Origin of the sequence: Cellulomonas avistercoris (genome assembly GCF_014836445.1) — a bacterium.
In the GTDB taxonomy this organism is placed as follows: Bacteria; Actinomycetota; Actinomycetes; order Actinomycetales; family Cellulomonadaceae; genus Cellulomonas; species Cellulomonas avistercoris.
Genome location: NZ_JACSQV010000003.1, coordinates 155,149 through 199,336, shown reverse-complemented (window position 1 = coordinate 199,336; position 44,188 = coordinate 155,149). Strand labels below are relative to the sequence as shown.

Annotated in this window: 37 protein-coding genes and 1 other RNA gene; 13 read left to right on the top strand and 25 right to left on the bottom strand. The window is 73.6% G+C overall.

Annotated features, from left to right (window positions below; genetic code table 11):
• On the top strand, positions 1-540 hold a 540-nt coding region (locus H9657_RS18930), incomplete at its 5' end, for an AAA family ATPase (protein WP_404813139.1).
• The gene (locus tag H9657_RS05425) at positions 527-1,405 is read left to right on the top strand and encodes an ABC transporter permease (protein WP_191781144.1); all 879 of its coding nucleotides are present in this window, start codon (positions 527-529) and stop codon (positions 1,403-1,405) included. The genes H9657_RS18930 and H9657_RS05425, both read left to right, overlap by 14 nt.
• 21 nt (positions 1,406-1,426) lie before the next feature.
• Here the strand turns inward: H9657_RS05425 and H9657_RS05420 are convergent, their stop codons facing one another.
• The gene (locus tag H9657_RS05420; protein WP_191781142.1) at positions 1,427-3,394 is read right to left on the bottom strand and encodes a threonine/serine exporter family protein; all 1,968 of its coding nucleotides are present in this window, start codon (positions 3,392-3,394) and stop codon (positions 1,427-1,429) included.
• Positions 3,395-3,543: 149 nt separating this feature from the next.
• Here H9657_RS05420 and H9657_RS05415 point away from each other — a divergent pair, with 149 nt between their 5' ends.
• Positions 3,544-4,989 (top strand): NYN domain-containing protein, encoded by a 1,446-nt coding sequence (locus H9657_RS05415; RefSeq protein ID WP_191781139.1) that lies wholly within the window; start codon positions 3,544-3,546, stop codon positions 4,987-4,989.
• Positions 4,990-5,052: 63 nt separating this feature from the next.
• Here the strand turns inward: H9657_RS05415 and H9657_RS05410 are convergent, their stop codons facing one another.
• Together H9657_RS05410 and H9657_RS05405 are read right to left on the bottom strand one after the other, a co-directional pair.
• Complete coding sequence (locus tag H9657_RS05410) at positions 5,053-5,487, bottom strand: DUF5684 domain-containing protein (protein WP_191781137.1); 435 nt, start codon at positions 5,485-5,487, stop codon at positions 5,053-5,055.
• Between the two features lie 43 nt (positions 5,488-5,530).
• Positions 5,531-6,307: an alpha/beta fold hydrolase gene (locus H9657_RS05405; RefSeq protein WP_191781135.1), complete on the bottom strand. Its 777-nt coding sequence runs from the start codon at positions 6,305-6,307 to the stop codon at positions 5,531-5,533.
• 66 nt (positions 6,308-6,373) lie between these two features.
• On the opposite strand from H9657_RS05405, the gene H9657_RS05400 reads away from it, so the two are divergent.
• Positions 6,374-7,408: an LLM class flavin-dependent oxidoreductase gene (locus H9657_RS05400; protein ID WP_191781133.1), complete on the top strand. Its 1,035-nt coding sequence runs from the start codon at positions 6,374-6,376 to the stop codon at positions 7,406-7,408.
• Between the two features lie 111 nt (positions 7,409-7,519).
• On the opposite strand, the gene rlmC is transcribed toward H9657_RS05400, so the two are convergent.
• Both rlmC and H9657_RS05390 read right to left on the bottom strand, forming a co-directional pair.
• Positions 7,520-8,644: a 23S rRNA (uracil(747)-C(5))-methyltransferase RlmC gene (gene rlmC / locus H9657_RS05395; RefSeq protein ID WP_191781131.1), complete on the bottom strand. Its 1,125-nt coding sequence runs from the start codon at positions 8,642-8,644 to the stop codon at positions 7,520-7,522.
• A 22-nt stretch (positions 8,645-8,666) separates the two neighbouring features.
• The gene (locus H9657_RS05390) at positions 8,667-9,686 is read right to left on the bottom strand and encodes a LacI family DNA-binding transcriptional regulator (protein ID WP_191781128.1); all 1,020 of its coding nucleotides are present in this window, start codon (positions 9,684-9,686) and stop codon (positions 8,667-8,669) included.
• A gap of 261 nt (positions 9,687-9,947) precedes the next feature.
• Between H9657_RS05390 and H9657_RS05385 the strand changes: the two genes are divergently transcribed.
• From H9657_RS05385 to H9657_RS05365, 5 genes are all read left to right on the top strand, one after another.
• Positions 9,948-11,246 (top strand): sugar ABC transporter substrate-binding protein, encoded by a 1,299-nt coding sequence (locus H9657_RS05385; RefSeq protein WP_191781126.1) that lies wholly within the window; start codon positions 9,948-9,950, stop codon positions 11,244-11,246.
• A 56-nt stretch (positions 11,247-11,302) separates the two neighbouring features.
• Positions 11,303-12,244 (top strand): carbohydrate ABC transporter permease, encoded by a 942-nt coding sequence (locus tag H9657_RS05380; RefSeq protein ID WP_191781124.1) that lies wholly within the window; start codon positions 11,303-11,305, stop codon positions 12,242-12,244.
• Positions 12,241-13,059, top strand: a complete 819-nt coding sequence (locus H9657_RS05375; RefSeq protein WP_191781108.1) for a carbohydrate ABC transporter permease — start codon at positions 12,241-12,243, stop codon at positions 13,057-13,059. The genes H9657_RS05380 and H9657_RS05375 overlap by 4 nt, the downstream gene beginning before the upstream one ends.
• A 73-nt stretch (positions 13,060-13,132) precedes the next feature.
• Positions 13,133-15,049, top strand: coding sequence for a glycoside hydrolase family 127 protein (locus tag H9657_RS05370; protein WP_191781106.1), 1,917 nt, complete (start codon positions 13,133-13,135; stop codon positions 15,047-15,049).
• A gap of 124 nt (positions 15,050-15,173) precedes the next feature.
• On the top strand, positions 15,174-15,632 hold the full coding sequence (locus H9657_RS05365; protein ID WP_191781103.1) for a DoxX family protein: 459 nt from the start codon (positions 15,174-15,176) through the stop codon (positions 15,630-15,632).
• A 73-nt stretch (positions 15,633-15,705) separates the two neighbouring features.
• On the opposite strand, the gene H9657_RS05360 is transcribed toward H9657_RS05365, so the two are convergent.
• From H9657_RS05360 to H9657_RS05325, 8 genes are all read right to left on the bottom strand, one after another.
• The gene (locus H9657_RS05360; RefSeq protein WP_191781100.1) at positions 15,706-17,193 is read right to left on the bottom strand and encodes an endo-1,4-beta-xylanase; all 1,488 of its coding nucleotides are present in this window, start codon (positions 17,191-17,193) and stop codon (positions 15,706-15,708) included.
• A gap of 159 nt (positions 17,194-17,352) precedes the next feature.
• On the bottom strand, positions 17,353-19,461 hold the full coding sequence (locus tag H9657_RS05355; protein ID WP_225214675.1) for a family 43 glycosylhydrolase: 2,109 nt from the start codon (positions 19,459-19,461) through the stop codon (positions 17,353-17,355).
• 201 nt (positions 19,462-19,662) lie between these two features.
• Positions 19,663-21,462: a sensor histidine kinase gene (locus tag H9657_RS05350; protein ID WP_318241309.1), complete on the bottom strand. Its 1,800-nt coding sequence runs from the start codon at positions 21,460-21,462 to the stop codon at positions 19,663-19,665.
• Positions 21,459-21,638: a hypothetical protein gene (locus H9657_RS05345; RefSeq protein ID WP_191781097.1), complete on the bottom strand. Its 180-nt coding sequence runs from the start codon at positions 21,636-21,638 to the stop codon at positions 21,459-21,461. Before H9657_RS05345 ends, H9657_RS05350 begins: the two co-directional genes overlap by 4 nt.
• On the bottom strand, positions 21,635-23,122 hold the full coding sequence (locus H9657_RS05340; protein WP_191781095.1) for a glycosyltransferase: 1,488 nt from the start codon (positions 23,120-23,122) through the stop codon (positions 21,635-21,637). Before H9657_RS05340 ends, H9657_RS05345 begins: the two co-directional genes overlap by 4 nt.
• Positions 23,119-23,832 (bottom strand): PHP domain-containing protein, encoded by a 714-nt coding sequence (locus H9657_RS05335; RefSeq protein ID WP_191781333.1) that lies wholly within the window; start codon positions 23,830-23,832, stop codon positions 23,119-23,121. The genes H9657_RS05340 and H9657_RS05335 overlap by 4 nt, the downstream gene beginning before the upstream one ends.
• Positions 23,833-23,849: 17 nt before the next feature.
• On the bottom strand, positions 23,850-24,818 hold the full coding sequence (locus tag H9657_RS05330; protein ID WP_191781092.1) for an ATP-grasp domain-containing protein: 969 nt from the start codon (positions 24,816-24,818) through the stop codon (positions 23,850-23,852).
• Positions 24,815-25,900, bottom strand: a complete 1,086-nt coding sequence (locus H9657_RS05325; protein WP_191781090.1) for a response regulator — start codon at positions 25,898-25,900, stop codon at positions 24,815-24,817. Before H9657_RS05325 ends, H9657_RS05330 begins: the two co-directional genes overlap by 4 nt.
• A gap of 271 nt (positions 25,901-26,171) precedes the next feature.
• Between H9657_RS05325 and H9657_RS05320 the strand changes: the two genes are divergently transcribed.
• Positions 26,172-26,942 carry a class I SAM-dependent methyltransferase gene (locus tag H9657_RS05320; RefSeq protein WP_191781088.1) on the top strand — a complete coding sequence of 257 codons (771 nt, stop codon included), beginning with the start codon at positions 26,172-26,174 and terminating at the stop codon, positions 26,940-26,942.
• Between the two features lie 72 nt (positions 26,943-27,014).
• Here H9657_RS05320 and H9657_RS05315 read toward each other — a convergent pair whose 3' ends face one another.
• Both H9657_RS05315 and H9657_RS05310 read right to left on the bottom strand, forming a co-directional pair.
• A complete protein-coding gene (locus tag H9657_RS05315; RefSeq protein WP_225214674.1) occupies positions 27,015-28,655 on the bottom strand; it encodes an APC family permease in 1,641 nt (546 codons plus the stop codon).
• Between the two features lie 44 nt (positions 28,656-28,699).
• Positions 28,700-30,106, bottom strand: a complete 1,407-nt coding sequence (locus tag H9657_RS05310; protein WP_191781085.1) for a glutamate decarboxylase — start codon at positions 30,104-30,106, stop codon at positions 28,700-28,702.
• 206 nt (positions 30,107-30,312) lie between these two features.
• Here H9657_RS05310 and H9657_RS05305 point away from each other — a divergent pair, with 206 nt between their 5' ends.
• Positions 30,313-31,293, top strand: a complete 981-nt coding sequence (locus tag H9657_RS05305; RefSeq protein WP_191781083.1) for a DUF2891 family protein — start codon at positions 30,313-30,315, stop codon at positions 31,291-31,293.
• A gap of 227 nt (positions 31,294-31,520) precedes the next feature.
• Here H9657_RS05305 and H9657_RS05300 read toward each other — a convergent pair whose 3' ends face one another.
• The 4 genes from H9657_RS05300 to H9657_RS05285 form a co-directional block, all read right to left on the bottom strand.
• Positions 31,521-32,768 (bottom strand): BaiN/RdsA family NAD(P)/FAD-dependent oxidoreductase, encoded by a 1,248-nt coding sequence (locus H9657_RS05300; protein WP_191781080.1) that lies wholly within the window; start codon positions 32,766-32,768, stop codon positions 31,521-31,523.
• A 295-nt stretch (positions 32,769-33,063) separates the two neighbouring features.
• Positions 33,064-33,430: a transfer-messenger RNA gene (gene ssrA, locus H9657_RS05295) on the bottom strand.
• A 151-nt stretch (positions 33,431-33,581) separates the two neighbouring features.
• Positions 33,582-34,178: a hypothetical protein gene (locus tag H9657_RS05290; RefSeq protein ID WP_191781078.1), complete on the bottom strand. Its 597-nt coding sequence runs from the start codon at positions 34,176-34,178 to the stop codon at positions 33,582-33,584.
• Positions 34,179-34,452: 274 nt separating this feature from the next.
• Positions 34,453-34,953 carry a hypothetical protein gene (locus H9657_RS05285; RefSeq protein WP_225214673.1) on the bottom strand — a complete coding sequence of 167 codons (501 nt, stop codon included), beginning with the start codon at positions 34,951-34,953 and terminating at the stop codon, positions 34,453-34,455.
• Between the two features lie 181 nt (positions 34,954-35,134).
• Between H9657_RS05285 and H9657_RS05280 the strand changes: the two genes are divergently transcribed.
• Positions 35,135-36,196: an ATP-dependent DNA ligase gene (locus tag H9657_RS05280; RefSeq protein WP_191781075.1), complete on the top strand. Its 1,062-nt coding sequence runs from the start codon at positions 35,135-35,137 to the stop codon at positions 36,194-36,196.
• Positions 36,197-36,202: 6 nt separating this feature from the next.
• Here the strand turns inward: H9657_RS05280 and H9657_RS05275 are convergent, their stop codons facing one another.
• The 3 genes from H9657_RS05275 to H9657_RS05265 form a co-directional block, all read right to left on the bottom strand.
• Positions 36,203-36,982, bottom strand: a complete 780-nt coding sequence (locus tag H9657_RS05275; protein WP_318241307.1) for a YwiC-like family protein — start codon at positions 36,980-36,982, stop codon at positions 36,203-36,205.
• A 55-nt stretch (positions 36,983-37,037) separates the two neighbouring features.
• Positions 37,038-37,274, bottom strand: coding sequence for a DUF6480 family protein (locus H9657_RS05270; protein WP_191781072.1), 237 nt, complete (start codon positions 37,272-37,274; stop codon positions 37,038-37,040).
• A gap of 86 nt (positions 37,275-37,360) precedes the next feature.
• The gene (locus H9657_RS05265) at positions 37,361-38,986 is read right to left on the bottom strand and encodes a RecQ family ATP-dependent DNA helicase (RefSeq protein ID WP_191781069.1); all 1,626 of its coding nucleotides are present in this window, start codon (positions 38,984-38,986) and stop codon (positions 37,361-37,363) included.
• A 178-nt stretch (positions 38,987-39,164) separates the two neighbouring features.
• Between H9657_RS05265 and H9657_RS05260 the strand changes: the two genes are divergently transcribed.
• Positions 39,165-40,529, top strand: a complete 1,365-nt coding sequence (locus tag H9657_RS05260) for an NAD(P)/FAD-dependent oxidoreductase (protein ID WP_191781067.1) — start codon at positions 39,165-39,167, stop codon at positions 40,527-40,529.
• Positions 40,530-40,559: 30 nt separating this feature from the next.
• On the opposite strand, the gene H9657_RS05255 is transcribed toward H9657_RS05260, so the two are convergent.
• The 3 genes from H9657_RS05255 to H9657_RS05245 all read right to left on the bottom strand — a co-directional run.
• Positions 40,560-42,497: a DUF2207 domain-containing protein gene (locus H9657_RS05255; RefSeq protein WP_191781064.1), complete on the bottom strand. Its 1,938-nt coding sequence runs from the start codon at positions 42,495-42,497 to the stop codon at positions 40,560-40,562.
• Positions 42,494-42,970 (bottom strand): SsrA-binding protein SmpB, encoded by a 477-nt coding sequence (gene smpB / locus H9657_RS05250; RefSeq protein ID WP_191781062.1) that lies wholly within the window; start codon positions 42,968-42,970, stop codon positions 42,494-42,496. Before smpB ends, H9657_RS05255 begins: the two co-directional genes overlap by 4 nt.
• Before the next feature lie 160 nt (positions 42,971-43,130).
• Positions 43,131-44,188, bottom strand: a 1,058-nt coding sequence (locus tag H9657_RS05245) for a M23 family metallopeptidase (RefSeq protein ID WP_225214672.1), incomplete at its 5' end; no start/stop codon positions are given.

The following is a 44,188-nucleotide window of genomic DNA, read 5'->3' as shown; positions in this document are numbered from 1 at the left end:
CCCCCCCCCCCCCCCCCCCCCCCCCGCGACCTGCTCGTCCTCGACGAGCCGACCAACGGCCTGGACCCGCAGGGCACGCGCGAGGTCCGGCACCTCGTGCGCGAGCTCGCCGACGCCGGCACCACCGTGCTCGTGTCCTCGCACCTGCTCGCGGAGATCGAGCAGGTGTGCACGCACATCGGCATCATGGGCGGCGGTCGCCTGCTGCTGCAGGGCACGCGCGACCACCTGACCGCCCGGCGGGGGTCGCGCGTCGTGGTGCGCACCCCCCAGGCCGACGCCGCCACGGCGCTCGGCGAGCTGCGCCGCCTGGGTCTTGCGGACACGACCGCCGAGCGCCCCGCCGCGGACGGCAGCGTGACCGTCTCGGCCGCGCTGGCCGACGACCCCGGAGCGGACGGCGACCTGCCGGCGCCGCAGGACATCGCGGGCGCGCTCGTGCGCGCCGGTGCCGGGATCCTCACGTTCGACGTGCGCCGACCGTCGCTCGAGCAGGTCTTCGTCGAGCTGACCGGGGAGGGCTTCGATGTCGCTCGCTGACACCGCACCCGCGGACGCACGCGTCGCGGACCCGGTCCGCCACCGTGGCGCGACCGGCCGGCTCGTGCGCTCGGAGCTTGCCCTCGTGCTGGGCCGGCGCCGCAACCTCGTCCTGCTCGTGGGCCTGGCGCTGGTCCCGGTGCTGCTCGGGCTCGTGCTGTTCCTCGCGCAGGACGCGGGCCTCGCCGGGCAGGGTCCCCCGTTCGTCGCGCGCGTAACCGGCAACGGCCTGTTCCTCGTGGTCGCGTCGCTCTTCCTGTGCACGCCCTTCCTGCTGCCGCTGACCATCGGGATCGCGTCGGGCGACGCCATCGCGGGCGAGGCGTCGCCGGGCACGCTGCGCTACCTGCTCGTCGTGCCGGTGGGCCGGGGACGGCTGCTGGCGGTCAAGGCCCTGGGCGCGCTCGTCTTCGCCGCCGTGGCCGTCCTGGGCATCGCGGTCGTCGGGCTCGCGGTCGGCGCCGCGCTGTTCGGCGTCGGTGACCTCACGCTGCTGTCGGGGACGACGGTGCCGCTCGCCGACGGCGTGCTGCGCGTCGCCGGCGTCGTCGCCTACGTGGGCCTGTCGATGACGGGCCTGGTCGCGGTCGGGCTGTTCTTCTCGACGCTCACCGAGGTGCCCGTCGGCGCCATGGCCGCGACCGTCGTCGTGGCCGTCGTCTCGAGCGTGCTCGACCAGCTGCCGCAGGTCGCCGTGATCCACCCGGTGCTGCTCACGCACCACTGGTTCGACTTCGCGGAGATGCTGCGCGTCGTGCCGTCGGCGGACGTCCTCGCGCAGGGGCTCGCGGTGCAGGCCGGCTGGGTCGTGGTGTTCGGGGCGCTCGCGTGGGCCCGGTTCACGACGGCCGACGTGTCGTCCTGACCGCCCGCCGCGGCGGTCCGCTCACACGATCCGCGGCGCGTCGGGCGCGAAGCGGCGCTGCACGCCGCCACCGAGCGCGAGACCGGCCAGCACCCCCAGGCTGATCGCGACCATCGAGATGCCCGTCGTCATGATCGTCGTGATCGCCTGGTCCGTCGAGCGCCCCAGCGCGGACGTCACGCCGACCAGGCCGAGGGCCCCAGGGACCAGCACCCAGAACCCGGGCAGGAACGTCACGAGGAACGGTGGCGCACCGCGCCGTGCCGCCGCGAGCATCGCCACGGGCGTCATCGCCAGCGCGCCGACGAACGACGACACCACGGCACCGAACAGGACGCCGCCGACGACCTGGCCCGCGTACGCGACCAGCAGCACGAGGGTGATCCACGGCAGCGACCCCCGGTGCGCGGCGTTGTTCAGCACCACGCCGCCCGCGTACACCAGCACGCCGACCCAGGGCCCGACCCATCCCAGCGGCTGACCGGTGCTCTCGCTCCCGACCTCGGCGGCGGGCACCCCGACGAGCCCGGCGGCGGTCGTGATGCCCAGCGCCAGCAGCACGAGCTGCATGACGCCCGCGGCCAGCCGTGACGACCCCGCGATCATCTGACGCGTCGCGAGGTCGATGACGCCCGTGGTCAGCAGCGCTCCCGGCAGGAACGTCACGAGGGGCGCGGCCAGGGGGGCCAGCAGACCCACCGGCCAGCCCGTGCGGACCAGCAGCAGGACCGGTACGGCGACGACGAACGCGCACAGCGCCACGATCAGGCCCTCGTACACCGCCGGGACGCGCCGCGTCATCGTCGTGACCCCGGCCACCACGCCACCGAGGACGGCGGCGATGACGACGTCGAGCCACCCGCCGCCCAGGACGAGCGAGAGCCCCGCCGCCACGGCCACGTAGCCCAGGGCGCGCCGCGCGGGCGACGACCGGGGCTGCGACAGCACGATCGCCGACAGCGCATCCAGACCCTCGCGCGGCCGCACGGCCCCTCGCGAGGCCGCGTCGGCCAGCTCGAGGACGTCGGCGACCTGGTCGAGGCGCAGCGCCCGGCTCCCGGCCGCGCTCACGGCCGTCTGCACGGTGTCGTGCTGCGGGACCGAGACCATCAGCGCCGTCGGGAACGTCACCACGGCGGCGTCGGGCAGCCCGTTGACCGTCGCGACGCGCTCGAGGGTCGAGTCGACCTGGACGATCGGCGAGCCCGTGTCGATCATCGCCTCGCCGAGACGCACCAGGAACAGCACCGTGACGTCGGCGCGGGCGCTGAGGGCGTCGACGTCCTCACCGTCGTCCGGCTCGCCGTCGTGCTGCGCGCCGGCCACCCCCTCGTCGACCACCTGGTCGTCCTCGCGCGCGGCGCTCGGTGGGAGCACGAGCGTCTCGTCGGGTGATCCCGGCGGCTCGTCGGGGGCACCCAGCGGCGGGAGCTCGAGCGTCGGGGCGTCGTCACCGTCCACCGTCCCCGTCGGGACCCTGGTCGCCGTCCCCGTCGCAGTCCCCGTCCCCGTCCCCGTCGCCCTGGGCGCCGCGGCACGGCCCGTCCGCCGCAACCACCAGGCGATCCCGACGGCGGCCAGCACGAGCACGAGCGCGGCGGCCACGACCATGCCCCAGGGCAACGACGACTCCGTGACCGCCGGTCGCGAGGTCCAGGTCGGCACCAGGGCACCGGACGTGGACGTGGGCTCAGGGGTCGGCGTCGGGACGGTCGTCGCGACGTCGGGCGCCGGCTCCAGCGTCGGTGCGGGTGTGCCCTGCGGGGGTGGTGCGGGCGTGACGTCGACCGGCGGCGGTGCCGGCGCGTTCGTCGTGGCGTCGGCGGTCGGCTCGACCGGTACCGGTACCGGTGCGGGAGCGGTCGTCGTCTCCGGCGCTGCCGACGGGGTCGTCGCGCCGTCGGGGACCTGCAGGAGCTCCTCGGCGTCCTGCGGGTCGACCTCGAGACGGAACGGCGGCGCGACCAGCAGGGACGGGAGCGTCGTCACCGCGTGCTCCCGCGATGGCGGGTCCGTCGCACCGCGTCCTGGTTGCGCACCCGGTCTTCTCCCCTCGACCACGTCCGCGCGGCTCGTCCCGCGGCCCCTCGTAGGCACGCTACCGACGCAGCGACGGCCGGGCACGGCAGGATGGGGGTGTGACCATCACCCCCGAACACACCCGCCGGCTGCGTTCTGCGCTGTTCGTCGACTTCGACAACGTCTACATCGGCCTGGCACGCCTCGACCCGCAGGCGGCCGAGGCCTTCGCGACCGACCCAGCGCACTGGTTGTCCGAGCTCGGCCAGGGGTCCGACGTCGACGGCGACCTGACGCGCCGGTTCCTGGTGCGCGCGTGCTACCTCAACCCCTCGGTGTACTCGCGCTTCCGCCCCAACTTCACCCGCGCCGGCTTCAAGGTCGTCGACTGCCCCTCGCTCACGCAGCAGGGCAAGTCCAGCGCCGACATCAACCTCGTCCTCGACGCGGTCGACGCGCTCGCCGCGACCACGCACTACGACGAGTTCGTCATCGTGTCCGCCGACGCCGACTTCACGCCGCTGGCGCAGCGGTGCCGCGCGGACGACCGTCGTGTGACCATCATCACGGCCTCACCGGCCGCCTCCGCCTACCGGTCGGTCGCCGACACGGTCATCGGCGCGGACGCGCTCGCGGACCTCGTGACGCAGACCGCCTCGACGTTCGTGGCAGACCCCGTCCCCGAGCCGGTGGCGGTCGAGACGGAGACCGTCGTCGTCGAGCCGGTGGCCGCCGCGGCGCCGCCCGAGGCCGCACCCGCGACGACGCGCACGGGCCGCTCACGCCGGGCGACGCGTGGCGTGACCGCAGCGGCCCCGGCCGCCGCCGAGGTCGCTCCCGAGGTCCCCGCGGAGGTCGCCGCGGAGGAGGCCCCGCCGGCCGCCCCCCGCACGACGAAGGTGCGCGTCACCGAGCGGATCGTCGACGAGGCCGAGGCCCGTGCCCGGCGTGCGGTGCGGCGCGCGGTGCGCACCGCCGACGCCCCGCTGCCGCTCGGCGCCGCGGCGCAGGTCGCGCAGACCGCGGACCCGTCGCTCGCGGCGTCGCAGTGGGCCGGGACGGGCGGCTTCACGGCGTGGCTGTCGCGGGCCCTGCCGGACCTCGACGTCTCGACGCGCCCGCCGGGTCACGTGTGGGACCCGCAGCGCTTCGGCGAGGCGGACCTGCCGGGTGCGGTGGCCGACACGGCGCCCAACGAGCTGCAGCGCCAGGTCATCGCGGTCACGGACACGCCCGGCCTGAGCCAGGCGCAGTACCGCGTGGTGCTCCAGACGCTCGCGGCGGACGTCGCCGCGCACCCGTTCGACCGGGTCACGACGTCGCGCCGCGTGCACGAGGCGTGCCAGCAGTCGGGCGCGAAGGTCGGCCGCTCGACCATCAACTTCGTCATCTCCGGCGTGCTGTACACGGGCCTGTCGCTCGATGCGAAGCCGACGCCGGAGGAGGTCGCGCGCAGCTGGGCGGACAACGTCATCGGCCTGTGCCGCGGCGCCCGCATGGAGCTGACGAACGGTGACGCGGCCGCGATCCGTGCCTGGGTGGGTGGCGGCCTCGTCGCAGGCTGACGCCCCGGACGCACGACGGCCCGGCCGCCACGAGGGCGACCGGGCCGTGGGGGGACGAGGAGGTCAGGCGGCGTACGCGGTCGTGGGTGCGGCGGTCGCGGCCGCGGCCGGGCCGCGGTACGTGCTCGAGCCGAGCCACAGGATCCACAGGAACACCACCGTCAGCAGGACGAGCCCGACGGTGAAGCCCGCCTCGTGCCCGAACGACTTCGACAGGTCGTTCATGACGATGATCATGGCGACGATGTTGACGCCCGGGATGAGGAACAGGACGAGCCACCACAGGGGGCGACCGACGACCTCGAGCAGCACGACGAGGTTGTAGATCGGCACGAAGGCCGCCCACGCCGGCTTGCCGGCCTTGGTGAAGACGCCCATGAGGCCGAGGGACGACACGACGTAGCCGACGAGGCCGAAGATGAGGAAGAGGATCGCCATGCCACCGGCGGCCGCGGCGGCCTCGGCGTCGGTGATCGGGACCGCGAAGAGTGTGGACATGGCGCGCACAGTAGCGTTCCTGGGAGCCCCCTGTGTCCCGTTTTCACGGATTCGCGCGAGTTGCTCCGGCGGTTCCTCCGGACGGCTCATCGGGCGGCCCGTCCGCCAGGAAGGCGGTGACGAGCGCGCTCAGCCGGTCGGGCGCCTGCACCGGGACCATGTGGCCCACGCCGGCCACGACGGCGGAGCGCGCGCCGGGGATCGACCCGACGATCAGGCGCGTGTGCTCCGGCCGCACGACGTCCCGCTCCCCCGTGACGACCAGCGTCGGGACGTCCACGCGCGCGAGGTCGGCGGGGTCGAGGCAGGGGTCGTGGACCATCAGCGCGAACCGCTCGGCGGGCACCCGCAGCCGCGGCACGACGGGCGCGAGCACCGACAGCAGGGCGTGGCCGACCCGTCCCACGGCGCGCATGGACCTGTTCATGCCCGCCGGGAACAGGTTGGCGCCGACGACCACGAGACGACGGATCCGCCCGGGGTGACGGACCGCGAGCTCGAGCCCGATGTTGCCGCCGTCGGAGAAGCCGAGCACGTCGACGCTCGGCAGGCCGAGGAGGTCGAGCACGAGCGCGACGTCGTCGGCCATCGTCGCGATCCGGAGCGGGCCGTCACCGCGCGGGCTGCGTCCGTGGGCGCGCGAGTCGATCCCGACGAGCGTGCGCCCGGCGCCGAGCGCGGGCACCATCCGGTCGAAGACGTGGTGGTCCTCGCCGTTGCCGTGCAGCAGCACCAGAGGCGGTCCAGAGCCTCGCGTGACGACCCACAGCGGACCGACCTGCCCGCCCGGTGCCGGCAGCCGCCGTGTGTCGTGGTTCACGGGACCGACCCTAGGCCCACCCGCCGCACCCGGAATGGGGTCCGCCCCGGCCGGGTTGGCCCTGAGGTGACCGCCATCTCCGTGCTCGACCTCGTCCCCGTCCGCTCCGACCAGACCACGGCCGACGCCGTCGCCGCGACGCTCGCGCTGGCCCGCGTCGCCGACGAGGTCGGCGCACGCCGCTACTGGGTCGCCGAGCACCACAACATGCCGGCCGTCGCGGCCACCAACGCACCGCTGCTGATGTCGCTCGTCGCCGCCGCGACGTCGCGCGTGCGCGTGGGGTCCGGCGGCGTCATGCTGCCGAACCACTCGCCCCTGGTCGTCGCGGAGCAGGTCGCTCTGCTGGAGGCCGCGTTCCCCGGCCGCGTCGACGTCGGCATCGGCCGCGCTCCGGGCTCGGACCCGGTGACGAGCCACCTGCTGCGGCGCGGGTCGACGGGTGACGGCGTGGACACGTTCGACGCCGACGTCGCCGCGCTGGCCGCGCTCGTGCGGCCCGAGGGCGTGCAGGTGCGCGTCGGGTCCTCGACGTACCCGCTGCGCGCGACGCCGCGCGCGGTGTCCGCACCCCAGCTGTGGCTGCTCGGGTCGTCGTCGTACTCCGCGCAGCTCGCCGGCCGCCTCGGCCTGCCGTACGTCTTCGCCCACCACTTCGCGGGGCGCGGCACCGACGAGGCCGTGGCGCTCTACCGCGAGACGTTCGTGCCGTCGGAGACGCTCGCCGAGCCGCGCACGATCGCCGTGGCCAACGTCGCCGTGGCACCGACGGCGCGGGAGGCGCACCGCCTGGCCCTGCCGCAGGTGCGCACGATGTGGCGGCTGCGCTCGGGCACGACGCTCGAGCCGCAGGAGCTGGTCGAGGACGCCGAGGAGGCTCCCCTGCCCGCGTCCGCCGACGACGCGCTCGCGGCGCTGACCTCGTCGTGGATCGTCGGCGACCCGGCGCAGGCCGCCGAGCAGGTGCGCGAGCTGGCCCGACGCCTGGGCACCGACGAGATCATGGTGCAGCCCGTCGCGGGCGCGACGCGCGGCACCCCGGCGGACCGCGCCCCGGCCCGCGAGCAGACCCTCCGCCTCCTGGCCGACGCCCTCGCCTGACCACCCGACCACCCCGACCACCCCGAACCGCCGAGAGCGGTACTCGGCCGCCCAGCGCGGCAGCAACGAGTGCCGCGCTCGACGGTCGGGTACCGCGCTCGGCGGGCGGGGTCAGGTGCGTTCGAGGAGCGTGAGGACCTCGTGGTGGAGCGTGTGCGGGAACATGTCGAGGACCTGGGCACGCACGGGGCGCAGGGACGGCATGTGCGCGAGGTCCCGCGCCAGCGAGCCCGCGTGGCACGACGAGTACAGGACGCGCGGGACCCCGCTGGCCTCGAGCCACCGGCTCAGCGGCTCGCCCAGCCCGCGCCGCGGCGGGTTGACCACGACGAGGTCGGGCACGTCCCGCGCGGCGAGCGCGAACGCCGTGGCGTCGCCGGCGAGGAACCGTGTGCCGGGCAGCCCGGCGTCGCGCGCGGTCACCTCGGCGCTCGCGACCGCCTCGGCGCTCGTCTCCACGCCGACGACGTGCCGCCCCGGCCGTGCGAGGTGCAGCGCGAACCCGCCGACGCCGCAGTACAGGTCCCACGCGGAGGTCACCTGCGCCTCGTCGGCCCACGCGGCGGCCTGCCGGTAGAGCGCGGCGGCCACCTCGGTGTTGGTCTGGAAGAAGCTGCGCGGGCGCAGGTGCAGGTCGAGCCCGTTGACCCGCATGCGCAGCGTCTCGCGCTCGGTGAGCAGGATCTCGCGCTCGCCCTCGAGCACCGCCGCGTGCGCCGGCTGCACGTTGACCGACGCGACGACGAGGTGCGGCAGGGCGGCACGCAGGGACGACAGGTGCTTGCGCACGCGCGCGAGCGCCTCGGTGCTGCGCAGCACGAACCGGACCATGAGGTCGCCGTCGGGCGAGGCCGTGACGAGCACGTGCTTGAGCTCACCGGTGCGCGTCGGCACGTCGTACGGGGTCAGCCGCGCCTCGGAGACGAAGGCGGCGAGCGGCGCGAAGGCTGCCGTCAGGGCCGGCGGGTACAGCGGGCAGCCCTGCAGGTCCACGCCGTGGCCGTGACCGTCGAGGATGCCGAGCGTCGGGGCGTCGACGGTGCCCGCGACGACCATCTTCGCCTTGTTGCGGAACCCCGCCTCAGCGCTCGTGACGGTCGGGAGCCACGTGACGCCGGCGGGGTCGCCGAGCACGGTGCGCACGTGGCGCTGCTGCGCGTCGACCTGCTCCGGGTACGGCACCGCGAGGAGCGTGCACGACCGGCACACGCCCGCGTCGAAGTAGCCGCAGCGCACGTGCCCAGGGTACGTGGCGCTCTCAGCCGCTCGCGGTCGACGCCCGCACGACCACGCGCGGTGCGACGGTCTCGACGCCGCCCTCCGCGGTCCCGGCGATGCGCCCGAACAGGCGGGTCGCGGCCCGGCGGCCCATGGTCTCGAAGTTCATGTCGACGCTGGTCAGCGCGGGCCGCGAGCCGGCGATCATCGGCTCCCAGTTGTCGAAGCCGATGACGGCGACGTCGCCGGGCACGTCGATGCCCCTCTCCCGCAGCGCGTCGAGCACGCCGCGGGCGATCATGTCGCTGCCGCACACCACGGCGTCGACGTCCGGGTCCGCGTCGAGCGCGGCGGCGACCCCGGCCCGGCCCCAGGCCTCGCTCCAGGAGCCGAAGCGCACCGGCCCGACCTGCTCGAGCCCGGCCGCTGCGAGGGCCTGCGTGACGCCCGCGGCGCGGTCCTGGGCGGCCGCGTACGTCGGGTCGCCCGACACGTGCGCGATACGGCGTCGGCCGAGCGTGAGCAGGTGCTCGGTGGCGATCCGGCCGGCCGTGACGTTGTCGGGCACGACGGAGGCGTCCCGCGGGTCGTCGGACGGTGCGTAGGCGTACACCACCGGAACGGGCACGTCCCGCCCGAGCGAGGGACGCGGGTCCGTCTTGGAGCCGACGACGATGAGCCCGTCGATGCGGCGGCCGAGCAGCGCCCGCAGGTGGTGCTGCTCGCGGATCGCGTCGTCGCGCGCGTCGCACAGGAACACCGAGGTGCGGCCGGCACCGAAGGCGTCCTCCGCCCCCATGAGGATGGGCAGGCTGAACCGGCCCTCGAGGTCGTGCGTCAGCAGGCCGACGGTACCGGTCTGACCTGCGGTGATGGCGCGTGCGAGCGAGTTGGGCGTGAACGCCAGGCGGTCGGCGACCTCCTGCACGCGCCGACGGGTGTCGGGGTGCACGTCGGCCTTGCCGTTGAGCGCCTTCGACGCCGTGGCGACCGACACCCCGGCGAGCTGCGCGACGTCGCGCAGCGTGACCGGGCGGGCCCGGCCGTCGGTTGCCGTCATGGTCGTCCCCCATCCCTGTCTGCGTCGACGTACGGCCACATCATGCCCGAAAGCGGCGTTGAGGATCCACGGTTGACCGTCGCCAAAACCCAGTGCTAGCGTCCCGAAAAGGGTTTCGGCCACTTTCGGGCCGACGGTGGAGACACCGCCCGCCGCAGCGACGCGGCGACGGGCGCCCCGAGGTCAGGAGCATCGACGAGGATCCGACCGGGCACCCCACCCGGGCCGCCGGACCCGTCTCGACACACAGGAGCCCGGTTGATGGACATCAACGGCAACGACGCACGGCCCACTCCTCGCCGCCGCACGCGGCTGGCACTCACCTCGCTGGCCGCCGCGAGCGGACTGCTGCTCGCCGCGTGCTCGGGCGGCACCAGCGCCGACGGCGCCGGCTCCCAGGGGTCCGGCTCGGGCGACAGCGCGACCCTCACGGTGTGGCACTACTTCTCGGACGACAACCAGGTGAAGCTCATGGACGAGTTCGCCGACAAGTTCGAGGCCCAGCACGACGGCGCGACCGTCGACAACGTCTTCGTCCCCTACGACCAGCTCAACTCCAAGCTCGTCGCCGCCGCGGGCGCCAAGACGGGCCCGGACGTGGTGGTCTTCAACGGCGCCGAGGCCGCGACGCTCGCCCTCGGCGGCGCGCTGGCTCCCCTCGACGACTACTGGGCCGACTTCGCCGACGCCGACCAGGTCTCGGAGTCGGTCGTCCACACCATCGACGGCACCACGTACGCCGTGCAGGGCTACGTCAACCTCCTGGGGCTCTGGTACAACGCCGACATCCTCGCGGAGATCGGCGTCGAGCCGCCCACCACGATGACCGAGCTCGAGGACGCGATGGCCGCGGCGAAGGCCGCCGGCTACGCGGGCATCACGCTGTCCGGCCTGCCGCAGTCGCAGGGTGAGTGGCAGGCGTACCCGTGGATCACCTCCGAGGGCTTCACCTACGAGGACCCGCAGGCCGACGCGCTGGCCGCGGGACTCGGCCGGGTGCGGTCGTGGGTCGAGAACGGGTGGCTCTCGCAGGAGGCCGTCACGTGGGACCAGACGGTGCCGTTCCAGCAGTTCGCTGCCGGCAAGACCGCCTTCGCGGCGAACGGCAACTGGCAGATGGGCACCGCGGCCTCCGACGCCGACTTCGAGTACGGCGTCGTGCCGCTGCCGCTGTCCGGCACGGGAGGCGTCTACCTGGGTGGTGAGGGCCAGGGCATCGGCGCGTTCAGCAAGAACCCCGACCTCGCGTGGGAATACCTGACCGCCACCTACCTCGACGCCGAGGGCCAGCTCCTGCCGGCCGAGATCGTCGGCTCCCTGCCGTCGCGCGCCGACGCCGGTCAGGACGCGTCCGTGACGGGCAACGCGCTGCTCGAGCCCTTCGCGCAGAGCATCACCCGGTTCGGTGCGAACTACCCGGCTGCCGTCATCCCGCCCGCGTCCGTCGCCGACGTCCAGCTGACGGTCGGCCAGGCGTGGAGCGCCGCGATCGGTGGCCAGAAGTCGCCGGAGCAGGCGGCGCAGGACGCGGTCGCCGCGCTCGGCCCGCTGCTCGACTGACCACCACCCGCCCAGCCGCGCCCGGTCGTCGGCGCGACTCCCCACCGGAGGTCCCCTTGACCACCTCGATCGCACCGACGGCCGGGCGGGCCGGCACCCGCCCGGCCCCCGGGCCCCGGCGGCGCCCCCCGCGCCAGACGCGCCTGGTCTTCCTTCTCCCGGCCGCCGTCTTCCTCGGCGCCCTGAGCATCTACCCCCTGATCACCCTGCTGCGGATGGCCTTCTCGAAGGTCACCGCCGCCACCCTGAACTCGGGGTGGGAGTTCAGCGGTCTCGACAACTTCGTCGCCGGCTTCGAGTCCGGCGACACCGGTGCGGCGGTCAGCCGCACCCTGGTCTTCGTCGTGGTCGTCACCGTGCTGGGCATGGGCCTGGGCCTCGGGGGCGCGATCGCGCTGCGGACGTCGGGCCGGTGGTCCGGGGCGCTGCTCGCGCTGATGGTTTTCGTCTGGGCGCTGCCACCGGTCGTCAACGGGTCGGTGTGGAAGTTCCTGCTGGCCGACACCGGGCTCGTCAACACGGTCCTGCTCGGGACGGGGCTGCGGGACACGCCCGTGCCGTTCCTCTACGACCAGCACTGGGCGCTGATGGCGGTGGCGTTCGTCAACTCGTTCGCCGTCATCCCGTTCAACGCGCTCGTGTACCGCGCCGCCCTGCTCACCATCGAGCCGGAGGTCTTCGAGGCCGCCGAGCTCGACGGTGCCGGCAAGGCGCAGCAGGTCCGCCACATCATGGTGCCGTCCGTGCGCGGCACCACGCTGGTGCTGCTGATCCTCACGCTGGTCTACGGCCTGCGCAGCTTCGACTTCATCTACGTCATGACGTACGGCGGCCCCGGGACGGCGACCAACACCCTGCCGTTCCTCGGCTACCTGCAGGCGTTCGTCAGGTACGACTACGGGCTCGGTGCTGCCACGTCCGTCGTGGCGGTCGCGGGTGTGCTCGTGCTCGCCGTGCTGTACGCCCGCAGCATCCGCAACGAGGAGAAGCACGGATGAACGAGGTCAAGGCCGGTCCCGTCGCGATCGCGACCAAGACGCTGCTCACGCTGATGTACGGCGTGCCGATCCTGTGGATCCTCATCACGTCGTTCAAGAGCTCCGCCGACGTGTTCGACCGGGCGTCGACGTTCGTCTTCACCCCGACGCTCGAGGCGTACGCCCACGCGCTGACGCCCACGCTCTGGCAGGCCATGGGTCAGTCGGCCACCATCGCGGTGGGCGCCACGGCGCTCGTGCTCGTCATCGCGATCCCCGCCGCGTACGGGCTGGCGCGCACCACCGGGTGGCTGCCGACCGTCGGCCTGGGGCTGCTGATCGTCCTGCAGATGATGCCGCAGACGGCCAACGTCATCCCGCTCTTCCAGATCTTCAGCGACTGGCGGCTGCTGGACACCACCGCGTCGGTGATCCTCGCGGACGCCGCCCTGCTCACCCCGTTCGCCACCCTGCTGCTGCGCCCGTTCTTCCGCGCGGTCCCGCCGCAGCTGGAGGAGGCGGCGTCGATCGACGGTGCCGGCATCTGGCGCACGTTCTGGACCGTCGTGCTGCCCGTCGCGCGCAACGGCCTGTTCACGGTCGGCACGCTGATCTTCCTCCTGGCCTGGGGCGAGTTCCTCTACGCCGTGAACTTCTACCTCACGCCCGGGCAGTACCCGCTCAGCGCGCTGCTCGCCCAGCAGGTCTCCGCGTTCGGCATCGACTGGCCCGGCCTCATGGCCCTCGCCGTCCTGACGTCGGTCCCGATCCTCGTCGTCTTCAGCCTCACGTACCGCCAGCTCAAGGACGGCCTGACGGTCGGCGCGGTCAAGTAGCCGCGCGTCCCGCCTCGCCTCCCACGTCCCACCCCGTCCGGCACAGCCGGACCGAGTACCACCGGAGCTCGTCATGCCTTCGTCCGACACCCTGCGGGTCGACGCCCGCTCCCACGGCCGCCCCGTGGCCCCGTCCCGCTCCCCCTGGCGCCCTCTCGGGCTCGACGAGGTGACGCTCACCGGCGGCTTCTGGGGAGACCTGCAGCAGCTCAACGCCTCGACGATGATCACGCACGTCGAGGGCTGGCTCGAGCGCCTGGGCTGGACCGGCAACTTCGACGCCGCGGTCGAGGGCCGGCTCCCCCTGAGCCGTCAGGGGCGTGAGTTCTCCGACTCCGAGATCTACAAGCTGCTCGAGGCGATGGCCTGGGAGGTCGGGCGCACCGGTGACGCCGACCTGGACCGCCGGCTGCGCGCCCTGGCCGCCCGCGTCGCGGCGGCGCAGGAGCCTGACGGGTACATCGGCACGATGTTCGGACGCCCCGGGCAGCGTCCGCGCTGGTCCGACCTCGAGTGGGGCCACGAGCTCTACTGCATCGGCCACCTGATCCAGGCCGGTGTCGCACGGGCCCGGACGTTCGGCGACGACGAGATCGTGCGCGTCGCGGTGCGCGCCGCCGACCACGTGTGCGACGTGTTCGGCGCCGACGGCCCGCAGCAGGGCGTCTGCGGGCACCCCGAGATCGAGGTCGCGCTGGTCGAGCTCTCCCGGGTCACGGGTGAGCGGCGGTACCTCGACCAGGCCCGGCTGTTCGTCGAGCGGCGCGGCCACGGGCTGCTCGGCGAGATCGACTTCGGCCCGGCGTACTTCCAGGACGACGTGCCGGTGCGCGAGGCGACCGTGCTGGCCGGCCACGCCGTGCGGGCGCTGTACCTGGCCGCGGCGGCCGTCGACCTCGCGGTCGAGGACGGCGACGACGAGCTGCTCGGTGCCGTGGCGGGCCAGGTCCGCACCACCCTCGCGCGGCGCACCTACCTGACGGGCGGCATGGGAGCCCACCACGAGGGCGAGTCGTTCGGCGCGGACTTCGAGCTGCCGCCCGACCGGTCGTACTCCGAGACGTGCGCGGGCATCGCCTCGGTGATGGTCAACCACCGGCTGCTGCTGCAGACCGGTGCCGCGCTGCACGCCGACGCGGTCGAGCGCGCGCTCTACAACGTGGTGGCCACGTCCCCTGCGCAGGACGGCAAGGCGTTCTACTACACGAACCCGCTGCACCAGCGGACGCCGGGGCGCGAGGTCGCGGCCGACGAGGTCAGCCCGCGCGCCGCGTCCAGCCTGCGCGCACCGTTCTTCGCGGTGTCGTGCTGCCCCACCAACGTCACGCGCACGGTCGCGTCGCTCGCCGCGTACGTCGCGAGCGTCGACGACTCGGGGGTGCAGCTGCACCAGTACGCGCCGGCGACCATCCGTACGGAGCTGGGCGGCGGCCGCGCCGTCGAGCTCGAGGTGAGCACCGCGTACCCCCACGACGGACGCGTGGTGGTGCGGGCGGTGCAGGCACCCGCCGACGGCTGGACCCTGACGTTGCGGGTGCCCTCCTGGGCGCACGGCGCGCAGGTCACGACGGGCGACGGCACCACCACGGACGCCGCCCCCGGCTACGTCGCGGTCGCGGGCCCCGCGCAGGGCACGCACGTCGTGCTCGACCTGCCCGTGGCGGCGCGCTGGACGTGGGCCGACCCGCGGGTCGACGCCGTGCGCGGGCAGGTCGCCGTCGAGCGGGGGCCGCTGGTGATGGCTCTCGAGTCGGTCGACCTGGGCACGGACGTCGCGCACGCCGTGGTCACGACGCAGGCGCCCCCCGTCGAGCGGGACGGGCAGGTGCTCGTGCCCGTCGCGCGGCGCCCGCTGCCGGACGTCTCGTGGCCGTTCGGACCGCAGCGCGCGGCGAGCCCCGCGGTCACGGACCTGGTGCCCCTGGTGCCGTACCACGCGTGGGCCGAGCGTGGCCCGTCGACGATGCGGGTGTGGCTGCCCGTGGAGTGACGCGCGCGCACGCACGACGGCCGGGCACGCGCCCGGCCGTCGTCGTGCCGGGACCGGTCCGCACCGCGCGCGCGGTGCGCCCTGGACCTAACCTCGGGGGACGCACCAGTCCAGGAGGAACGCCGTGGGTACTGACCGCAGCCGGACCGACCGACCCCGGGACGGGCTCGCGCGCACGATCGGACGTGTGGCGCTCGGCGGGTTCCTCGCCTTCGCCGGCACGAGCCACCTGACGTTCGCGCGCGAGGAGTTCCAGGCGCAGGTGCCCTCGTGGGTGCCGGTCGACACCGACCTGGTCGTCGTGGGCTCGGGCGTCGTCGAGATCGCTCTCGGTGCCGCGCTCGTCGTCGCGCCGGCGCGCTACCGGCCGTGGGTGGGCGCCGCGGCCGCGGCCTTCTTCGTCGCGGTCTTCCCCGGCAACGTCGCGCAGTACGTCGAGGGCAACGACGGCTTCGGGCTCGACACGGACGCCAAGCGCCTCGCGCGGCTGCCCTTCCAGGTGCTGCTCGTGCTCTGGGCGCTGTGGTCCACGGGCGCCTGGCGCGCGTGGCGGTCGTCGCGCTCTCAGCGGGCCAGACCCTAGTGACACCGGTGGCGGCCCCCCCCCCCCCCCCCGGGGGGGGGGGGGGGGGGGGGCACCCGGGTGGCGGCGGCGGTCAGCCGACGCGCACCAGCTGCCACTGCTGGTTGCTGCCGTTCCAGCCGTCGTACTGGACGACGTTGGCACCGTCGGCCGCCGACGCCCCCTGCACCTCGAGGACCTTGCCCGAGTTGGCGTTGCGCAGGGTCGCGTAGCCGTTGCTGATCGCGACGGACCACTGCTGGTTCGTCCCGTTGAGGTCGGGCCACTGCACGACCTCGCCACCGTTGGCGGTCGACCTCGCGTAGACGTCGAGCACCTTGCCCGACAGGCGCGACTTCACGCGGTAGCTGCCGTTGCCGGAGGCGACGAACTGCCACTGCTGCTGGTTGCCGTCGTTGCGCGACCACTGGACGATGTCCGCGCCGTCGGCGGTCGACAGGTTGTACACGTCGAGCGCCTTGCCGCTGCTGCGGTTGACGAGCACGTACCAGGCGTTGGTGTCGATCGACGTCGAGCCGCCGTTGTCGCCCCCGCCGTTGTTGTTGCCGGCGTTCAGCGCGTTGAGGGTCGCGGTGTAGGCGGCCTTCTTGTTGCCCGAGCCGTCGAACAGCAGCGGGTTGGCACCCCCGCGCCACGAGTCGGTGTCGCGGATGCCCCACACCGTGATCCCGGTGCACCGGGACACCGCGAGGCACGCCTCGACGACCTGGCGGTAGGCGTTGGCCTGGTTCGAGCCCTGCTCGATGTCGAGCTCCGTGATCTGCACGTCGACGCCCAGGTCGGCGAAGCGCTGCAGGTTGGCCCGGTAGTCGCTCGGGATCGTGGTGCCGAAGTGCGACTGGAACCCGACGCAGTCGATCGGCACGCCGCGCGCCTTGAAGTCGCGGACCATGTTGTACACGCCGGTCGACTTCGCGTTGATCGAGTCGGTGTTGTAGTCGTTGTAGCAGAGCTTGGCGCCCGGGTCGGCCGAGCGCGCGGCACGGAACGCCGCCTCGATCCAGTCGTTGCCGGTGCGCTGCAGGTTGGAGTCGCGCCGGCTGCCGCGGCCGTCGTCGGCGAACGCCTCGTTGACGACGTCCCAGCTGTGGATCTTGCCGCGGTAGTACGACGCGACGCGGGTGACGTGGTTGATCGCCGCGTTGCGCAGCGACTGGCCGGACATGTTCTGCGCCCAGCCCGGCTGCTGCGCGTGCCACAGCAGCGCGTGGCCGCGCACCTTCATGCCGCGCGAGATCGCGTGGTTCACGATCCGGTCGCCGTTGGCGTAGCTGAACTGGCCCTGGTTGGGCTCGGTCGCGTCCCACTTCATCTCGTTCTCGGCGGTCACCGAGTTGAACTCACGGTTGAAGATCCCCAGGTACGTCGAGTCGCTCATGCGGCCCGCCGCGATCGCGGCGCCGAAGTAGCGGCCCCGCTCGGCGGCGGACTGGCCCAGCGTCGTGCCGGCCTGCGCCGGTGCCGCCAGGGCGAGCGCCGTCGTGGCAGCGAGGCCCGCGGTGGCCAGCAGGGCCGCCGCTCTCCTCGCCCAGCCCCTGCGGGCCGTGGTGTGTGTGGTCACGTGTGCTCTCCTTCGAGGTGCGTGACGGCGCGCGGGAGCGTCCCGTCGGGTCGGGTGGTGAGGCCGGGCACCGGCGCCGCGTGAGGGCACGGCCGGGCCCGCCGCCGTCGGGACCCGGTCGGGGACCCGACGGCGACGCGTCGGTGGTGCGTCAGGTGGTCAGGGCGTCGTGAGGTCGAAGCTGCGGACCGTCACGGCACCGCCCAGGGACGTCGTCGCGTGGTTGAAGACGCCGAACCGGTAGCCCATGAAGAACTGCCACTCGTTGTTGAGGGTGAACGCCGGCCCGAGGGTCCGGAACGTCGTCCCGTCGGTGCTGTAGGAGAACGTGGCCTGCCGGCCGGACCCGGGGCGGATGTCCGCCGACGTCCGCAGCCAGATGCGTCCACCGCTGACGTCGGCGCTCGCGCGTTCGCTGCCCGTGCTCGTCGTGGACCAGGACGAGCTCATCGTCAGGCCGTCGGTCATCACGACCCGCGTGGCGCCGTTGCCACCCTTGACCACACCGATCCAGGCCGACGACTGCCGCAGCATCGCCAGGCCCGCCCGGTCCCCGTTGGCCATGGCGGAGTAGTCGAGCTCGATCGTCGCGGTGGACGACGGCCCCTGGATGCGGTGCGTGAGCGTGTTGCGGGCCGCGTACAGGTCGTTCGTCACCGTCGCGGTCTGCAGCCGCAGCCCGTTGCCGACCGAGAAGCGGCTGGTGTCGGGGTTGTGGTTCCACTCCCAGCGCGGGCCCAGCCGGGTCCCGGTGAACGTGTCCCGGCCGGTCATGGGCTGCACCGTGCGGGTCGTGCTGATCGCGGGCCGCGGGTAGGTGGTGCCCCACCGGCCGTTGACGGTCTGCACGCTGGGCCAGCCGTCGTTCCAGGTGAGCGGCGCGAGCGTCGGCATCCGACCGCCGGGGTACGCGTCGGTGAACGCCATGTACCACCAGTCCCCGGCCTGCGTCTGCACGATGCCGCCCTGGTGCGGGACGCCGCCGCCGCTGATCGGGCCCGGCAGGTCGAGCAGCACCTGACGCTGCTCGTACGGGCCGAACGGCGAGCGGGAGCGCAGCACGTACTGCCCGTTGGCGGGGCGCGTGAGCCAGATGTAGTAGTACCCGTCCTTCTTGTAGAAGCGGGCGCCCTCGAGCGTCCCGATGCTCGACGGCGTCTGGTACACCTGCTGCGCCCGGACCTGCTGCGTGCCGTCGGCGTTGAGCTGCGCGACGCTGATCGTGCCGTTGCCGTAGGCGATGTACATCGTGTCGTCGTCGTCGACCAGCAGGCCGGCGTCGTAGTAGCAGCTGTTGATGCGCGCCTTCTTGGTCCACGTGCCGTCGACCGCCGACGCCGTGTAGACGTAGGTGCGGTTGAACTCGGTGCACCCGTACCAGTAGTAGGTGCTGTTGCTGGGCCGGTAGCCGAGCGTGGACGCCCAGATGCCCTTGACGTACCGGTGGCCGCCGACGAGGTCGTACTTCGTGTCGTCGAAGTCGAGGCGCGGCACCGAGTGGCCGGCGTACTCCCAGTTCACGAGGTCGTAGGAGCGCAGCACCGGCGCGCCCGGCGAGTAGTGCATCGTCGAGGCGGAGTAGTAGTACGCGTCACCCACGCGGATGATGTCGCCGTCGGCGAAGTCCTGCCAGACCACCGGGTTGGTGAACGAGCCGGTGACCGGCGGCGTCGTGGTGGTGGGGGTGGGCGTCGGCGTCACGGGGCTCCCTACGGGCACGAGCTGCCACTGCTGGTTGGTTCCTCCCCACGGGTTGTACTGGACGATCTCGGCGTTGTCGTCCCGCGACGCGTTCTGCACCTCCAGCGCCTTGCCGGCGTGGCGGCTGATGAGCGACACGTAGCCGTCGGCCGCGTCCTGCAGGCGCCACTGCTGGTTCGTGCCGTTGGTGTCGGCCCACTGCACCACCTTCGCGCCGTCGGCCGTCGAGCGGCCCTCCACGTCGAGGACCTTGCCCGAGTGCTGCGAGCGGACGCGGTAGTACCCGCCGCCCGAGTCGACGAACCGCCACTGCTGGTTGGCGTTCGTCCCGCGCGTCCACTGCGTGAGCCGCGCGCCGTCGGACGTGGCGAAGTTGTAGACGTCGAGGGCCTTGCCGCTGTTGCGGTTCACCAGGACGTACGACGTCCCGGTGTCGACGGTGGCGGCCGCGGCCGCGGGGGCGTGGGCGACGGCCACCATGCCGGCGGACGCGGCGGTGGCGAGCGCCGCCGCCACGGCGAGCAGCCGCCGGGCAGGAGGGCGCGTGGGGCTGGACGTGGTTGACATCGATCCTCCGCGAGGGGTCGAACGCACCGGGATGAGAGGCCCCACGAGGGGGCTGTGATCGTTCACAACTCCTCGCGAGCGACGACGTCGTCGGCGGCGGGGGGTCGACGTCATCGTGCCGACACCGCCGCACCGCGAACAAGGGACGCGACGACGTCGAAGCGTTTCACCTTGCCCGCGGACCTCACCCTGCCGGCCGCCTCAGCCCGGCGGCCGCGCCGGGAGGGCGATCGTGAACGTCGTGCCCTCCCCCACCGTCGAGGTGATGTCGACGGCCCCGCCGTGCGCCTCCACGACGGCCTGCGTGATGGACAGTCCCAGCCCGACGCCCGGGATCGCCCGATGCGTCGCGGTGCTCGCCCGGTAGAAGCGCTCGGTGAGGTGCACGAGCTCGTCCGGCGGGATCCCGATGCCCGTGTCGCTCACGGCGATCCGGGCGCCGCCGCCGTCGGCCGGGCCCACCGACACGCGGACCGTGCCGTCCGACGGCGTGAACTTCAGGGCGTTCGACACCAGGTTGTCGACGGCCTGCCCCAGCCGGACGGGGTCGGCGTGCACGTGCACCGGCTGCAGCTCCCCCGCGAGCGCAACCCCCGACGCGGCCGCGGACGGCCCGGCCGAGGCGATGGACGCGCGGACGACCGCGGCGACGTCGACCTCGACGGGTGCGATGGAGAACGTGCCCGCGTCGACCTGCGCGGTCAGCAGCAGGTCGGTCACGAGCCGGAGCTGGCGGCGGGCGTTGCGGTCGATGATGCCGAGGTACTCGCGCTGGTCGTCGCTGATCTCCTCGGTGCCGTCGAGCAGCAGCTCGACGTACCCGAGCACCGAGGTCAGCGGGGTGCGCAGCTCGTGGCTCACGAGGCCGACGAACTGGTCCTTGAGCCGCGCCGCCTCCCGCTCCGCCGTCACGTCGGTCGCGACCACGACGTACCCGGCGACGCTCCCGTCGGGCTCCGTGCGACGCGTGACCGCCGGGTGCACCGTCACCTGCGACCCGTCGGCGCGCACGTAGGTCCAGTCGGCGTCCGGCGAGCCCGCCGCGCCGCGCCGGCGTCCGACGAGGGCGGCGATGAGCGCACCCTGCACGTCCCCGTCGGGGTCCTCGCCGGTGCGTGCCAGGACCTCCTCCCGCAGGTGCAGGTCGGCCAGGTGCAGCCGACCGACGACCTCCCCCTGCCGGTGGCCGAGCAGGCGCTCCGCGCCGGCGTTGAACACCTCGATGCGGCCCGTCGCGTCCGTCGCGATGATCGCCTGCTCGGTGGCCGAGTCGATGACGGACACGAGCTGGTCGTACGCGGCGCGCCGCAGCGCGACCGCCCGCTCGAGCTCGGACGCCGCCCGCCGCGCGTGGCGCAGCAGGGTCGCCTGCTCCTTCTGCAGGCCCGCGAGCGCGTCGTTGCGGGACCGCAGCCGCGTCGTGGTCTCGTGCACGAACAGGCCGATGATCCACGCGATCGCGGCGACGAACAGGCTGCGCACCACCACGGGGCCCGAGATCGCGCCGGTCGGCGAGAGCCACAGCCCGACGAGCACGGAGACGGCCGCGGAGACCGAGCCGACGACGACCCCGGGGAACCCGGCCCGGCTGCTCAGCGTCAGCGCCGGCAGCAGCACCATGCCGGCGAACGGCGAGACCGGCCCGCCCGTCCCGTACCGCAGCGCACCCACCACGACGAACTGCACCAGCGTCAGGACCTCGGGCGCCAGGGCGGGCAGCCGGTGCCACGGCACCAGCGCCGCGAGCAGCAGGACCACCACCACGAGCCCGACGGCGAGCGCGATCGCGACGCCCGAGGTGGGCGCCAGCCCGGTCACCAGGACGCCGGCCATGGCCAGGACGAACAGCGAGACGAACGGCAGCTGGCGCTCGACGACGGACGCGCTCGTGCCGAGGTACCGGGCGACGGGCCCGAGGTACCGCAGGTGGCGGCGGTCGTCGGGCTGCGTCGCCCGCACCACCGTGGGCGCGCCTCGGTCGGTCGCCCCCGTCGCGCTCACCGCGCCACCGCGACGAGCAGCAGCACGAGACCCGTCACGACCGCCCCGGCGACGCCCGCGAACGCGACGAAGCGCTCGCTGCGGCGGTTGCTCTCGATCTCGTCGGCGGCGGCCGCGTCCGACAGCGTCGCCCACCACGCCGGACCGCTGCGTGCTCGACGCTCCGGGGCGCTCATCCCACCACCTTGCCCGTCTTCTCGGTCTTGTCCCACACCTGCGCGGCACCGCGCCACTGCCGGACGTACGCGTGGAGCGTGATGGCGCACAGCAGCGGCCCGTACCCGACGAGGTAGAGCAGCGGCTTCGAGAGCCGTCCCAGCACCGGGACGCCCTCGAGGTCGTGGACGACGCGCGACAGCACCATCGACAGGACCGGCCAGCAGTACAGCAGCAGCGTCCACACCTCGATGCCGGTCGTGGTCATGCGCAGCCCGAGCGCCTGCGGCACGGTCACCTGCCAGAAGCCCGGGTCCGCCGACGCGACGACCAGCACGAGGGCCCCCACCCCGGGGAAGAGCAGGCCCTCGAACCACGACCGCCGCGCGGTGTCCAGGTCGACCAGGAGCGTCGTGACGGTGATGAACACGTACGTCCCGATGCCGAACCACCACAGCTGCCCGAAGATCTCCGCGGCCGTGCCGGGTGCCGCGAAGTACAGGCCGACGAGCCCGACGCTGGCCGCAACGAGCGTGAAGGGCAGCGCGAAGACGGAGAACCAGACGAGGCCGAAGTCGGGCGCCCCCAGCCGGTGCGTGCGGGACGGGCGGAACCACACGCGCCGGAACCGGTGGGTGATCTGCACGTTGCCGCGCGCCCACCGCACCCGCTGCTTCCACAGCGCACGCACCGAGTCCGGCTCCTCGGCGAGGACGACCGCGTGCCCGTCGAACACGACCGTGCGCCCGTCGAGCTGCGTGAGGAAGGTCGTGAACGTGTCCTCCGCGAGCGTGGAGGTGTCGATGCGTCCTCCGATGGCCTCGAGGTTCGCGCGCGAGTGCAGCTGCGCGCCGCCGGCCAGGCACGCGACGGCTCCCATGACGTTCTGCGCCCGGCGCGCGCACGCCTGGGCGGTGACGTACTCGTACCCGATGAAGCGCGCGATCGCGCCCGGCCGCCGGCTGCCCTCGCGGATGTACGCGGTGACGGCGCCGACGCGCTCGTCGGCGAGGTGCCGCGTCATGCGTCGCAGCGCGTCGGGGCGGTAGATGACGTCGGCGTCCATGATGAGCAGCGCCTGCATCCAGTCGTCGGTCAGCAGGTGCGCGATGCCGTGGTTGAGGGTGTGCGCCTTGCCCTGGCCGCCCTGCGCGCGTCGCAGCAGCACGATGCGGCCGGGGTGCTCGGCCGCCTTGGCGCGCACCACGTCCGGGGTGTCGTCGGTGCTGGCGTCGTCCACGACGAACACCCGCAGACGGTCGGCCGGGTACTGCAGGCGCATGAGCCGCTCGAGCGAGGCCTCGAGCACCGCGCCCTCGTTCCAGGCCGGCACGACGACGGCCACGCGCGGCAGGTACGGCCCGGCACGGCGCAGGTGGTTGCGGAACCCGTGGACGGGCACCAGCAGGTACTGGTAGATCCCGCCGAGCGCGGGCAGCAGGCCCAGCGCGACGAGCGCGACGAGCACCGCCACGAGCACGGCGTGCCAGGTGGCGTCGTTCACGGCTGCGCCCCGACCCACCGGTACACGCCGACGTCGCCCGCACGGTGCGCGTCGGTGGACGCGACCAGGGTGACGCCCGCGGCGCGCCACCGCTCGCGGACCCGCGGGCCCGGGCACTGCCACTTCTCGTTGACCTCCACCGGCGTGCCCGTGGCGACGAGCACGCGCGCCAGGTCGTCGAGCAGCGCGTCGGGGACGTCGTCCTGCGTGAGCCCGACCTTGGGCAGGATCGAGAACGGGTGCGCGAGCTGCGCGCGGCCCGCCCGCTCGACGGCCCGGGCTGTGCCGGTGACGACCAGCTCGATCACGTCCGCAGGCGTCACGCGCCCCTCGGCCAGCAGGCGGGTCGTCGTCGACGGGCTCCACGGGCCGTCCGTGCCGGGCACCTGGTGGTCCGCCAGCAGCACGCGGTCGGGACCGTCGGGCCGCCCGAGGGACGCCAGGACCTGCGGCGGCGCGTCGATCGCGCCTGACACGTGGAGGATCTTCGCCTCCACCCCGGTGAGGACGACCAGTCCGTCGACCGGCGGCAGCGCGCGCACGGCCGCGAGCATCTCCGGCACGTACGTGGTCGAGACGCGCACGTGGTCGACCATGCGGATCTCGCGCAGGCCCACGCGGCGGGCCGCGTCGAGGTTCTCCGCGAGCGTGCTCACCGCGTCGTCCGAGAAGGTCGAGTGGACGTGGTGGTCGCCGTCCACGCGCGGCATGCTGCCGGTGGCGGCGGTCACGTCTCGGCGAGCACGTCGGAGACCGGCAGGAACACGTCCTCCAGGTACCGCACGTTGGCGATCTCGACGAAGTCGAGGTGGCGCGGCACGTCACGGCCCAGCACGTCGTCGAGCACGAGCGAGGGCATGTCGACGCCTGCGGCGATCGTCAGGGGCAGCGCGCCGGGGAACCGCGGGTTCACCTCCAGCAGCGCCGGGACCCCGTCGGCGTCGCGCTTGAGCTGCACGTTGGCCACGGACGTCAGGCCGACGGCCCGCGCGACGGCCGTGGCGGTGGCGATGAGCTCCTCGTCGTGCACGGTCACCCCCGCGACGGCGACCCCGGAGTCGACGCGCAGGCGTGCGCGCGGCACGGCCGCGACGACGTGCCCGGTGGAGTCGGCGAGCACGTCGACGGAGTACTCCTGGCCGGGCAGCATCTCCTGCACGAGCAGGTCCTCGTCGTCGTACACCACGTCGAGCTCGCTCGCCGACGCCACGGTGCGCACGCCGCGCGACCCCGCACCGCGTCGCGGCTTGACGATGACCGGGAAGTCCCAGCCGGACAGCGCCTGCGGCGTGCCGAGCAGCTCGGTGCGCGGCACGCGCACCAGACCCGTGCAGGCGTGCGCGAGCGCGAGCTTGTCGAGGCACGTGTCGAGGGTCCGCAGCGACGGCGACGCGAGCCGCGTCCCCGCCGCCGCGAGGTCGTCCCGGACCGCCGCGAGGCGCGGCAGCTCGACGTCGACCGTCGGGATCAGCACGTCGATGCGGTCGCGCGCGCACAGCCCCCGGACGGTGGCCACGAACTCGTCCGCACGGCCCGCGGGGACGAGGCGACGGTTGCCCGCCGGCACCAGGTACAGGGCGCTCGCCCAGCGGTCCATGTCGGCGGCGAACACCTCCACGTCGCCGCGCCGCAGCAGCGAGCGGATCACTGCCACGCCGGCCGGGCCACCGGCTCCGGTCACGAGCACGCGGGTCATGCGGACACCTCTCCTGGGCGCTGTGCGGGCAGTGCGGGGGGCGCGTCGGCCACCGCGGGCACGGCCACCTGACCGGACAGCATCGCCGACGCCCGCACGGTCTCGAGCGGCTCCGCGAAGCGTCCGGACCCGAAGCGGGACCAGTACCGGGCGCTCGCCCGCACCGCGTCGGGCTCCATGTAGTCGCGGTGCGACTGCGACGTGAACGCCGCCAGCATCTCAAGCTTGGTCTCGACGAACCCGTCCACGGGCACGAAGCGCGTGGGCCGGAAGTCGACGGTGCTCGACGGGCTCTGGAAGCACGCGAGGGACGGCACGCGGCGCGTCGCGACCATCGCGGCCTCGTGCACCGCGCGGTGGTCCTGGTGCCGGTCGTGCGCGGAGTGCGTGTAGACGACGGTCGGCGACAGCTCGCGCACCGTCTCCTCGATGACCGTGATGAGGCCCGACGCGGGGTCCATGCGCGTGTCCTCGAAGTCGTGCAGGTACAGGCGCGCGCCGATGACGGCGGCCGCGGCCAGCGCCTCGTGACGACGGGCCTGCGTGTCACCGCCCACCGCACCGCCCGACATCGTCAGGATGACGACCTGGTCGCCGGCGGCGCGGTGCGACGCGAGCGTCGCACCGACGCCGATCTCGACGTCGTCCGGGTGCGCCCCGATCGCGAGCACGACGTCGCGCCTGCCGGCCGCGGCGCGGCGCGCCTGACCCTCGGCCGCGAGCGCGGTCACCCGGTCGAGGAGGGTGGCCGCCGCGACCGGCTTGACGAGGAACTCGTCGGCGTTGCGCCGCAGCGCCTCGACCGCGTAGTCGACGGACGCGAACGCCGTCATCACCGCGACCGGGACCCCCGGCGCGCGCGACCGCAGCTCGCCCAGCAGCTCGAGCCCCGACATGCCGGGCATCTGGATGTCCGTGAGGATCACGTCCGGTGCCTGGCGGGCGACCTCCGCGAGCGCGGACATCGCGTCACCGGCCAGGACCACGTCCATGCCGCCGCGTCGTTCCAGCACCGTGCGGACGAATCCCGCCGTGTCGGCGTCGTCCTCGACGACCAGCACCCTGGTCCTTGCGTCCGTCACTGCTGTCCTCCCCCACCCCCGTGAGCAGTGCAGCGGCCCACGCTACGTGCCCGCCACCGCCTCCCGGTCCAGGCACCTGGGCCACGGTCGACGGCGAAAGGGACCTTCGTGGCGAATGGGCCCCGAACGCGTGCGCGCGCCCTCCGGGCACAGGGTGAAATGCACGACAGCCCGCCTCCGCGGCCGCCGTGGGCGGGTCGGGACCGCCCTGTGCGCCTCGTCGACGCGCAATCAGGTGGACCGTCGATGCCCGGCGCGTGACGGTGGACCCATGACCGACGACCTGTGGGGCGAGTCCGTCGCTCGCGCGTACGACACCCCCGGCACGGGCATGTTCGCCCCCGAGGTCCTGGGCCCCACGGTCGAGCGGCTGGCCGAGCTGGCGGCCGGCGGATCGGCCCTCGAGCTCGCGATCGGCACCGGACGGGTCGCCGTGCCGCTGGCCCGCAGCGGTGTGCCCGTGACGGGCGTCGAGCTGTCGGCGGCCATGGTGGCGCAGCTGCGCACCAAGGTGGACGAGGCGACGATCCCGGTGGTCATGGGCGACATGGCGCAGGTCCGGGCGCCGGGCGCGTTCACGCTCGTCTACCTCGTCTTCAACACCATCTCGAACCTGCTGACGCAGGACGAGCAGGTCGCGTGCTTCCGCAACGCCGCCCGTCACCTGGCCCCGGGCGGACGCTTCGTCGTCGAGCTGTGGGTGCCCGAGTTGCGCTCGCTGCCCCCGGGCGCGACCGCGACCGTGTGGCGCGACGAGCCCGGCTACCTCGGGCTCGACACGTACGACGTGCTGCGCCAGCGCGTCGTGTCGCACCACGTGCGGTACCAGGACGACGGCACCGCGACCGTCGGGCGCAGCCCGCACCGGTACGTCTGGCCCGCCGAGCTCGACCTCATGGCCAGGCTCGCGGGCCTCGGTCTCGAGAGCCGGCACGCCGACTGGACGGGCGCGCCGTTCACCGCCGACTCCGGCTCGCACGTCTCGGTCTACCGCCGCGGCACCGTCGCAGGTGCGGACACGACGAAGGCCGCCGCCCCGTGAGGGGCGACGGCCTTGCGACGGGAGGTGGCACGAACGGAACCCGGGGGCCGCACGTGCCGGCGCACCTGTGACCTATCCCGTCTCCCCGGGCGCCGCGGTCCTCGTGGTCGGTGCGGGTGAGGCGGGCGGCGGGTTGACGAGCACGACGTCGGCGCTCGCCTTCTCCTCCTCGGAACGGCGGTCCCACGTCGGACGTCGGAACGCGTAGAAGAGCAGCGGGGGCCCGCCGAGCACGATGACGACCACCGCCACGACGAGCGGGTACCCCGTCTCCGACAGGCCCGTGAAGCCGGACGGCCGGACGAACGCCAGCACGAAGGCGGCGACGCACGCCACCAGCCCGACGCCCGCGACGAAGTTCATCGCCGGCGTCCGGTACGTCCGCACGACGTCCGGCTTGGTGCGCCGCAGCCGGATCGCCGCGGCGAACATCAGGATGTACATCACGAGGTACAGCGCGGCCGCCATGTCGACGAGCGCGATGAACGCCGTGTTCCCGTTCGGCACCAGGACGAAGAGCAGCGCGAGCAGCGTCACGATCACACCCTGCACGGCGAGGATGCCGACCTGGACCCCCGCCTTGTTGCGGCGCTGCAGAGCGGGCGGCAGCAGACCGGTGCGCGCGGCCGCGAGCAGACCGCGCGACGGGCCGGCGATCCACGTGACCACCGAGGCGAAGGCGCCCAGCGCGATGAGCAACGAGATCGCCGCGGTCCCCCAGTCCATGCCCCAGTGGTCGAAGAACTCCTGGAACGCCAGGTTGATCCCGTTGGTCAGACCGAGCTTGCTCTTCGGCACCGCGAGGCTGATCGCGATGGTGGGAAGGATCAGCACCAGCAGGATCAGCACCGTCGAGATCGCGATGGCCCGCGGGAACCCCTTGCCGGGGTTCTTCAGGTCGTTGGCGTGCACCGCGTTGACCTCCATGCCCGCGTACGCCAGGACGTTCGAGACGATCAGCACGATCGAGGCGAGGCCCGTCCAGGGCGGGATGACGGCCGACGCCTCGAGCGGCGTGTCCGACCGCTCCCCGGTGGCGAGCCAGATCACGCCGAAGATGACGAGCAGGGCGGCCGGGAGCAGCGTCCCGAGGATCCCGCTCCACGACCCGACCTTGGCGAACAGGTTGCCACCGGCGAGCGTGATGGCCGTCGACCCCCAGTACAGGACCAGGATGACGACCGCGGTGTAGAACCCGTTGTTCGAGAGCCCCTGGTCACCGACGACGAACGACAGGCTCGCCGCGATGAACGCGATCTGCGTGGGGTACCAGACGACGTTCTGGATCCACTGCAGCCAGATCGCCACGAACCCCAACCGGTCCCCGAACGCCTCACGCACCCAGGTGAACACCCCGCCCTTCCACCCGGTCGCGAGCTCGGCCGCGACGAGCGCTGTCGGCAGGAGGAACACGATCGCCGGGATGATGAAGAGGGTCACGGAACCCAGCCCGTAGAGCGACATCGCGGGCAACGACCGCAACGACGCCACCACGACGACGGTGAGCATCGCGAGCTGGCTGACCGACATGGCGACGGTCGCGCTCGCCGCCGGCGCCCCGATCGCGGGCCCGGAGTGGCCCGGAGGGTTGCGTGCCTCCGGCGTTCCGTACGGGTGCGGCTTGACGTGGTCGGCCGACGGCGCGTGCGTGCCGTCCGCCCGGACGTGGGTCGCCGCCTTGCGTGACCCTGGCGTGCTGCTCTGCGTGGACATGGCTCTCCCCCTGCCGGACCTGCTGGACTGTGCGGACCGAGTGGTCAGTGGTGGAATCCGGAACGCCGACCCTCGACGGGCATCGGGCCGGTGAGCGCGTCGAGGTACGCGGTCTCCTCGCGGAGGTCGACGAGGAACGCCGACGCAAGGTCGTGGCTGAACCCGTTGCGCACGACGATGCGCTGCACCGTCAGGTCCGTGAGGTCGTCGGGCATCGGGTACGCGGGGACGAGCCACCCCTTGGTCCGCAGGCGCTCCGACAGGTGGTAGAGGTTCCAGTTCTGCGTGTGCCCCTCGCGCAGGCTCCACGCGAAGACCGGGATGTCCGACCCGTCGTTCCACAGCTCGAACGCCGGCATCTTGGCGATCTCGCCCGAGAGGTACAGCGCCACGTCGCGCGACGTCTGCTGCACGGCGGTGTAGCCCGCGCGACCCAGCCGGATGAACAGGTAGTACTGCAGCAGCACCTGCGCGCCGGGCCGCGAGAAGTTCAGCGCGAACGTCGGCATGTCGCCACCGAGGTAGGACACGCGGAACACGAGGTCCTCCGGCAGGGACTCCAGGTCCCGCCACACCACCCAGCCGAGGCCCGGGTAGACGAGCCCGTACTTGTGACCCGACGTGTTGATCGACGCGACGCGCGCCACGCGGAAGTCCCACGCGAGGTCCGGCTGGATGAACGGCGCGATCATGCCGCCCGACGCGCCGTCGACGTGGATCGGCACGTCGTTGCCCGTCGCCTCCTGGATCCTGTCGAGCGCCTCGGCGATCTGCTGCACCGGCTCGTACATGCCGGTGTAGGTGACGCCCATGATCGCGACGACGCCGATCGTGTTCTCGTCGACGTACTTCTCGAGCTCGTACCCGTCGAGGACCTTGTGCTCCAGCGAGATCGGCACGTAGCGGGCCTCGACCTCGAAGTAGTTGCAGAACTTCTCCCAGCACACCTGCACGGCGCTCGACAGCACGAGGTTGGGCCGGTCCGTGGGCTTGCCCGCCGCCCGGCGCGTCTGCTGCCAGCGGCGCTTGAGCGCGAGTCCGCCGAGCATGGCCGCCTCCGACGAGCCGATGGTCGACGTGCCGATGGTGTGCTCAGGGTCGGGCGCGTGCCACAGGTCGGCGAGCATGGTCCAGCACCGCGTCTCGACGGCCGCGGTCTGGGGGTACTCGTCCTTGTCGATCATGTTCTTGTCGGCGGCCTCGATGTAGAGGCGTGACGCGTACTCGTCCATCCACGTGCCGACGAACGTCGCGAGGTTGAGCCGCGCGTTGCCGTCGAGCATCGCCTCGTCGTGGACGATCTGGTACGCAGTCGACGGCAGAGCCTCGTCCTCCGGCAGACGGAACTTCGGCAACGCCGTCGCCTCGCCCGGTCGGGCGAAGATCGGGTTGAGCTCGACGACGTCGGGCTCCCCCTCGCGGCGTGCGGCTCGGCGCGTGTTCGTGACCATGGTGCCCCCCGGCTTGTGCGTGGTCCCGGCTTCGCCAGGACGTTGAGTCCCACGCTACGTCCGCATGTGATGTGGCACACCTTGGGGCGGTCTGCCCGGTTCTCACGTCGGGCGTCGTGACGTGGGGTGCTCGTGGTCGGGGCGTACCGGACGGGGCTCGTGGGCGCGGGGACGACCATGGTCCGCGTGTGCGGGAGGCTGGGACGGTGACCGACACGCCGGGGCCGCCCCTCACCCGCTACGCGAGCATCGTCGCGACCAACCTCGCGACGCCGTGGCCGTACCACCTGGTGCACCTGGCGACCGGCCCGGACGACGTGCGCGCGCCCGCCGACCTGTACCCGGCGTTCCACACGTCCTTCGACTGGCACTCCTGCGTGCACATGCACTGGCTGGGCGTCGAGGTGCTGCGGGCGGGCCACGAGGACGCGACGCTGCGTGCCCGCATCGACGCGAACCTCACGGCCGGCCGGATCGCGGGCGAGGTCGCGTACCTGCGGGCACACCCCGCCTTCGAGCGGCCCTACGGGTGGGCCTGGGCGGCGCGTCTCGCGGCCTCGTGCCGGGCCGCGGCCGACGCCGGGGACCCGGACACGGCGCGCTGGGCGGACGCGACCGCGCCTCTCGCGGACACCGTGCTCGACCTCGCCGAGCGGTGGCTCGCCCGCGTGGAGCACCCGGTCCGGCACGGCGTCCACAGCAACACCGCGTTCGGGCTCGCGCTGCTGCTCACGGCCGCCGACGACCTGCGCCGCACCGCGTCGGCCGATGCCCTGCGCTCGCACGCGCGCCGGCTGTTCGGAAGGGACCGGGACTGGCCGGCGCGCTGGGAGCGCAGCGGCCACGACTTCCTGTCGCCCGGCCTCGCCGAGGCGGATCTGATGGCGCGCGCGCTGCCGGCCGAGGAGCTACGGCCCTGGTTCGCGGGGTTCCTCCCCCGGCCGGACGACCTGGTGTCACCCGCGCGCGTCGTCGACCCGACCGACGGGCACGCCGTGCACCTCGACGGCCTCAACCTCTCGCGCGCAGGGGCACTCTTCCGGCTCGCGCACGCGCTCGACGACCCGACGCTGCGCGACGCGGGGGACCGCCTGCTCGCCGCGGGGCTCGCCGCGCTGGAGAACGAGGACTTCGTCGCGACCCACTGGCTCGCGTCGTTCGCCTGGGACGCCACGGCGAGCCGCTGAGGCACGGGCGCACCGCACGCCTGCGACGCCGTCACCTCCGCGGTGGTCGCCGGGCGGCCGAGCACCTGCCGGTACCGCAGGTCCACGACGCGGTCGACGTGCGCCGGGAGTACACGATGTCGTAGACCACCGGGGGGCGGCCGTTCGAGCCGGATACGGGCGACGCCCGGGCTCACCTCGGAGACCGACGCCGCCCGGGGCTGTCGGCCTGACGGCGCCGCCCGCCGTCAGACGTGCGCGGGGCCGTCGAGCCCGTGTCCCGACGGCGCCGTCCCGAGCCGCGCCAGCGCACCCCGGGCCGCGACGACACCCGTGCTGAACGACGCCTGCAGCAGGTAGCCGCCGGTCGGCGCCTCCCAGTCGAGCATCTCCCCGGCGACGAACGTGCCCGGCAGGGCGCGCAGCATCAGCGCCTCGTCAACCCCGGACCACGCGATGCCGCCAGCGGTCGAGATCGCCTTCTCGATGGGCATGGTGGCCGTCACCACGACCGGCACGGCCTTGATCCGCTGCGCCATCCCGGAGGACGGCAGGGTGCCCGCGTCGGCCTCGCGCAGCAGCCCGATCGCGGCAGGGTCCAGTCCGACCGTGCGCCGCAGCCAGGACGAGCCCGAGTCCTTGGGGCGGCGGCGTCCGAGCCGTTCGTCGAGCTGGGCGACGGTCAGGTCCGGCCGCAGGTCGATCTCGACGACGCAGCGACCGTCCGTGTCGAGCGCCTCGCGGATCGCGGCGCCGATGGCGTAGACCGGGCCACCCTCGAGGCCGGTGCGCGTGAGCATCGCGTCCCCGCGGCCCCGTGCCGGGCGCCCGCGAACGGTGAGCGCGACGTTCTTCAGCGGCGTGCCGGCGAACCGCTGCGCGAGCACATCCGTCCATCCCACCCGGACGCCGACGTTGGCCGCTCGCAGCGGCGTGACCGCGATCCCGCGGTCCATGAACGGCCCGGCCCAGCCGCCGTCGGCGCCCAGCCGCGGCCAGGACGCGCCACCGAGGGCGAACACCGTCACATCACCGCCGACCTCGACGGTCGTGCCGTCAGCGCCGGTGAACAGCGACGCACCGTCGTCGGACCATCCGTCCCACCGCTGCCGCTTCTCGATCCGCACCCCGAGGTCGGTCAGGCGTGCGAGCCACGCGCGCATGAGGGGCGTCGCCCGGAACGAGCGTGGGAAGACCCGCCCGCTCGTCCCGACGACCGTCGGCTCCCCCAGCCCTGCGCACCATGTGCGCAGGTCCTGCGGGCCGAACACGTCGAGCATCGGCCGCAGCCGGGGCGCCGACTCGCCGTACCGCTCGGCGAACGCGTCCCGCCCCTCGGTGTGCGTGATGTTCAGACCGCCGTGGCCGGCCAGCAGGAACTTGCGTCCCACCGACGGCATGCGGTCGTGCACGGTGACGTCCACGCCGGTACGTGCCAGCACCTCGGCGGCGATGAGCCCCGCCGGCCCGCCGCCGACGACGGTCGCAGTGCTCATCGGCGGGAACGTCCGCGCGCGTGGTGTGTCGGCACCGGGCGAACCTAGCCGACCGGCGGACGACAGCCATCACCCCGGTGCACACGGCGACGGGCATCCCTCCGGTCACAGGGGCTCGACGGATCGACGAGGAGCGAGTCGCTCGGTCCTCTGAGCCTGTGGCACGGTGCCGGTTGCCGGAGGGTAGCTTGCGTCACCGACACGCATGCCGTGGACAGCACTGAGGCCCGCCCCAGGACGGGACGGGCCTCAGCGCAATCTACGAAGAGTGCCTTCGCGTTCGACGAAGACCTCGACGTGGAGGTGGCGGGAATCGAACCCGCGTCCGATGACATTGAACCAGGGCTTCTCCGGGTGCAGACCGCTGTAGATTTTCTCGGCCCCCACGATCACGCGGACAAGACGTGGACGGGCCCAGTCGGCTAAGAGTCCCGCCCGTCCCACCGACGAGGACGGACAGCAGTGGCTCTCTAGATGACGCCGGGAACTAGACCGAGAGCATGTCTAGGCCGACGGACTTCGAGGCTCGCTCAGGCGGCGAGGGCGAAGTCGGTGCGATTGGAATCGGCACCTATAAGTTGCACGGAGCGTTTACGAGATAACCGTGCATCCTCGACCCGCTTCACCTGGCTCGACGATCACCGTCGAAACCGATCACCCCCATGGGTGTATGCACTTGTCAAGCCGTCTGTCCGCCCTGGCGGGGCGGCAGGCGTGGACCAGCGTACGTCACAACGCCCGCAGGAGGCGCGGTCATTCCCGCACCGGGCCCGCACGGTGTGGTGCGGGCCCGGTGCACCCTGTCCGCGGCGCTCAGAGGTCGTCGAACACGCCCGGCAGCGTCGAGGGTCCCGGGGTCGGGGTCTCCTCCGAGCCCTCGGACCGCTCGCGGGGCGAGCCGCCGTCCTGGTCCTGCGACCGGTCGTCCGAGCCGTCCTGCGACCGGTCGTCCGAGCCGTCCTGCGACCGGTCGTCCGAGCCGTCCTGTGGCCCGCCCTGCCGGTCGCGCGGCTCGCCGGGGCGGCCGTGGTCACCGCCACCGGGCCGGTCGCCGCCGCGGCCCTCGTCCTGACGGTCCCCGAAGCCGTCCTGCGGACCCTGCTGGTACGTGCCGCGGGCGTCGCCCGGGCCGTCGTCACCGCGCTGCGCCAGCGCCACGGCACCGCCGCCGACCAGCAGCCCGCCCACCAGGGCACCGGCCGCGATCGCTGCCGTCGCCGCCGCGCTCATGCTGCGGCGCTTGCCCGTGGTCGGCGCGGGCTCGGTGAAGGCCGACTGCTCCGCGGGCGGCGTGGCCTGCGGCGTGGCGGCCGGCGTGGCCTGCGGCGTGGCCTGCGGCTGCGCGCCGCGCTCGACCGGCGGCTGCGTAGGCTGGTCGCCCGTGGGACGGGTCGTGCTCTCGTCCTGCATCGTGCTGCTCCTTCCCTCCGGCGCCCCTCGGCGCCTGCTGGCTCCATGAGACCTCGGCCAGGTTGAGGGGTGCTGGGACGAGGCTTGGCGCAACCTGAGTCCTTGGAGCCGGCCCCGTGCGCGTGTCGGTGGCGTGCCCCACGACGACCTCATGGACCTGCCCGTGATGCCGCCCGTCGCGCCGATGCTCGCGACGTCGGTGAAGGAGATCCCCGACATCCGATGCGTGCCTTCCGCGTCGCCGGGCGCTCGCCCGAGAGCGGCCACGGAAGACCTATCCGGATTCGTTCATGGTCAGCTCGATCGTTCGGTCACCCGATGCGTCGCCGCACGGACCGATGAAGACATCGCGCCAGATGATGTCGGGGCCGAACCCTCCCCGGTCCGCCCGAAGTGTGACCTCTGCGTCGCCCTGGCGGAGGACCAGCTCTCCGTCGTCGACCGTCTCCCACTCGATATCGCCGGACATCGTGCGGAAGGCTTCGGGGTCACACGCCTCGTCAGCGCCGTAGGGAATCGCCTCGACGACGCCGACACCAGCGGCCTCAAGACGCACCGCCTCGCCGTTGTCACCCTCCCAGAGCTCGCCGACCGGCACCGCGGGCCCGTCCTGCTCCACGCATCCCGCGGTGACCAGGCACAGCGGGGCCGCAACGCCCCACGCGACGACCGAACGCAGCACCGCTCCACCAGGACGCCCGCTCACGGTCGCCACCTGTCCACCTCGTGCCGTCTCGCTGAACGCGGAAAGGTCGATCTCCGAGGGCCTGCTCATGCTTCACACCATTCTGCGATGGAGGACGATCGAGGCGGTCGTCGAACGTCTCGCCGGTGGCGTCCGGGCGACGTCCGCGCGGACGCTATCAGCTCCCCGCCTGCGACCGCAGCGATCCCCATGCGTGGCTCCGTGCGCGGGAGGCGGTGCACGTGGCTGTGCGATGCCGCACGATGACCTCATGGACCTGCCCGTGATGCCGCCCGTCGCGCCGATGCTCGCGAAGTCCGTCAAGGAGATCCCCGCCACCGGCCACGTGGAGCCCAAGTGGGACGGGTTCCGCACCATCGTGTTCCGCGACGGCGACGACGTCGAGCTGGGCAGCCGCAACGAGAAGCCCATGACGCGCTACTTCCCCGAGCTCGTCGAGTCGTTGAAGGCGAACCTGCCGGAGCGGTGCGTCCTCGACGGCGAGATCGTCGTCGTCCAGAACGACCGCCTGGACTTCGACGCGCTGCAGCAGCGCATCCACCCCGCGGCCAGCCGTGTGACGCTCCTCGCAGGGCAGACGCCCGCGTCGTTCGTGGCGTTCGACCTGCTCGCCCTGGGCGACGACGACCTCACGGCCCGCCCGTTCTCCGAGCGCCGCGCCCTGCTCGTCCAGGCGCTCGCCGACGCCCGGCCCCCGGTGCACGTCACGCGCGCGACGTCCGACATGGCCGAGGCGCAGCGCTGGTTCACGCAGTTCGAGGGCGCCGGCCTCGACGGCGTCGTCGCCAAGCCCCTGGACGCGCCGTACCAGCCGGACAAGCGCGCGATGTTCAAGATCAAGCACGAGCGCACGGCCGACTGCGTCGTCGCGGGCTTCCGCCGGCACAAGTCGGGTGACGTGGTCGGCTCGCTGCTGCTGGGGCTGTGGGACGACGAGGGGCACCTGCAGCACGTCGGGGTCAGCGCGTCGTTCTCGATGACGCGGCGGCGCGAGCTCCTCGACGAGCTCGAGCCGTACCGCGACGTCGACCTGGCCGACCACCCGTGGGGCGCCTGGGCGGACCAGCAGGCCCACGCCGACCGCCGCATGCCGGGCGCCGTCAGCCGGTGGAACTCCACCAAGGACCTGTCGTTCGTCCCGCTGCGCCCCGAGCTCGTCGTCGAGGTCGCCTACGACCACATGGAGGGCGACCGCTTCCGGCACACCGCGCAGTTCCGCCGCTGGCGCACGGACCGCGACCCGCGGTCCTGCACGTACGAGCAGCTCGAGGAGCCCGTGGGGTACGACCTGGCCGACGTGCTGGGCGGCTGACCGCGGTCAGAGGACGGCGAGGAGCGCCGTGGTGACCACGAGCGTCGCGACGACTTCCCCGGCCCCGATGACAGCAGGGCGCGCGCCCGGCCACCGCCGGGGAACGACCGCGGCACGTGCGGCGAGCAGCACGCCCACGACGCCGAGCAGCGGGTGCACGACCGCGAGCAGCGTCGCGACCAGCACGTGGTACGCCACGGACACCTGACGCACGCGCGGGTCGTCCCGCTCTCGGATCAGCGACTTCACGTACGGCACGGTGCCGAGGAAGTACGCCGCGAGCACGGCGGTGGCGGTCCAGACGGCCGCGGGCCGCGGCTCACCCGTCCCCAGGGCAGCGGCCACCGGGGTGAGCAGCGCCGCCGCCACGACCGTCACGGTGTCGTTCAGCCACGACCGGTCCGCTCGGCGCAGCGATGCCACGAGGCTCACCGTCAGCAGCGGCGCGAACACGGGCGACCACACCAGCAGGTGCGGTGCGACCGCGAGCAGCAACCCGAGCAGCACGAGACCGGCGGCGCCGTACGCGAGCACCGGCGCCCGGTAGCGCGGCTTGCGGCCGGACCGCAGCCACAGCCCCGCCGCGTGGTAGGCGAGGTACCCGACGAGCCACGCCACCAGCAGCAGCACGTGCCGCCAGGACCACCCGGCGACCGCTGCCCCGACGACGGGCGGCACGACGAGCATGGCCCACGCGCCGTGCTGCCGTGGCACCCACCCGGGGCCGGGACGTCGCCGACGCGCCCGCGGCACGGGGGCCGTGACGATGCGCGACAGGGTGCTCACCCGGGCAGCGTAGGAGCCCGCTCCCGGCGCGGCGTGGGCCGGAGGTCCGGGCCGGTCAGTCCGCCAGACCGATCGCGTAACCGACGAAGAACAGCGCCGCGAACACGACCACGACCCCGATGATCACGTACGCCATCCAGTTCGCGCCGCGTGAGCCGGTGTCCGGCTGGTGGTGCATGGCCTCCGACGTCGACGACTCACCGGGGGGTGTGTCACCCGGCGCCACGCCACCCCCGGGCTCCAGACCGGGCGTGTTCTGCGGGTCCGGGTCGGGACTGGTCGGTTCGCTCATGCAGGGGGCCTCCTGTCGCCTCGTGCGTCCCACCGTGCGCGCACCGCCGCGCCCCGGCAACCGCTGGCGCGGCGGCGCGGTCCTCGTCAGCGCGCCAGGAGCGTCAGGAGCTGGGAGTCGAGGGCGATCTGCGTGTCGAGCGTCACATAGCCGCGGTCCTCGAACAGCACGGTCACCCGCTCCGCCTCGACGACGCTCACCGTCCCGGCGCCGAACTCCTGGTGGCGCACCGGCTGACCGGGTCGCAGGCGCTGCGCCGCGACGGCGAGGGACGTGCCCGCGTCGCAGCTGTCGCACCGGCCGCACGGCTCGCGCCGCTCCTCGCCGAGCAGCTCGAGCAGCAGGCGGCGGCGGCAGTCCGTGGTGTCGGTGTACGTGCGCACGAGGTCGACGCGCGAGGCCTCCAGGCGCGTCCTGCGCTCGCGCGCCTCGTGCACGTCCGCGAGCACCTGCCGGCCGTCGGCACCGTCGGCCAGGCGCAGCGTGCGCCCGTCGTCGCGGACCGCGCCCACGTGCTGCAGCGTGCCCAGCGCCCGGGCGACCGTCCGGCGTCCGAGCCCGGTGGCCGTGGCGAGCGCTGCCTGGTCGCCGGGCGTCGTCGCGAGCGCGTGCAGGAGCCGCAGCAGCGTCGCGGGCCGCGGGCCGCCGCCGGACCGCTGGTAGCGCGCCAGGGCGTGGTCCTCGGCCCGCACGACGACGACCGCGCGTGCGGGCTCCTCGTCGCGGCCCGCGCGCCCGACCTCCTGGTAGTACTGGTCGAGCGTGGTGGGCGGGCCCGCGTGCACGACGAGACGCACGTCGGGCCGGTCGATGCCCATGCCGAACGCCGAGGTGGCGACCACCAGGTCGTCGCGGCCGGACAGGAAGCGGTCCTGCGTCGCCGCTCGCTCGGCCGCCGGCAGGCCCGCGTGGTAGACCGACGCGGGCCGCACCTCCGCGAGCCGCGCGGCGAGCTCCTCGCAGTGTGCGCGGGTCCGCGCGTAGACGATGACGGGCCCCGGCTCGTGGGCGACGAGCTCGCGCACCACGGCGTCCCGCTCGTCCTGCGTGGCGGCGGGGCGGGCGCCGAGCCAGATGTTGGGCCGGTCCGCGTCGTGCACCAGGACGCGCGGGTCGCGCATCCCCAGCCGCGCGGCGATCTCGTCGCGCACGTGCGTCGACGCGGTCGCCGTCAGCGCGAGCACGCGGGGCGAGCCCAGCCGCCGGACGGCCGAGCCGACGAGCAGGTAGTCGGGACGGAAGTCGTGACCCCACTCGGCGACGCAGTGCGCCTCGTCGACGACGACCAGCCCGACGTCCGCGTCGGTCAGCGCCTCCAGGACGACGCTGCGCTGGAGCTGCTCGGGACCGAGCAGGAGCACGTCGAGCCCGCCCGACGCCGCCGCCTCGAGCGCCTCGCGCTGCTCGCGCGCAGTCCGGACGGAGCTCACGGACGCGACCCGCAGCCCCGACTCCGCCAGCGCGCGCTCCTGGTCGCGCTGCAGCGCGATCAGGGGCGACACGACGACGGTCAGCCGCGCCGCGACCAGCGTCGCGATCGCGTACACCGCGGTCTTGCCGGCGCCCGTGCGGGCCACCAGCACGGTGTCGTGCGCGTCCAGCCCGGCCAGCGCATCACGCTGCGCCTGGCGCAGCGCCGTGCCCTCGCCGAGCACGCGGTGCACCGCCTCGTCGAGCCTCGTCCCGGTCGTGCTGTCCGTCGTCGTCGCCACGCCACCCGTCCTCACCGTCGATCCCCGGGTGGAGGTCTACCGCCTGCGCGGCCCGGGCGCGCGCCGAACGGTGACGACGACCGGCCGACGCGCGCCCGGCGGCCGACGCCCGTAGCGTCGGGGGACGACCAGGAGGCACGACGCCGCCGGTGCCCGACCGGTGGTACGGGAGGCACCGATGGCATCGACGCAGCGCCCGCACGACGTGGTCGTCGTGGGCTCGGGCTTCGGTGGGCTGTTCACGACGCGGGCGCTCGCGCGCGTGCCCGGTGTGCGAGTCACCGTGATCAGCGGGGTCAACCACCACCTGTTCCAGCCGCTGCTCTACCAGGTGGCCACGGGCATCCTCTCCTCCGGGGAGGTCGCGCCCGCGACGCGCGACGTGCTGCGCCGCCAGCGCAACGCGCGCGTGGTCCTCGGCGTCGTCGAGGACGTCGACCTCGAGGCGCACGAGGTCGTGCACCGGTCGCCCCTCGGCGTGGCGCGGACGCGGTACGACTCGCTCGTGGTCGCGGCGGGAGCCGGGCAGTCGTACTTCGGGAACGACCAGTTCTCCGAGTTCGCGCCCGGGCTCAAGAGCCTCGACGACGCGATGGAGGTGCGGGCGCGGATCTTCGGCGCGTTCGAGCTCGCGGAGCTCACGGACGACGAGGAGGTCGTCGAGCGGCTCCTGACGTTCGTGGTGGTCGGAGCCGGCCCGACGGGCGTCGAGATGGCCGGGCAGGTCGCCGAGCTCGCGCACCGCGTGCTGCCGGGCCAGTTCCGGCACGTCGACCCGTCGCGGGCGCGGATCCTGCTCGTCGACCCGGTGCCGCAGGTGCTGCCCGGGTACCCGGAGCAGCTGTCCGCCGCGGCGACGCGCGAGCTCGAGCACGTCGGTGTCGAGATCTGGACCGGCTGGAAGGTCGTGGACGTCGACGAGCGCTCCGTGACGGTCGAGGACCAGGACGGGAACCGGCGCGTGGTGCCGTCGGTGTGCAAGGTCTGGGCGGCGGGCGTCGCGGGTGCGCCGGTGGGTCGTGTCCTGGCGGAGCGCGCGGGCGTCGAACCGACGCGGTCGGGGCAGGTGCCCGTCGAGCCGGACTGCACGCTGCCGGGCCACCCCGAGGTCTTCGTCGTCGGTGACCTCATGCGTCACGGCAAGCTGCCGGGCGTCGCGCAGGTCGCGATCCAGAGCGGGCAGCACGCCGCGGACCAGATCCGCCGGCGCGTGCAGGGCGAGTCGACCGGGCAGGAGTTCGTCTACCGCGACAAGGGCAGCATGGCCACGGTCTCGCGGTTCTTCGCCGTCGCGCAGATCGGGTCCGTGCGGACCTCCGGCCTCGTGGCGTGGGCCCTGTGGCTCGGCGTCCACCTGGTGTACCTGGTGGGCTTCAAGAGCCGGCTGACGACGCTGCTGCACTGGGCGGTGTCCTTCGTCGGGCGTGGTCGCTCCGAGCGGGCGTCGACCTGGCAGCAGGTCGTGGCACGGACGACGCTGCGCCGCACCGGTGAGGCGGGACTCGGCTCGCGGGCCGACGGCATCCGCCCCGACGACGCGTGACCCGGACCGGGCGAGCCGGCCGTGCCGGTCCTACCAGCCGCCCCCGCCGCCACCACCGACGCCCCCGCCGGAGAAGCCTCCGCCGCTGAGGCCCGACCCGCCCGAGGTGCCGGGCGTCGGGGCGGAGATGGCCGCCGTCGTGATCGACTCGAACCGGTCGAGGGCCCCCACGAACCCGGCGCCCCAGAATCCGACGGTGCCGGGCGGGTACGCCCCGACGTACCAGGTCGGGGCCGCCACCGGGACCCCCTGCGCCGCGAGCTCGGCGAACACCCGGGACCACCGGTCGGCCAGACCGAAGACGATGGCGTACGGCAGGTACCGGCTGAAGACGTCCTGACCCTCCTCGAACCGGATCTGGTCCGCCTCCGCGGTGGCGAGGTAGCGACGGAAGCCCAGCGCCTGCGCGAGGACGGCGGTGCCCGCGGGCGTGCGCGCGGGTGCCGACCCGCTGAGCACGAGCACGAGGACGCCGACGAGCAGCAGTGCGATCCCGACGAGCGCCAGCCCGGGCACGACCTGCACCGCCATGGCCACGGCGGCACCGATGCCGCCCACGAGCAGGAGCAGCACCCCCACGACGATCCAGGCGGTGCGCACGCTCTTGGGGTTCGCGCGGAACCACCCGACGCTCGTGACGTGGTCGTACAGCATGCCCTGGACCTTGGCCAGCGACGACGCGAAGGTCTGCCGCAGCTCGGACAGCCTCACCTCGTCAGCCTTCTCGAAGAGGTCGCCGAGCAACCCTGCCTCGAACGGCAGCAGCCCCTCGGTGCCCGCCCGCAACCGCACGAGCGTCCAGTCCTTGGGCTTCTTGCGGGGGTCGGTACGCGGCACCTCCTCGATGCGGAGCCAGCCGCGGACCGCGAGGTCGATGATCGTGGCCGTCACGTCGACCGCGTCGGCCTTCTCGTCGACGAGCGTGCCGATCTCCCCCGGGCGCGCGCCCTCGGGCGGCTGGAACTGCACGGCGACGGGTGCCCGGCGGTCCCGCGGGCCGATGGCCGTCACCTGCCCGTCCGCCGGTCGCAGGCCCGGCGTCAGGCCCAGGTACGCCTGGTCCCGGCCCGTCCGCCGCACGCGGCCGATCGCGAGGACCCCGCCGAGCACCAGCACCGCGGCGGCGAGCGCGCCGCCGGCGGTCGCCGGACGCAGCGGCAGCACCGGGTCGGGCTTGTCACGCAGGATCGGCTGCACGCCGGGGAACGTCCCGCCCGGCCAGCCCGTGACCGTCGTGAGCTCGTCCCCCACCGGCACGACGGCCTGCGTGAAGGTGGCGGAGTCCCCCGCGGCCGTCGCGTCGTCGCACGGCGTGGTCGACCCCTGCGGCCCGGTGAAGCACGCGACGCCCTCCACCGGCGCCGGCCCGGTGACGGTGACGGACAGGTCCGACAGCGGGACCTCCCAACCGGGACCGATGACGTTCCAGTACAGCTCGTCGCCCGAGTGCTGCGCGTTGGCCGGGTTGATCCACCCGTCGACCGTCATCTCGACGCGGTACGTCTGCACGCCCGACACGTCGTCGACGTCCTCGTCGCCGATCCGCAGGATCACGGCGGACGTCTCGTCCTCGCGGTACAGCTGTGCCGGTGCACCCGTGGGGCTCGTGACGCGCACGTCGCTGAACTCGAAGAACCGGTCGGTCTCGTCGTCGTAGGAGACGCGGGTCGGGAACGTCAGGTACGGGCCGTGGCCGGGATCGTCGCCGAAGTCGAAGTCGAGGTCGATCACCACGTCCACGGTGCCGTCGGCGGCCGCGTCGGCCGTCACGTCGTAGCGCGTGATCTCGCGTCCCGTGCTCAGGTCGGCACGGCCGGACGAGGCCAGCGCGACCGGCGGCGCCAGGAGGATCGCCCCGAGCGCGAGCAGGAGCACGAGCCCCAGGACCGCGAGACGACGCACCGCGCGGGTGACAGCGGGCTCGCCGCCGCCGGGTGCACCGGGGAGCGACGAGCGCACGGCGGTCACCGGTCGCGTCGCTCGCGGATCGCCCGCTGCGACTCGAGGTTGTCCTGCCGCTCGCGCAGCGCCTGGCGCTTGTCCCACTCCTTCTTGCCGACGGCCAGCGCGATCTCGACCTTCGCGCGCCCGTCGAGGAAGTAGAGCGCGAGCGGCACGATGGTGTGACCCTTCTCGCGCGTCTTCGCCTCCAGCCGCTCGATCTCCTCACGGTGCAGGAGCATCTTGCGCTTGCGGCGCGGGGCGTGGTTGGTCCAGGTGCCCTGCGAGTACTCGGGGATGTGGACGCCGTGGAGCCAGGCCTCCCCGTTCTCCACCTCGCCCCAGCCGTCGACGAGCGACGCGCGCCCGGCACGCAGCGCCTTCACCTCGGTCCCGGTCAGGACGAGCCCGGCCTCCAGCACGTCCTGGATGAGGTAGTCGTGCCGGGCCTTGCGGTTGGCGGCGACCATCGTGCGGCCGTCGACCTTCGCCTTCGCCACGACACGGCCCTCCGTTCCTGGTGCTGGTCCGGTGCGCGCACGCGCTGCCGGACGGGGATCGCCCGGGACGGGCGGGGCACGACGGACGTCGCACCGGGCACGAGCCTACCGGCGACGTGCGCGCCGGCCCCAGGTCATTCGCGGACCGCGGAACCCGGGCTCAGAGGCCGAGGTAGGACCGCGGGTTCACGGTGCCGCCGTTGACGTACACCTCGAAGTGGAGGTGGCAGGCCGCGGACGTCCCGGTGTTGCCGGCGTAGCCGAGCAGCTGACCCGCGCGCACCTGCGCGCCGCCGCCGACGGCGAACGACGACATGTGGTTGTAGCTCGACATCAGCGACGAGCCGTTGACCCACCCGTGGTCGACCATCACCTGGCCGCCGTAGCCGCTGCGGTGGCGCGCCCACTGCACCGTGCCGTCGCGGCCCGCGTAGACCGGCTCGCCGCAGCGGTCGCGCAGGTCGATCCCGGCGTGCAGGCGGTAGTAGCCGAGCACGGGGTGCAGCCGGTTGCCGTACTCGGAGGTCACGACGATCGGGTTGTGCGCCGTCGGGTTGGCGAACATCGCGCCGGGCCGGGCGCCGCCCGGCTGGGCGCTGCCGCCACCGCCGCCACCACCGCCTCCCCCGCCGCCGCCGCCGGGCTTCGCGGCTGCGGCACGGCGCGCGGCCTCCTCCTGCTCCCGCTGGACGCGCTGCTGCTCGATGATCGCGGACAGCTCGTTGGCGACCTGCGCGCGCTCGGCGTCGTTCGCGGCGACCTGCGCCTGCGCCTCCGACCTGCGCGACTCGATGTCGGCCTTGCGCTGCTGCTGCTCAGCGACGAGCCGCTCCACCTCGGCCTTGGCCGACTCGGCCTCCGCCTGCGCCTGCCGGGCCTCCTCGAGCTTGGCGTCGGCCGCGACCTTGAGCTCGTCGACCTTGGCGCGCACCGCGGTCTGCCGGGCCTGGGCGTTCTTGTTCTTCGCGGCCAGCGCCGTCAGCTCGTCGAGCACCTGCGTCTGCGTGCGCAGGGCGGTCGACACCAGGCCGTACTTCTCGACGAAGTCCTGCGAGCTCTCGGCGTCGAGCATGACGCTCATGCCGGAGACGTCCCGCCCGCCCTTGTACGCCTCGCGCGCCATCTGCCCGATGGCCGTGCGGATCTCCTGCTCGCGGGCGTCGTCGACCGCGATCTGCTCGGTGATCGCCGCTTCCTCGTCGCGGGGGGGGGGGGGGG

Excerpts from the sequence above, each read along its gene's own strand:
- H9657_RS05345 (WP_191781097.1), bottom strand. The coding sequence starts at position 21,638 with ATGAGCGCCCCGGAGCGTCGAGCACGCAGCGGTCCGGCGTGGTGGGCG.
- H9657_RS05280 (WP_191781075.1), top strand. The coding sequence starts at position 35,135 with ATGGACCTGCCCGTGATGCCGCCCGTCGCGCCGATGCTCGCGAAGTCC.
- H9657_RS05425 (WP_191781144.1), top strand. The coding sequence starts at position 527 with ATGTCGCTCGCTGACACCGCACCCGCGGACGCACGCGTCGCGGACCCG.
- H9657_RS05330 (WP_191781092.1), bottom strand. The coding sequence starts at position 24,818 with ATGACCCGCGTGCTCGTGACCGGAGCCGGTGGCCCGGCCGGCGTGGCA.
- H9657_RS05260 (WP_191781067.1), top strand. The coding sequence starts at position 39,165 with ATGGCATCGACGCAGCGCCCGCACGACGTGGTCGTCGTGGGCTCGGGC.
- H9657_RS05315 (WP_225214674.1), bottom strand. The coding sequence starts at position 28,655 with ATGTCCACGCAGAGCAGCACGCCAGGGTCACGCAAGGCGGCGACCCAC.
- H9657_RS05335 (WP_191781333.1), bottom strand. The coding sequence starts at position 23,832 with ATGCCGCGCGTGGACGGCGACCACCACGTCCACTCGACCTTCTCGGAC.
- H9657_RS05300 (WP_191781080.1), bottom strand. The coding sequence starts at position 32,768 with ATGAGCACTGCGACCGTCGTCGGCGGCGGGCCGGCGGGGCTCATCGCC.
- H9657_RS05310 (WP_191781085.1), bottom strand. The coding sequence starts at position 30,106 with ATGGTCACGAACACGCGCCGAGCCGCACGCCGCGAGGGGGAGCCCGAC.
- H9657_RS05410 (WP_191781137.1), bottom strand. The coding sequence starts at position 5,487 with ATGTCCACACTCTTCGCGGTCCCGATCACCGACGCCGAGGCCGCCGCG.
- H9657_RS05390 (WP_191781128.1), bottom strand. The coding sequence starts at position 9,686 with ATGACGGCAACCGACGGCCGGGCCCGCCCGGTCACGCTGCGCGACGTC.
- H9657_RS05320 (WP_191781088.1), top strand. The coding sequence starts at position 26,172 with ATGACCGACGACCTGTGGGGCGAGTCCGTCGCTCGCGCGTACGACACC.
- H9657_RS05285 (WP_225214673.1), bottom strand. The coding sequence starts at position 34,953 with ATGAGCAGGCCCTCGGAGATCGACCTTTCCGCGTTCAGCGAGACGGCA.
- H9657_RS05375 (WP_191781108.1), top strand. The coding sequence starts at position 12,241 with ATGAACGAGGTCAAGGCCGGTCCCGTCGCGATCGCGACCAAGACGCTG.
- H9657_RS05270 (WP_191781072.1), bottom strand. The coding sequence starts at position 37,274 with ATGAGCGAACCGACCAGTCCCGACCCGGACCCGCAGAACACGCCCGGT.
- H9657_RS05290 (WP_191781078.1), bottom strand. The coding sequence starts at position 34,178 with ATGCAGGACGAGAGCACGACCCGTCCCACGGGCGACCAGCCTACGCAG.
- H9657_RS05370 (WP_191781106.1), top strand. The coding sequence starts at position 13,133 with ATGCCTTCGTCCGACACCCTGCGGGTCGACGCCCGCTCCCACGGCCGC.
- H9657_RS05385 (WP_191781126.1), top strand. The coding sequence starts at position 9,948 with ATGGACATCAACGGCAACGACGCACGGCCCACTCCTCGCCGCCGCACG.
- H9657_RS05355 (WP_225214675.1), bottom strand. The coding sequence starts at position 19,461 with ATGTCAACCACGTCCAGCCCCACGCGCCCTCCTGCCCGGCGGCTGCTC.